This is a genomic window from Aeromonas sp. FDAARGOS 1407, assembly GCF_019048725.1.
In the GTDB taxonomy this organism is placed as follows: Bacteria; Pseudomonadota; Gammaproteobacteria; order Enterobacterales; family Aeromonadaceae; genus Aeromonas; species Aeromonas enteropelogenes.
Genome location: NZ_CP077399.1, coordinates 797,501 through 853,948, shown reverse-complemented (window position 1 = coordinate 853,948; position 56,448 = coordinate 797,501). Strand labels below are relative to the sequence as shown.

Below are 56,448 nucleotides of genomic sequence, written 5' to 3'. Positions count from 1 at the left end.
TGGAGTTTCCGGCCCCCTTTGCGCTGGTGCTGACCGAACAGCGATTGGAGCTGCGCAAGCTGGATGAACCCAAGCTGGGCGCCGTCTATGTGGATTTCGTCGAAGGGGCGGTCGCCCATCGCCGCAAGTTCGGTGGTGGCCGCGGCCAGTCCATCGCCAAGGCGGTGGGGCTCAAGGCGGGGGCGACCCCAACCGTGGTGGATGCCACCGCCGGGCTGGGACGCGATGCCTTCGTGCTCGCCTCCCTCGGCTGCCGGGTGACCATGATAGAGCGCAGCCCGGTCGTCGCGGCCCTGCTGCAGGATGGTTTGACGCGGGCGGCGCAGGATCCCGAGATAGGCCCCTGGGTGAGCGAGCGGATGCAGTTGTTGCAAGGGCCTGCCGTGGACACCCTGCTGGCGCTGACGGAGCGGCCCGAGGTGGTTTACCTCGACCCCATGTTCCCCCACAAGCAGAAGTCGGCGCTGGTGAAAAAGGAGATGCGGGTGTTCCAGTCGCTGGTGGGGCCGGATCTCGACGCCGATGCCCTGTTGCCAGCGGCGCTCAAGATGGCCGACAAGCGGGTGGTGGTGAAGCGCCCCGACTACGCGGGCTGGCTCAACGAACACAAGCCCAGCATGGCCATCGAGACCAAGAGCAACCGCTTCGATGTCTATGTGCTGGCAGCCATGACGGCGGCTTGATCAACTGTCTGGGTGAATCAAATAGAGAGGAGGGCCAACCAGGTTGGCCCTCCTTTTTGTTGGCCGCTATCCGGCGCTCAAGGTTTGGGGGCTATCAAGATTCGGGAGCGAAGCGGATCCGTTTCTGCTCGCCCTGCCATAGCAGGTCGAGGGTGGCCAGCTCGGCCAGACAGAGTCGCTCCCCACTCTCCAGCAACAGGTACTCTACGCCCTCCCTGGCCTCTATGGTACGGATCCTGTCTGCCCACTGACGCCCGTCCCGGCAGGTCAGCGTCACCGGCAATTGCCAGCTGGCGGCGATCTCGAGCCAGTCGTAGAGGTCGCAACTGATGGGTTGGTAGTCGGTCATGGTCTGCTCCTTGATGGGAGAGGGGCTCAGGCTTCCTGCAGGCGGGTGGGCCAGCCCATCTTCTGCTGGCGCTCTACCTCGAGGCGCAGCTCGCTGGCGCGCAGATAATGCTCTTCCAGCCAACCCTTGGGCAGGGTCAGGGTCAGGGCATCCTCTTCGGCTTCAAGGGTGAAGTGGGGCACAGTACCCTGGGTGCGGCGCATGCAGAGGATCAGGGCGATGCGCAGGATGCGGGCCAGCCGGATTGCTTGGCGAGCCGTCACGGCGCCCTGCTTCTCCAGCGGTTCCAGCTTGAACTCATCCCGCTGGTTGAACAGCAGGGCTGACAACAGCTTCTTCTGCGCAGGAGTGAAGCCCGGCATGTCGATGTTGTCGATGATGTAGGCGGCGTGTTGCGGCGCCTTTTTATACTCGATGCACAGACCGATCTCGTGCAGCAGCGCAGCATAGCGCAGGATCGGCCGACCATAGCGCTTGGAGAGGCGCCAGGCCGGTTGCAGCTGGGTGAACGCCTCGATGGCGGTATCGCGCACCCGTTCGGCGTGCTCTTTATCGAGCTGGTAGCGGTTGATCAGGCTGTCTGCGGTGCGATCCCGGGCGTCACAGTCGTGATTGTTGCCGAGCAGGCCGTAGATCAGCCCTTCACGCAGGGCGCCGCCGGCCAGCGTCATGCTCTCGATGCCGAGGGTCTCAAAGATGGCGATCAGGATGGCGAGACCGGAAGGGAACACGGTCAGCCGTTCGGCCGCCAACCCTTCCAACTGCAGCTGATCCAGCCGGCCGCAGGCGATGGCCTGTGCCATCAGTTCCTGCAATTTCGGCAGGGTGACCCGTTCGCTCTTGCCTTGGGCCATCATGATCTCCTGCAGCGCCTGGACAGTGCCGGAGGCGCCGACGCAGGTACGCCAGCCGAGAGTGCGATATTCGTCAGCCACTCTCTCCAGCACCGTTTTGGCGGCAGCGATGGCCTGGTTGAAGCGGGTTTCGGAGAGCTCGCCGTCACCGAAGTGGTTGTTGAGCCAGGTGACGCAGCCCATGTGCAGGCTGTTGAGCAGTTTTGCCTCGCTGTGCTCGCCGATCACCAGCTCGGTGCTGGCGCCGCCGATGTCGATCACCAGCCGGTTGCCTTCCCCCGCCGAGGTCCAGGAGACCCCCTCATAGATGGTCTTGGCCTCTTCCTCACCCGAGATGATCTCGATGTTGTGGTTGAGGACCCGTTCCGCTTCGCTAAGGAATTCATCGACGTTGGTGGCCAGACGCAGGGTGGCGGTACCCACTACCCGGATGTTGTCGGCCGGAATGTCTTGCAGCTGTTCGGCAAACAGGCGCAGACAGTCCCAGCCCCGCTCCATGGCGGCACGGCTGAGACGAAACTCGGCATCGAGTCCGGCGGCGAGGCGTACCTTGCGTTTGACCTTGGTGACGGTGCGCAGAGCGCCAGCGACCTCGCGCACCACCAGCATGTGAAAGCTGTTGGAGCCGAGGTCGATGGCCGCATAGAGAGGCGAGTTGTGCAACTGGGCCGATCCTTCAGCTCTTGCGGGGCGGACGACGGCGATTGTTGCTGTTGCCACTACCCTGGCGATCCCGCATGTTGCGGTTCACCGGCTGACGGTTGCGGAACACCCGCTTCGGCGGAGTCACGTCATCCAGCAGCGCCTCACGATCATACTTGCTGACCGGGATCGGGTGATGGATGTACTCCTCGATGGCCGGCAGGTTGAAAGCATAGTCTTCACAGGCCAGGCTGATGGAGTGACCGCTTTTGCCGGCACGGCCGGTACGACCGATGCGGTGGACATAGTCCTCGCAGTCGTCAGGCAGGTCGTAGTTGAAGACGTGGGTCACGTCGGGGATGTGCAGACCACGGGCGGCCACGTCGGTGGCGACCAGGATGTCGAGGGAACCCTTGGTGAACTCTTCCAGGATCTTCATCCGCTTTTTCTGCGGCACGTCACCGGTCAGCAGACCGACACGGTGGCCGTCGTTTTCCAGCCAGGCGTGGACGTCTTCACAGACATGCTTGGTGTTGGCGAAGACGATGGCTTTCTCCGGCCACTCCTCTTCCATCAGGGAGAGCAGCAGCAACATCTTGTCTTCGTTGGAGGGGTAGAACAGCTCCTCCTTGATCCGCACGCCAGTCATCTGCTCCGGCTCAACCTGCACGTGTTCCGGATGGTTCATGTGCTCGTAGGCCAGCTCCTGCACGCGCAGGGAGAGGGTGGCGGAGAACAGCATGCTCAGACGCTCGGTGGCGGGCGGCATGCGGCGGAACAGGAAACGGATGTCCTTGATGAAGCCGAGATCGAACATGCGATCCGCTTCGTCCAGTACCACGACCTGAATGTTGCTCAGATCGATCACCTTGGACTTGAAGTAGTCGATGATGCGGCCTGTGGTGCCGATCAGGATGTCGACGCCCTGCTCCAGCACGGCCAGCTGCTTGTCGTATCCTTCGCCACCGTAGGCGAGGCCGAGTTTCAGGCCGGTGCTCGCAGCCATGCTGTCGGCATCGTTGTAAATCTGTACTGCCAGCTCCCGGGTGGGGGCCATGATGATGGCTCTGGGTTGGTTTACCAGGCGGGGCTTGGTCAGTGGATGAGTCAATAGATAGTTGAATGTCGCCGCCAGGAAGGCAATGGTCTTGCCGGTACCTGTCTGGGCCTGACCGGCGAGGTCATGGCCTTCTACCAGCAGTGGCAGAGACAGTGCCTGGATAGGCGTACAATAATGAAATCCCTTTGCTTCCAGACCAGCCAGAACTTCGGGTTCGAGGCCCATTTGGGCGAATTTGTCGGTCGTTAAGTGTGTTTTGCTCATGGCGGTAGGTTATCAGGTTAGGCTTGCAATAATAAACAGGATCATTTCAAATAGGGCAACTATTGCCTTTATTGACATGTCAATAAAGTCTTATTTACTGACTGGAGTTGGAGATGAGTGACAAGATTGTTCAGCTGAGCGATGCCAGCTTCGAGGCAGATGTAATCAAAGCCGATGGTGCCGTTTTGGTAGACTTCTGGGCCGAATGGTGTGGTCCGTGCAAAATGATTGCCCCGATCCTGGAAGAAGTTGCCCAAGAGTACGCCGGTCGTGTGACCGTTGCCAAACTGAACATCGACCATAATTCTGATACTCCGCCCAAGTACGGCATTCGTGGTATTCCGACCCTCTTGCTGTTCAAGAATGGCGAAGTGGCAGCGACCAAGGTCGGTGCACTGTCCAAAACTCAATTGAAAGAGTTCCTGGACGGCAACCTGTAATAATCCAAGAGGAGCGCATTGCAATAATGCGCTCCTTGTGTTTTATCACCTAGACGCTCACCCCGATTGGTGCTAATTTATCGCTCGTTTGCTAACCTTTTTGCCTGACTCTTTGCTCACACATCAGCCCGGCAAATCAAATCCGATCAGCATCAATCCAGCAGACTGTCTCCTCATTTCAATCCTTGCTTACAGACTTTCACCACTATGAATCTGACTGAATTAAAGAACACTCCTGTGTCTGAGCTGGTCAAGCTCGGCGAATCCATGGGGTTGGAAAATCTGGCTCGGGCGCACAAGAAAGACATTATTTTTGCCATCCTCAAGGCGCACGCCAAGGGTGGTGAAGATATCTTTGGCGACGGTGTGCTGGAAATCCTGACCGATGGTTTTGGCTTCCTGCGCAGTGCAGACGGCTCCTATCTGGCGGGTCCTGATGACATCTATGTCTCCCCGAGCCAGATCCGCCGCTTCAACCTGCGCACCGGCGACACCATCTCCGGCAAGATCCGGCCACCGAAAGAGGGCGAACGCTACTTCGCACTGCTCAAGGTCAACGAGGTCAACTACGACCGTCCGGAAAACTCCCGCAACAAGATCCTGTTTGAAAACCTCACTCCGCTGCACGCCAACGAGCGTCTGCGCATGGAGCGTGGCAACGGTTCGACTGAAGACATCACCGCTCGCGTACTGGATCTGGCCTCCCCCATCGGTAAGGGTCAGCGTGGCCTCATCGTCGCTCCGCCCAAGGCCGGTAAGACCATGCTGCTGCAGAACATCGCCCAGAGCATCGCCTACAACCACCCGGATTGTGAACTGATCGTCCTGCTGATCGACGAGCGTCCGGAAGAAGTGACCGAGATGCAGCGGATGGTGAAGGGCGAAGTGATCGCCTCCACCTTCGACGAGCCGGCTTCCCGTCACGTCCAGGTCGCCGAAATGGTGATCGAGAAGGCCAAGCGTCTGGTCGAGCACAAGAAGGACGTGGTGATCCTGCTGGACTCCATCACCCGTCTGGCCCGTGCCTACAACACCGTCATCCCGTCATCCGGCAAGGTACTGACCGGTGGTGTGGACGCCAACGCCCTGCACCGTCCGAAGCGCTTCTTCGGTGCCGCGCGCAATGTTGAAGAGGGCGGCAGCCTGACCATCATCGCCACCGCGCTGATCGATACCGGCTCCAAGATGGATGAAGTCATCTACGAAGAGTTCAAGGGTACCGGCAACATGGAACTGCACCTCTCGCGCAAGATCGCCGAGAAGCGTGTCTACCCGGCCATCGACATCACCCGCTCCGGTACTCGCAAGGAAGAGCTGCTGACCACCGGCGACGAGCTGCAGAAGATGTGGATCCTGCGCAAGATCGTCCACCCGATGGGCGAGATTGACGGCATCGAGTTCCTCATCGACAAGTTGGCGATGACCAAGACCAACGACGAATTCTTCGACGCCATGCGGCGCCAGCAGAAGTAATCCGGTCAAGAAATGACGAAACCGCGGCCCAGGTCGCGGTTTTTGTTTATGGATTGGCCGTTCGTCTGAGTACTATGAAAGACCATTGAGGCGTTGAGTGTGTATGGCCGGGTGCAGGAATGCCGGCCATATGCCAGAGTCGGCACCCCTATTTTCGATGTCACAAGGATGGAGACGTCATGACAATCCGTATCATCTTGTTGCTCGCAGCCCTGGCCGGAGCGCCGCCCCAGCTGACCGCTGCCACGACTCCTGTGCTGGTGGCCGACGAAGGGGTGGCCGAACATCTCACCTATCTCACGGATCGCTTGCAACAGGAGCAGTATGCGGCCATTGATGCGCTGCTGGATTCATTGGCCCTCGGTCAACGGGAGTACCTGCTGAGCAAGCTGCTGGCGACCCTCGAGCAACAACCGGCTCCAGCCAGTGCGGACCAGTTGGCCTGGGTGCGTGCCCAGTCGGCCAGAGTGCCCGGTTGGTTGGTCGAAAAGGAGAAGAACGGTTTTCTGGTGCAGCAGCCTGCCTATGATTTTGCCGCCCAGGCGCGCCTGTTGTTGTCGCGCTGGCTGCAGCAGGCCTGGCAGGAAGAGTATCGCCAGCAACTGGCCCTCGGCCGCTTCCAGTTCAAATCCATCTATTACCGGGCCAACCCCGAATTGGCCCAGCAGCAACAGGCGCTGCTACAGGCCTTCGAGCAACTGCCGTTGCCAGTCTGGTTGCGGGAGGCGCGTCAGCTGGCTTCCCAGAACATCTACCTGCCCGACAACCGTCTGTTGTTGCAGCTGTTGCAGCGCACCGGGGAGCCCGGGCTCTATGCCAGATTGTGGCGCCAGCCGGTGGATCAGGATGCCCTGGCGGCGCTGCCCACCATCAACCGTTTCCATCAGGGCGTGGTGGCGAGCAGGCTGCTGATCGAGGCCAGCGCCAATCCTCAGCTGAAAGGCGCAGCCCTGCACCAGCTGGGCACCCTCTCCCCCTTGCCGGAGCAGGCGAGGAGCTATCTGCTGGCCGAACTCACCAATCGCCAGTATGGCGCCCAGGTGGTTGCCCTGTTGCTGGAGGTGGACGAACCCCTGATGCTCTCGGCGTTGGCGAAACACCTGGGACGCCATGACATGCCCCCCATTGCACCTAGCCTGTTGCCCGATTCGGGTACACCCGGTGTGACACCAGGGTTATAATGCAGCACACCCTGAATCCGGTTGGGAACCCGCATGAAATACAAGGACTTGCGTGATTTTATCGCGCAGCTGGAACAAAACGGACAACTCAGGCGCATCACGCGCGAGATAGATCCCTATCTGGAGATGACCGAAATCAGCGATCGCACCCTGCGTGCGGGGGGCCCGGCCCTGCTGTTCGAAAACCCCAAAGGCCACACCATGCCGGTGCTGACCAACCTGTTCGGCACGCCGGACCGGGTCGCCATGGGCATGGGACAGCCGGATGTGAGCGCCCTGCGTCAGGTCGGGGTGTGGCTCTCCTACCTGAAGGAGCCCGAGCCGCCCCGCGGCCTCAAGGAGCTGATGGAGAAGCTGCCTATTTTCAAGCAGGTGCTCAACATGCCGACCAAGCGTCTCTCGTCCGCCCCTTGCCAGCAGGTGGTGCTGGAGGGGGATGCGGTCGACCTGGACCAGATTCCGATCCAGCACTGCTGGCCGGGTGACGTGGCACCCCTGGTGACCTGGGGTCTGACCATCACCCGCGGCCCCTACAAGAAGCGCCAGAACCTCGGCATCTACCGCCAGCAGAAGATCGGCAAGAACAAGCTGATCATGCGCTGGCTCGATCATCGCGGCGGTGCCATCGATTTTCGCGAGTGGCAGGAGGCCCACCCGGGCGAGCGTTTCCCCGTGGTGGTGGCGCTCGGTGCCGATCCGGCGACCATACTCGGCGCGGTGACGCCGGTGCCGGATACCCTCTCCGAATACGCCTTCGCGGGGCTGCTGCGGGGCAGCCGTACCGAGGTGGTCAAGGCCATCAGCTGCGATCTGGAGGTACCCGCCAGTGCCGAGATCGTGCTGGAGGGTTATCTGGAGCCGGGCGAGATGGCACCGGAAGGGCCGTTCGGGGATCACACCGGTTACTACAACGAGGTGGACGAGTTCCCCGTGTTCACCATCACCCACATCACCAAGCGTCGTGATGCCATCTATCACAGCACCTACACCGGTCGTCCGCCCGATGAGCCGGCGGTGCTGGGGCTGGCGCTCAACGAGGTGTTCGTGCCGCTGCTGCAGAAGCAGTTCCCCGAGATCGTCGACTTCTACCTGCCGCCGGAGGGCTGCTCCTACCGGATGGCGGTGGTGACCATCAAGAAGCGCTACCCGGGCCACGCCAAGCGGGTGATGCTGGGGGTCTGGTCCTTCCTGCGCCAGTTCATGTACACCAAGTTCGTGGTGGTGTGCGACGACGACGTCAACGCCCGCGACTGGAAAGACGTGATCTGGGCCATCACCACCCGGATGGACCCGGCCCGCGACACCACCCTGATCGAGCACACGCCGATCGACTACCTGGACTTCGCCTCGCCGGTCTCCGGACTCGGCTCCAAGATGGGGCTTGATGCCACCAACAAGTGGCCGGGGGAGACCAACCGCGAATGGGGTCAGCCCATCGTCCAGGACGAGGCGGTGAAACAGAAGATCGATGCCATCTGGGATGAGCTGAATATCCTTTGAGAAGAGTGAGCGGTGGCCTGACCGGCCACCGCGCCGCAAAAGAGAGATGCCATTTCGCCTGAATTGGGTATTCTCGACGGGCAAGACCAGGTCGCTGGTCACCCGTTCACAGTGAATCAATGAGCGAAAACGGGCCGAGCGAGCCCGTTACAAGGACAAGAATGCAACGTATCAAGTGCCGCGTAGAGGAACTGCGCGAATATGTCGACACCATCTGGCACGTGGCTCTGACGCCGCTGCAAGAGGTCAGTTTCAAGCCGGGCCAGTATCTGCTGGTGGTGATGAGCGATTCGGACAAACGTCCCTTCTCCATCGCCAACTCGCCGACCCGTTCCGGCGTGCTGGAGCTGCAGATCGGTGCCACCCCCGAGAACGCCTACGCCGGCCAGGTGCTGGCCCGCATGCGCGAGCAGGGCGAGATCGAGGTTGAACTGCCGGCCGGCAAGGCCTTTCTGCGCGACGAATCCCCCCGTCCGCTGATCCTGATGGCTGGCGGCACCGGTTTCTCCTACGCCAAATCCATTCTGGAATACCTGATCGCGACCGGCAGCAAGCGTCCTGTGTTCTTCTACTGGGGCGTGCGTCAGGCACACTGGCTCTACGAGCAGGAGCAGATGCAGCTGTGGGAGCGCGACTATGCCCCGCTCACCTACATCCCCGTGGTGCAGGAGCCGGAAAGCGACTGGACCGGCAAGACCGGGCTGGTGCACAAGGCCATCATGGATGACTTCGTCAGCCTGCACGACTACGACATCTATGTGGCGGGCCGCTTCGAGATGGCGGGGGCCGCGCGAGAGGAGTTCAAGATCCTCGGCGCCGAGCCGGAGCGCATCTTCGGCGATGCCTACGAGTTCATCTGATATCAGGGGCCGCCAAGGCCCCTTTTTGTTGCCCCCTGTTTACTGGCTGCCGATGTTGTGGGGCCTTTCCCGTTAGTTGACCGCCGCTACTCATGAACTACGGCGTGGCCTTACCCAAGCCTTGATAAAAAAACACCCCGCTTCTGGCGGGGTATTTTGTTGCAGGAGGCCACGGCGGACCTCTTGGTGATGGACGCGATCAGTGTCCGCCGTTGGCCTTGGGCGGAATGGTCTCGTCGAATACCGGCAGCGGCTTGTGGGTGGAAGCCAGGAAGGTGTAGATCACCGGCAGCACGAACAGGGTGAACAGGGTACCGATGGCCAGCCCCGCCACGATCACGATGCCGATGCTGAAGCGCTGGGCCGCCCCTGCGCCGGTGGCGTAGAGCAGCGGGATCAGGCCCGCAATCATGGCGGCCGTGGTCATCAGGATCGGACGCAGACGCACCTTGGCGGCCTGCATCACGGCCTCCATCCGGTTCACGCCGCGCAGCAGCTGCTGCTCCTTCGCCACTTCGCAGATCAGAATGCCGTGCTTGGTAATCAGACCCACGAGCGTGATGAGGCCCACCTGGGAGTAGATGTTCATGGTGGCCAGTCCCCATGCCAGGGCGATCAGGGCTCCGCTGATGGCGAGCGGCACCGACACCATGATCACCAGCGGGTCGCGGACCGATTCGAACTGGATCGCCAGCACCAGGAAGATGATGGCCAGGGCCAGGGCGAAGGTGGCGTAGAGCGCGTTGCCCTCGGTCACGAACTGGCGGGCTTCCCCCATGAAGTCGTAGCGGTAACCCTGGGGCAGCTTCTCTTCGGCGGTGGCCTTGAACCAGTTGATCGCATCCCCCATGGCGACGCCCGGAGCGGGTACGGCACCTATGGTGGCCGAGTTCAACTGGTTGAAGTGGGGCAGGGCGCGGGGCTCACCGACCACTTCGATGCTGATGAGGCTGCCGAGCGGGATCGACTTGCCATCGGCGGCGCGCACGTAATACCCCTTGATGGACTCGGGGTTGAGACGATATTTGCGCTCGACCTGCGGGATCACCTCATAGGAGCGGCCATCCAGGTCGATCCGGTTGACGTAGCCATCCGCCATCATGGTGCCCATGGTGATGCCGATGTCCTGCATGGTAATGCCGTAAGCGCCGGCCTTGTCCTTGTCGATGCGGATCTTCATGGTGGCTGAGTCGTAGTTCAGATCGAGATCCGAATAAACGAACTGGCCGTTGGCCTGGGTCGCCGCCAGCATCTCGCCGGCGATCAGGAACAGGCTCTCGAAGCTGTTCGGCGTGGTGATGACGAACTGGATCGGCAGGCCGCTGGAGGCACCCGGCAGTTCCGGGAACTGGAAGGTGGTAATGGCCATGCCGGGGATGTCCTTCACCAGGCCGGCGACCCGGTCCAGCACCTCTTTCTGGCTTGCTTCACGCTGGCTCCAGGGCACCATGGAGGCGATACCGAACGCCTGATTGGAGTTGAACACCCCGGAGAAGACCTGGGAGAAGGCGATCTCCGGCTGGTCGTCCAGGATCTTGTTCACGTCCGCCATGGTGTTTTCGATGTAGTCCAGGTTGGCGTTGGAAGGCGCCGTGCCCAGCACCGCCATGACCCCCTTGTCCTCCGATGGGGCCAGCTCGCTCGGGATGAACTTGAACAGCAGAGGCAGGCTGGCGAACACGATGACGGCGAATACCACCACCACGAGACGCTTTTGCATCACGGCGTGCAGCATGCTGTCGTAACGGTCGGTCATGCGGTCGAGCAGGTGGTGCACCTTGCTCTCGAACTTGCCCGGCTGCTCGTTGGCCTTGAGCATCTTGGCACACATCATGGGTGACAGGGTCAGGGCTATGATGCCCGAGACGAACACGGCGCCAGCCAGGGTCAGGGCAAACTCCTTGAACAGGGAGCCGGTAATGCCCCCCATCAGGGCGATCGGCGCATACACGGCCGCCAGGGTGACCGTCATGGCAATGACGGGCACGGCGATCTCGCGGGTACCTATGATGGCGGCACGGAACGGCTCCTCACCCTCCTTGATGTGGCGATCCACGTTTTCCAGCACCACGATGGCATCGTCCACCACCAGGCCGATGGCCAGCACCATGGCCAGCAGGGTCATCAGGTTGATGGAGAAACCGAACATGTCCATCACCATCACCACGCCGATGAGACTCAGGGGGATGGTGATGATGGGGATGATGACTGCCCGGAACGAACCGAGGAACAGGGTGATCACCACCAGTACGATGGCGGCCGCCTCGAGGATGGTCTTGATCACCTCGCTGATGGATTCGTTGATGGCGATGGTGGAGTCATACAGCACGTCGGCCTGCAGGGTGCTCGGCATGTTGCGCTTCAGGCTCGGCAGCAGCTCCAGCACATCGTGGGCGATGTTGATGGGGTTGGCGGTCGGGGCGGCGTTGACCGCCATGACCACGGCCTCGCGGCCGTTGGCGCTGGCGCGGTAGATGTCGTGGCTCTTCTCCAGGGTCACCTTGGCGATGTCGGAGAGGCGGATCACCTTGCTGTCGCGGGTCGCAACCACCAGCCGCTTGAGCTCGTCCGTATCGCTCACCTGGGTCTCGGCATTGCCGTTGAACAGGGTGAAGTAGCCGGTGGCCTGGCCGGTGGCTGACTGATAGTTGTTGCTGTTGAGCACAGTCATCACGTCGCTGGCGGTCAGGTTGAAAGCCGCCATCTTGGCCGGATCCAGCCACACCCGCAGGGCAAACTCGACGCCGCCATACAGATCCACCTTGGAGACGCCCCCCACGGTAAACAGTTGCGGCTTGATGACCCGCTCCAGATAGTCGGTGATCTGGCTGGAGTTGAGCTCCGGGCTGGTGAAGCCGAGGTAGAGCACTGCCGTGGTGGAGCCGGTGGAGGAGGTGACCGAGGGGTCTTCCGCCTCTTTCGGCAACTGGGAGCGCACCGAGTTGACCTTGGCCAGGATGTCGGACAGCGCGGCGTTAGGGTCGGTGTTGAGCTTCATGTAGGCGGTGATGGTGGAGCTGCCCAGCTGGCTGGAGGAGGTCATGAAGTCGATGTTGTCGGCTTGCGCGACCGCCTGTTCGAGCGGCTGGGTAATGAACCCCTGGATCAGGTCGGCACCGGCGCCATAGTAGCTGGTGCTGACGGTGATCACCGTATTGGTCACCTCGGGGTATTCCCGTACCTGCATCTTGAAGATGGCCTGAAAGCCCAGCAGGGCGATCAGAAAGCTGAGCGAGATCGCCAGCACAGGCCGTTTGATGAAAATGTCAGTAAATCGCATCGCTGATCTCCGCGCTTACAGCATCGGGGTTTGTGCCGGGACGGCCAGGGCATCGTTTTGGACCACGCGCACCCTGGTGTCGTTGCTCAGGCGTACCTGGCCGGAGAGCACGATTTCGTCGCCAGCCTGGATGCCGGAGAGCACGTGCACGTCGTTGCCGCGACGCTCGCCCGCCTTGACCACCACCTGCTTGGCTCGCTTGACCTTCACCTTGTTGCCATCCTTGTCGGTCTCCTCGCTCTCTTTGATCACGTAGATGTTCTGACCGTAGAGGGTGAAGGAGATGGCGGTCTGCGGGATCACGATCTGATCTTTCACCGTGGGCAGAATGATGCTGGCGCGGGCAAACATGCCGGAGCGCAGCTGGTCATCGTTGTTCGGGATGTCCGCCTGGATCTGGATCAGGCCGCTCTGGAAGTTGACGGCGGGCTCGATGGCGGAGATATGGCCATCAAACCGGGTCTGGGGGTAGGCATCCACCTTGATTTCGATGGGCTGGCCCAGGGTGATCTTGGAGATGTCAGTCTGGGGCACGGTGAAGCGCAGGCGCATCACGCTGGTATCTTCCAGCCGCACGATATCTGTGCCCGGTTGCAGATACTGGCCGAGGAAGACGTTGCGCAGGCCGACCATGCCGCTGAAGGGGGCACGCACCTCGCGCCGGGCTATGGTGGCCTTCAGGCTCTCGATGTCGGCCTCCAGCGAGCGATAGGCTGCTTCGGCCTCGTCCAGCTGCTCCTTGGAGATGGAGCTGGTCTTGTAGAGGTTCTGGAAACGATCGAACTTGGCCTTCGCAGCCGGCAGCTTGGCCTGGGAGGCGCGCAGATTGGCTTTTTCCACACTGGAGTCCAGGCTCAGCAGCAGCTGGTCTGCCTTGACCGGCTTGCCCGATTCGAAGCTGATGGCATCTATGGTGCCCGCCAGCTCGGTGGAGAGGGTGACCCCCTGATTGGGCTCGATGAAGCCGATGGCTTCGATGGTGGGCACCCAGTCCTGTGCCTTGGTGACCATGGCGGTTACCGGGAACTCGGGCTCCGGCCGGTTGGCCAGATAGTCGGCAATCATCTTCTGCTTGAACACATTGAAGCCGATCACGCTGCCAAACAGGGCAATTGCGATCAGCAACATAATGGCCATCCATTTTTTCATGAACAGGCTCCTGAGGTGGAAATGTGGGGGGATAAAATGGCATTCCAGCTGGCACGAATGGCAGTCTCCAACTGCACCTCGGTCAGCGTAAAGTGGTGAACCCTGCATTGCAGGGCCAGATGCATGACACAATCCAGGCTCAACACCTGCAGTGCCCGTATGGGTAAATCCACAAACAGCTTCTGCTCAACGCCCCGGGCAAAAAAACTGTCCAGTGGCCCCCATGCAGCCAGCATGACCGGCTCGGTTTCCAGCGCGGCTCCCAAAGGAGAGCTTTCATACTGCAATTTGCATTTGATGGCGTTGGGGTCGTTGACAAAGATGGCGTGGATATTTCGCCATATCTTTTGAAGCTGCTCAAATGAAACCTTTTCAACATCCACATCGGCCATCACCATGGGGACGCACTGCAATATGGTGTGCTGATACAGTTGCCGGATCAGGTCATCCTTGTCGCTGAAGTAGCGGTAGATGGTGCCGGTCGCCACATTGGCTTTTTTGGCTACCTCGGCGATCGACAGGCCGTGAAAACCCCGTTCACCCAGCACTTCATGGGCTGCGTTGAAGATGCTCTCTTTTTTGTCCTGGTTTTTATCCTGACTCATCGGCATCACCTTGTGAATGAACGTTCATTCATTCTAGATGGGCCTTAAACCAAGTCAAGGTAGCAAACCGATTCGTATTGGCTACACGGGGATTGAAGCCGAAAAATATCCCAGCCCGGTGGAATATCTCGTCACAGACGCTAAAAAAGTGCTCAATGTGTTTGAAAAAACAACGGTTGATTCAGCAAAAGAAAAAAAGTGTAGACAAGCATGCCCCCCATCATTAATATCGTGCCCCGTTCGACAGCGTAGCGCCCGTAGCTCAGCTGGATAGAGCGCTGCCCTCCGGAGGCAGAGGTCACAGGTTCGAATCCTGTCGGGCGCACCATCAAAAGTGCGCCGGTTAAACGGGCGGTGTTGTGGAACGAAAACAGCTGTGGTGGCTGTAGCTCAGTTGGTAGAGTCCCGGATTGTGATTCCGGTTGTCGTGGGTTCGAGCCCCATCAGCCACCCCATTTTACAGCTTGACAGGTACGCGAAGGTGGCGGAATTGGTAGACGCGCTAGCTTCAGGTGTTAGTGCCCCCCGGGTGTGAGGGTTCGAGTCCCTCTCTTCGCACCATACTTGCTGTATAACGAGGATGACCTTTTGGTCGTCTTTGTTTTTTGAAAAACACTATTTTTAAAAATAGTCTCGGTGATTAGCGCAGCCCGGTAGCGCATCTGGTTTGGGACCAGAGGGTCAAAGGTTCGAATCCTTTATCACCGACCAATTTCAGAAAAACCTCGCTTCGGCGAGGTTTTTTGCTTTCCGGCGTCGCCATTTCCTGCCGTTTCCCCGTCACGTCTGTTTACATTTTTGCTGGTTCCTCCCAACCCGGCTTCGCGTATGCTGGGCGCAGATCCGCAGCAAGCGGGCATCATGGATCACATTTCAGGCAGATATCTCATATGCACCCTAATTCCATTCGCGTCAGTATGCTGGCGCTGGTTGTCGTGGTGATCAGCGGCTGTTCGTACAAGCCCACGCCAGACGATCTCCTGATGGGCTCTGCACCTATGCAGCGCACCGATATCACATCTGCTTTGGTGACCAGTGCAGGCTTCTGCGTGACCCTGAGTGGCCAGCAGCTGTTTACCCAACCCTGTGACGAGAGCGCCAATCAGCAGTTCAGCTGGGATGCCGGTGCGCTGGAGTTGGCCCGGGGCTGTCTGGTCGCCAGCGGCCGGAGCGAACTGGCCGTGGCCGAGTGCCAGGAGACGAGCTATCAGTGGCAGTGGCAGGGGGATCGCCTGTTCAACCGGCAGGCCGCGCTCTGCCTGGATGTGGCGGGACGTCGCCACAAGCCGGGTACCCCGCTGCGCTTGGCGGAGTGCTTTGGCGGGGCCAACCAGAGTTTCGAGTGGAAGCGTGAAGAGAGTCTGCTGGAGCAGCTGGAGTTGAAAAGCCTCATCCGTTGAGGCTTTTCGTCCATTCGGGGTGACTTGAACTCAGTGTGAGTGGCTGACAGCGACCGTGGCGGGGGCCGCCGGTACGGGTTGATGGGCGACGCCGCTCAGGGAGACCAGACGGCAGACATCCTCATGGCCAGCCCCCTCAAGGGAGTCGAGGCGGCTAATCAGCAGGGAGTGGATGCCATCCAGCTGATCGGCCTGTTGCAGGGCCGAGATCAGGTGCTCGTGATGGGGCTGGGGAGCATTTTCCTGAAAGAAAATCGGTGTGACCCCGCGCAGTATGGTCATCTGGTTGAGCAGCTGCGGATTGTCCGACAGGGCCCAGATCGGGTTGTGAAGACCCCCGCGCGAGATAGCGATCACCGCCTCTCCCTGATTGGTCAACACGGCGATGCCGCAGGAGCGATCCTGACTGAAGGCGGAGGTCATGGCGGCCAGCGCCATGCAGCGGCCCGAGTGGTCGGCCTGGCTGCTCTCCCGGCGCCAGCGTGGCTGTACGGGTTCCATCTCCTGCTCGGCACCCAGCGCGATGCGCGCCATGGCCTCGACCGCCTCGACCGGGTAGAGTCCCGCCGCCGATTCGGCCGACAGCATCACGGCATCGGTACCATCCATGACCGCATTGGCCACGTCCAGCACCTCGGCGCGGGTCGGCATGGGGTTGCCGATCATGGACTCCATCATCTGGGTGGCGGTGATGACGGGGCGACCCAGGGCGCGGCAGCGCTTGATCAGCTTCTTCTGTACCCCCGGCAGGCGGGCATCCCCGATCTCCACCCCCAGATCGCCACGGGCGACCATGATGATGTCGGAAGCCTGGATGATCTCGTCCATGGCTTCGACGGATGCCACTACCTCGGCCCGTTCCACCTTGGCGACGATGGCTGCCTTGCTGCCGGTGGCGCGGATGAGGGTTCTTGCCTCTTCGAGGTCAGCGGCGCTGCGGGGGAAGGAGACGGCCACGAAATCAGCTTCCAGCTGGCGCGCGGTAAGGATGTCTTCCTTGTCCTTGGTGGTCAGGGCCGGGGCGCTCAGGCCACCACCCAGTACGTTGATGCCCTTGCGGTTGGAGAGGATGCCGCCCACCAGCACGCGGGTCACGACCTGTTCCCCTTCCACTCGTTCGACATGCAGCTGGATGCGGCCATCGTCCAGCAGCAGGGTGTTGCCTGCCTGCACTTCATGGACCAGCGCCGGGTAGTCGGTACCGACCCGATATTGGTCGCCCTGATGGCTGCCGAGGCCGGCATCGATCACGAAGGAATCACCGATCTGCAGCCGGATGCTGTCATCGGCGAAGCAGGCGATGCGGATCTTGGGGCCTTGCAGGTCGGCCAGAATGCCGACATGGGTGTTGAGGCGGGCGGCGGTGGCGCGGATCCGCGTGGCCAGTGCCAGATGCTGCTCCGCGGTGCCGTGGGAAAAGTTCAGCCGAAAGACGTTGGCTCCCGCCAGGATCAGCTTCTCCACCATGGCTTCCGATGAGCTGGCGGGGCCCAGAGTGGCAACAATTTTGGTCTTGCGCATGGGTTACTCCTGTTGCGACGACGTGAAAAAGGGTGGTCACCGGACCACCCTTTTTATGGGCAAATATCAGTAGTTGACGACTTTCTTGGCGTTCCACACCGTCATGGCGAGCAGCATGGAGACCACGGAGGCACCCAGCCAGAAGTATTGGGCGTTGCTGAAGTCGTAGCGGGTCACGCCGTCGATCACGTCGGTCTTGATCAGCGCGGAGGAGACCAGTTCCTGAATGGAGGCGGCGATGTAGGAGCACAGGCCGATGAAGCCTTTCACCGCACCGACCGCAGTCTTGGGCATCAGGTCACAGGCGGTCAGACCGGCCAGGAACACCACCAGACCACCGATGGCATAACCGATCAGGGCGAGGGCGACGGCATCCATCATGCGGCTCTGCGGGCCCCAGAACATCAGGCACATACCGGCGATGTTGGCCAATCCGTACAGCAGGGTCGGGATGTGGCGGTTGGCGTTGAACACCTTGTCAGAGATGATCCCGGCCAGGATGGCACCGAGGAAACCGGCGATGGGGTAGGCCGACATGGCGAAGCCGGCATCGATCAGGCTGTAGCCCTTCTGCTCCTGCAGATAGAGCACGGCCCAGGAGCTCATGGCGTAGCGGGACATGTACATGCAGGCACAGGCGGCGGCGATGAGCCACACGGTGGGCTGCTTGAGCACGAACAGCTGGGCACGGCGAATTTCGGCCGGCTCCACTTTCTTGGAGATCTCCGGCTCTTCACCAAAGGCAACGGCAGGTTCCGGCAGGCCGTAGGTCTGCGGGCGATCCTTCAGCACCAGGTACATGCACAGGGCGGCGATCAGGGAGGCGATACCGGCGCCGATGAAGCCGGCTTTCCAGCCGAAGTAGCTGACGATGGTCGCGGTCAGGATCCAGGAGATGCCTTCACCTATGTTGCGCGAGCCGCCCCAGACCGAGTAGACGGAGCCCCGCTGCTTGGGCGAGAACCACTGGAAGATGGAGACGCAGGACGGCGCTGAGCCGACGGACTGGAACCAGCCGTTCAGACCCCACATCAGGACCAGGAAGAAGGTGGCGGTGTTCATGCCCATCAGGATGGTACAGATGGACGACAGGCCCAGGGCCACCGACATGAAGCGGCCGATGTTGGCGTAGTCGGACAGGAAGCCGTTGGAGAACTTGCCGACGGCGTAGGTAAACAGGAAGGCAGAACCGATGACGCCCAGCTCTTCCAGAGTGACCACGCCGGAGTCCAGCATGGGCTTCTTGACTACGTTAAGGCTCATACGAACTACGTAGAACATGGCGTAACCGAGTACCAGGCCCAGGAAGACCTGCCATTGGTACTTGCGGTAAATCGAGCGAATTTTATCTGGCGAGGCATCCATGACCGGTAGGTCTGCTCGCGTCTTGAAGAAGTTGAACATGGTGTTCTCCGTTTCTATTTTGGCAGCATGGTTTCAGAGGAAGCTCTGATCACGGATGCCATGATATGAAGGGAGAAATTAAGGCGGCAAAAAGTCGGAAATGAGTCACTTATGACTCGAGCAAGGGAAAACCATGAGTCAGAAATGGCATATTCTGACTGTCCTATTGATAAGCGATGAATAACAATAGTCATATCACCAGAGAGATATGAGTCAGAATTGGCTCATCCCCTCTCTAATAAAAATAATGTGAACTACCAATTATTAGATGTACCGCACATAATCCGTTTTTGATAGTGAGCAGAACGACCCCCATGTCTCTATTTTTTCGACTGCTGCCTGTGAGTCTGGTGGCTATTTTGTTGCCCTTTGGCGCCCCTCAGGCCGGGTCACTGACCGTGCTCACCTCTTTTTCGGAGACGCCGGTCAAATCGGTAATAGACGGATTCGTTCAGCAATATCCCGGGATCCGGGTCGAGGTTATTTATCGGCGAACCATCCCCTCTTTGCGCTTATTAACGGAGGCAGAGGCGCCGTCGGTCGATATTATCATGTCATCGTCACCGACATTTTTTAACACCCTCGATAAAGAAGGTTTACTGGCTCCCTTGCCAACGGCCACCATTCCACCGGACTGGTTGAGTCCCCATACCCTGGGATTAAGCAACAAGGTGGCGGTGGTGGGATATTCCAGCAGCGGCATCATGTATAACCGTCACTATCTGGCCAAATATCAATTGCCACAACCCGGCAGCTGGCAGCAGCTGGCGTCGCCGGTGTTCATGGGCCACGTCATGATGAGTTCTCCCTCCCAGTCCGGCACCACCCACATGATGGTGGAGAGCATACTGCAACAATATGGCTGGGATCGGGGCTGGGCCTTGCTGATGCGCCTTGGCAGCAACCTGTCCGCCATCACGGCGCGCAGCTTCGGGGTGAGTGACGGTATCGCCCGCGGTCTGGCGGGGGCCGGCCCGGTGATCGACAGCTATGCCCTCAACAGCCAGGCACTCTTCAAGCACATCGGCTTCAGCACCATGGCGGATTCGGTGATCCTGCCGACTTACCTCGGGGTACCCCGCAGCACGGACAATCCGCAGAACGGTGCCCTGTTCATCCAGTACCTGCTTTCCGACAAGGGGCAGGCGATCATCGGCACCCCCGGCATGGCCAAGGCGACCCTGAGTCAGCCCGAGTTGGCCAGGCAGACCCATTACGTGACCGACAAGGCGCTGCTCTACCGGCGGGCGGGTCTGCTCAAGGCCCTGTTCGAACAGACCATCACCCAGCAGTTGCCCAAACTGAAGATGACCTGGCGGGGGATCAACGGGGCGGAAAGTCGAAACGATCCCGAACGGATCAAGCTGGTCGAGCAGGCGAAGGTGCTGGCGAGTACGCCGCCGCTAAGCGAGCAGGAGGCCAGGGATCCGGCGCTGCTGGCGCTGTTTGACGGCATGTACGAGCGGGATCAGAGCAACCCCCAGGCCGAGCGCGTGATGCACCAGTGGCGCCAGACGACGGAGGCGCGGCTGAACGAAGCGCAGCGGCTGGTCGAACAGGCCAGCAAGCCATGAGTCGCCTGGGACGCAGCCTGCGTCTGCCGAGTAGCCTGGGACGGCGGCTGATCCTCGCCTTTCTGGCCATCACGACCCTGACCGGGATCATGGGGATGGCGGCCTACATGGTGTGGGACCGGCTGGGGCAGCAGGTCAACCTGATCGTCAGGGAGAGCCTGCCCGCCATCGGCAGCGCCTACCAGCTGGAGCGGGCCAGTTCCCGTCTGCTGTTGCTGCTGGCGCAGTTGCGGGATACCCGGGACCCGGTGCAGTACAAGCGGCTCTCCCTCTCGGTCTCCACCACACTGCAGGATATCCAGAATGCCTACCTGCTGGGGTCGCAGGATGATGACGAGGCGCTCTCCCAGCAGCGGGCGTTCGAGGAGCTGAGCGCTCTGGTGGCGGATCACGCCCGCTACCTGAAGCAGCAAATCGTCCATGCCGAAACCCTGCAGCAGTTGCAAAAGCGCAGCAACTGGCTGCATCAGGATCTGGTGGATGATGTGGCTCCCCTGCTGCAGGAGGTGGAGTGGCACCTGACCAGCATGGTGAACAGTTCCGACGACATGAGTGAATTTGGCAACGTCATCAAGGAGTTCTCCGCCCTGCAGGATCTCACCTTCAAGGAGAACGAGCTGCAGGCGCTGGTCAATGAGGTGATCGACCAGCGCTACCAGCAGGATCTGGAGAGCGCCTTCCTGTTCATCGGGTACAAGATCGACGAGATGGACGAACTGACTTCCCGGCTGGCCGAGTACCCCTCTACCGTCAGCTATCGCCAGATCCTGCAGGATATCGTCACCCTGGTGAAACCGAATGGCCAGCTGCACCGGTTGTTGCAAGCCGATGCCCTGACCCATCAGCGGCTGATGGCCTTGCGTCCCAAGCTGGATGATGCCGTCTCGCGTTATCACCGGAAGGTCAGCCAGACGGTGAGCGAGGCGAACCGCTCTCTCCACGTGCTCGGCAACAACAGCAGCCAGATGGTAGCGACCGGCAAGCTGGTGATCCTGGTGGTGCTGGCCCTCGCCATCCTGCTCAGCATCTTCGTGCTGGTGGTGCTGATCGGGCGGCGGCTGATCGGGCGGCTCGATGTGCTGGGCCAGGATCTGGCCCGGGTGGCGGCCGGCAAGATGGATGTGCCGATCCAGACCAGCGGACGGGACGAGATTGGCCAGCTGGGGGAGAACCTGCGCCACTTCTGCCAGCAGCTGCAGCAGATGGAGCGCTCCAACGCCCTGAACCTCATCAACAACACCCAGGCCTGCCTCATCACCTGTTATCCGGACGGCACCATAGAATCGGTCAACCCGAGCGCCTTGACCCTGTTCCGGCAGGCAACCATCAGCCCGGATCTGCCGTTGTGGCAAGTCTTCCCCGAGGAGGCCGGCGCCGTGTTGGCCAGCCAGTTTGAGCCTGATCAGCCGCTGCACCGGTTGGGTCACAGTGAATGCACCGTTGCCACCGGTCCCCACGACGAGCCGCGCTTCCTGCACTTCAACCTGCGCCGCTTCGAGCAGGGACGCGGTTATCGCTTCATCATCACGGTCACGGACGTGACCCGCCAGGAGCTGACCGCCAGGGAGCTGGGTCAGCTGGTGGAGGAGCGCACCCGCGAGCTGACCGAGAACAACCGCCTGCTGGCGGCGGAGGTAGTGCAGCGCCAGCAGGCCCAGCGCAACCTGCTGCAGACCCAGGATGAGCTGATCCAGGCGGCCAAGATGGCGGTGGTGGGGCAGGCGATGACCAGCCTGGCTCACGAGCTCAACCAGCCCCTGTCGGCCATGATGACGTATCTTTACACCAGCCGTACCGCCCTCGGAGCCGGAGAGTTCCAGCTGCTGGACAAGGATCTCGGCAAGATAGAAATGCTGGGCCAGCGGATGAGCCGCATCATCAATGCCCTGCGCAACTTTGCCCGCAAGTCACCGACCGAGGAGACCCGGGTTCGGCTCGATCTCGGGGAGCTGGCGGATCAGGCGCTCCTGCTACTGGAGACCCGGGCCAAGCGGGAGGGTTGTACCCTGAAAAATGAGCTGCCCGCCGGGCTCTGGATCGAGGCCGATCCCGTGCTGGTGGAGCAGGTGCTGGTCAATCTGCTGGTCAACGGCATGGATGCCATCGCTGGGCGGGATATTCGCGAAATCCGTCTGTTGCTGCTGGAGCAGAATGGCAGCCAGCTGAAGATCGGGATCGCCGACAGCGGCGCCGGTTTTGGCGAGGCCATACTGCCCAGGCTGTTTACCCCCTTCACCACTTCCAAGGAGGTGGGGCTGGGCCTGGGGCTGACCATCTGTCGCTCCCTGCTGGCCCGCTGTGATGCCGGGATCTTGCTGGGCTCTGCCTTAGGGGGAGGGGCCATGGTGATCCTGGAGTTTGGCGAGCCCCCGTCGGCCCGGTCGCAGGAGGGCGCCGAATCCAAAGCGTATTTGAATGAGGAGAAGTCAGTCGATGTTGTTACCCCGTAGCCGCCCGGCCAACGTGTTGCTGGTGGATGACGATGAGGACGTGCTGGAGTCCTATTGTCACCTGCTGAGGCTTTCCGGCTATCAACCCAAGGCGACCACCTCCCCCCACGAGGCGCTGGACCTGCTGGCCAGCCAGTGGCCCGGTGTGGTGGTCTCCGATATTTACATGCCCGCCATGAATGGCATGGAGCTGTTGACCCGGGTTCACGAGATAGATGCCGAGATCCCGGTCATCATGATCACCGGCCATGGCGACATCCCCCTGGCGGTGAAGGCGGTGAAGCAGGGGGCATTCGACTTCCTGGAGAAACCGCTCAACCCGCAGGCCCTGCTGGGACTGCTGGAGCGGGCTTGCAAGCAGCGCAGCGAGGTGCTGGCGCGACGCAACGAGATCCAGGAGACGATCGACGACGAGCTGATCGGCACCAGCCCACAGATCGTCGCCATCCGCAACCAGATCAACCAGCTGGCGCAGACCGACAAGGATCTGATGCTGGAGGGGCCGGCCGGCTCGGGACGCCACACCCTGGCGCTGCTGCTGCACAAGATCAGTGCCCGCCGGGAGCAGGCCTTTCACCTGCACGACTGCGCATCGGCAAGTTCGCTGGCCGAAGTGCAGGAGAGCCTGGCGCAGGCCGAACAGGGGACTCTGGTACTGCAATCGCCGGCCAGGCTGACGGCCGAGTGCCAGCGCTGGCTCGGCAACCATCTGCTGGAGCAGGAGCGCAGAGGGGGCAAGTCGCTGCGCACCATAGCGTTGTTCGAGGAGTCACCGGAAGGGCTGGTGGAGCAGCAGCAACTGATGCCCGAGCTCTACTACTTCCTCTCCCAGGTGCGGCTCAAACTGCCCCGTCTGGTGGAGCGCAGCTGCGACATCATACCCCTGTTTCGCGCCTTCCTGCGCCAGGGGTGCAAGCGGATTGGCAAGCCGGTGCCGGCGGTGGATCGCGCCTATCTGGAGACCCTCAAGCGCCACCAGTGGCCAGGCAACCTGAGGGAGCTTCGCAACGTGGCCGAGCTCTATGCGGTGGGTATCGTCAAGCTGGCCGGGGTAGAGCGGGCCATGCCGCTCGCCAATGCCAAGGAGCCGCTGGACGATCTGGTGGAGGAGTTTGAGCGGCGAGTGATCGAGGATACCCTGTTCCTGTTCTCCGGCCGGGTGACCGAGGCAGCCCAGTACCTCGGCATCCCGCGCAAGAAGCTCTATCTGCGCATGAAGAAGCACAATCTCGACAAGGAGCAGTTCAAGCCCGCCGGCTGACCCCTCAGAGCTTGAATTGCTGCACCCGGGTGGCCAGTTGCCGGCTCTGAGACTCCAGCTGGCCACAGGTCTGGCGAATGCTCTCCAGATTCTCCAGCATGGCGCGACCATTGCCCGCGACGACGCTCAGGTTGTGGTTGATTTCGGTGCTGACACCGCTCTGTTCATGGGCGGCGTCCCTTATCTGGCCGTTCATCTCGTTGATGATGGTGATCGCATGGGTCATTTGACCCAGGCTCTCCCGGGTCTGGTGGGCCTGGGCGACAGCCTGGGTGCCGCTGTGGCTGCTGGCCCCCATCTTCTGCACCGCCTCCTGGCTGCCCTGCTGCAACCGCTCGATCATCTGCTGGATTTCACCCGTGCTATGTTGAGTCTTGCTGGCCAGGGTGCGCACCTCGTCGGCCACCACAGCGAAACCGCGCCCCTGCTCTCCGGCCCGGGCCGCTTCGATGGCGGCGTTGAGTGCCAGCAGGTTGGTCTGATCGGCGATGCCGCGGATCACCTCCAGCACGGAAGAGATGTGCCCGACATCCTGCTCCAGCCGCTGGATCCCCTGCTCCGACACGTGAATGTCCCGCGCCAGTGCCTCCATCGCCGCGACAGTATTCATCAGATCCGTCGTGGCGCTCTGTACCTGGCTGGCCGCCTCGGCCGAGGCGTTCTCGGTCTGGCTGGCGTGCGCCACCATGAGGGCGCTGGTGGCACTCTGTTCCTCTACGGCGGCGGCAATCTGATCGCTCTGGCGCTGCTGCTCCTCGGCGTTGGTCACCATCCCCTCCATCAGGGAGTACAGTTGGCGTGATGCCGATTGCACCGTGCTGGCGGTCTGGCTGACGTCGCTGACGATCCTGTGCACCTGATCGATGAAGCGATTGAAGGTGGCGCCGAGGGTGCCAATCTCGTCGCGGGAGGTGATGGTGATACGACGGGTAAGATCACCTTCGCCCTGGGCAATATCCTCAAGGGCCTGCTGCATCTGGTTGAGGGGCTTGAGGGTGAGTCGGGTGATAACCCAGGTGAGCATCAGGGCCAGCGCAATGGCGATCAGGGTGCCCAGGCTCAGGACCTGCTGGGCGTGCTGGCTCGAATCCTGAACCTCCAGTCTGAGCGCCTGCTGGGACTGCTCGATGGCATCCTTGAGCTGGTTGAGCTGCTGACGGATGGAGGTGAACTGCTGCTGCGAGGCCTGGAACTGGCTGGAGAGCAGATGGCTGCTCTCGTGGGGATCGGCAAAGACGGCCTGATAGTGGGCGAGCCAGTCGTCAAATTCTCCCAGCATCAGGTCCAGCGTGGCCTGGTGCTGCTTGCCGATGAGGCCCGCATCGATCAGGGTCTGCACCTGGCTCATCCTGTCTCTCGCCTTGTTGCCATTATCAAGAAACTCCGCCTTCTGGTGCGCCACGTTGTCGGTGGTGAGGCCACCCACGATGAGCCCCTGACCTGCGGCAATGACCTGATAGAGATCGCGATAGGCATCTTCCAGTGAATTTTGCACCGGCAGTATCTGCTCGACGACAGTGCGGTTGACCCGCTGCTGCTCGGTGAAACTGGTGTAGGCGACGGCGACCACGCTGGACATGATGGTCAGCACAATCACCACGGGCAGACGGGTTTTGGTCGTGAGGGACAAGCGATTGAGAAGTGTCATGACGGTGAGTCTCGCAAGGGGAGATGAATGACGTTCCATTATCGGGCTTCGGATGTGCCTGGGGTTCATACGAGGGTCACGCTATCGGGTGGGATCAGGAAAAAATTGAGTTATTACCGGCACATAATCGAGTGCAGCCAATGCCGATAAGAGCGAAACTGTTCAGGGAATGAACAGGGAATTCAATTCTGCCGGCCAAGGGGGTGCATCATGAGATGTCCGAGGTGTCTGAAAGAGGGGGTTGATAAGGCATTGGATGAACGGGTGGGGCGGGCCTGTGCCATGGGATTCGGCGCCGCAGGCGGCTTTGCCTGTGCAGCCAGTTTCGCCAAGGTGGGAGCTGGCATGGGGGCCGCTCTGGGGGGAATTGGTGTGCCGCTCGGCGCCATCGCCGGTGCGCTGGGCGGCGCCCTGTTGGGTGGGGCGACCGGCGGTGGGGCGGGATTGTGGCTTGGCCGCACCCTGGATCGCCAGATCTCCCGGCAATACCGCTGCCAGGGGTGCGGTCACAGCTTCGAGCGTTGACAGGCGAGCCCATGGATACCACCCGGTGTGGTATCCATGGCTAAGGGATCAGGCCGCGTTGACCTTCTCGAGGGCGAACAGCTGCTCCAGATAGACGGCGACGCCATCTTCATCGGAGCTCAGGGTCTGCTCGTGATTCGCCAATGCCAGCTTGAGACGGTCATGGGCGTTGCCCATCACCACGCCACGGCCCACCATGCTCAGCATCTCGAAGTCGTTCATGCCATCGCCGAAGGCCACGGCCTGAGACATCTCCAGCCCGTGCTGTTCCAGCACGGCGCGCACGGCGTTGCCCTTGTGAACCCCGGCGTGCATCACCTCGAGACAATCCGGCAGGGAGAAGGTGACGTTGAGTCGATCACCATATTGCTGATTCAGGAGCGCTTCGATCTTCAGCAGCTTCTCGTGCTCGCCGATGTAGAACACCTTGTTGATCTTGTCCATCGGATGGTTGGCCAGATCGGTCAGGCGGTAGGTGAAGCCGGAGTCGTGGTGGAATTGCAGCAGCCAGGGCAGCTCCTCTTCCACCAGCCACTCGTCGCCATAGTAGACATTGAGGTGGATGGAGGGATCCCGCTCCAGCGCGATCAGCTCTGCCGCTACCGTATCCGGCAGCGCCTGGTTGTAGACCAGCTGATCCTGCTTGTCGTGGACGACGGCGCCATTGGAGGTGATGAGGTAGATGTCCAGCCCCAGGGTATCGCGGATGCTGCGCACATCCACATGGTGCCGGCCGGTGGCCACCACGAACTTCACGCCCTGCTCCACCAGGCGGTGCAGGGTGTCACGGGTGCGGGGGGAGATCTGGTGCTGCTTGTTGAGCAGGGTGCCATCGAGATCGGATACAACTACCTTGAACATCATTACCTCGCCATCTATTGAACGCTGGCGCAGTGTACCCCAGCGTCGTGTGTCACCCCATTTCTTTTGGGATCCAAAAAATAACCAGTTTTAGTAGCGCGCGAAGAAGGCCAGGGTCGCATTGAGTGCGGCCTGGCGCTGTGGATCCGCCTCGATGAAGAGCTCGTGCCAGGCCCCTTCGATGCGTAGTGGCTTGCTCCCTTCACACTTGGCCTTGGTGCAGAAGGCCTCCTGGGCGGCGTTGTCCACCACGCTGTCCTCACCGGCCTGCAGCAGCAGCAGCGGCGTCTTGATGGCGCCGGCATCGGCGATCGCCGCATCCGCCCCGGTAATGCCCTGATGGATCCAGTGGGCGGTGGCCCCGCCCAGCTTGACCTTGGGATGCTGCTCGTAGATCTGGCGGAAGGCCTGATAGCGCGCCGTGCTGTGGGTCAGCTCGTTGTCGGCGAAGCCCTGATCCTGATAGGGGCCCTGGCCCGGGCCGTAAGGGGCCTCGCCAAACCAGCCACCGACGGTACCCATGGTGGCTGCCAGCCCCTTGGCCAGCCACTTGGGCAGGCCGCCGAGGTTGATGCCCATCATGGGGGAGGAGAGCACGGCGGCCTTGATGTCATTCGGCCAGCGTTCCAGATAGCGGGCCGAGATGGCGCCGCCCATGGAGTGGGCCAGCAGAAACAGCTTGGCGGGCTTGTCCGCCAGGATCACCTCATCATGAAACTGCTTGAGATCGACCACATAATCGTCGAACTGGTCGACATATCCCTTCTCCCGATCGCTCAGCATGCGATCCGACATTCCCTGACCACGGTGGTCGATGAGGTAGAGGCTGTAGCCCTGGCGCCACAGATCCCAGGTCAGCTCCTGATACTTGAGGTAGCTCTCGACCCGGCCGTTGACGATGAGGATGGCGCGATCGACCTTGGGTTGACGCAGGGCCGCATAGCGGATGCTGATCCCGTCCTTGCCCTTGAACTCCCCTTCCACCGCATGCTCGCGCCAGAAGGCGGGCAGGGTCTGTTGATAGAGGGTGGGTACGTCGGCTTCGGTGGTCAGCTGATAGGGGTTGTTCACGGCAAGGACTCCGGCAGAAAACAGGGTCAGGGCCAGCAAGGGAAGAGAGAAATATGTCATCGGGCAAGCTCCTCTCGCCAATGGTGGTAGAGCGCCGCTATGTCGCTCGAGCAGATCAGAGGCATGGCGGCCTGCAAACGGGGCAGTGGCCAGTCCCACCACTGCATGGCTTGCAGCATGGCGATCTGCTCCTCGTCGAAGCGGCGGCGGATAGGCTGGGCCGGGTTGCCGCCGACTATGGTGTAGGGGGCAACATCCCGGGTGACCACGGCGCGGGTGGCGATGACGGCGCCATCCCCTATGGTGATGCCCGGCATGATCATCGCCTCGGAGCCGATCCAGACGTCGTTGCCAACCCGGGTGTCGCCCTTGCGCTGGAAGCCGTTGCGAACCCCCTCACCAAAGGTGCCCGGATCGAACGGGAAGGTGGACACCCACTCCATGCGATGACCCTGGTTGCCCGCCAGCAAGAAGGTGGCCCCCGAGCCGATGGAGCAGAACTTGCCGATGATGAGGCGATCCACCTCGCCCCAGATGCCGCTCTCCCAGGTGGCGCGGGTCGACCCATCGCCAAGCAGGTAGCGCACACAGTGATCTTCGAACGGCTTGCCGTGGTAGTAACCGGAGTAGTAGCTGTACTCCCCGGCCTCGATATTGGGGTTGGTCAGGTGATCCCGTATGACCTGGGATTCCAGCCAGCTACCGAATGGATTTTCCATCATTGCTCCTGCCATTCATCCTCTTCCTGCTGGGCGGCCCAGCCCTTGCGGGTCAGCTGCATCTGCTGCCACCAGCGCTCGTCCGCCAGGATCTCGCCGGCCGGGCCGAGCTGGGGATAGGGCATCTCTTTCTCTTTGCAGAGTTGGGCATAGACGGGGTAACCCCCCTCGAACAGTATGCTGTTCTGCTCTTCCAGGCTGAGCGGGCAGCCGCGTTGATAGCAGCCGGCCAGCTCGCGCTGGCGTTGGGCTTCGTAGAGAATGGCGGCGGCCGCCACCGAGACGTTGAGAGACTGCACCATGCCCACCATGGGGATGACGATATGGTGATCGGCCAGGGCCAGCGCCTCTTCGCCGATGCCGTGCTTCTCCTGGCCCACCAGGATGGCGGTGGGTTTGGTGTAGTCAATGGCGCGAAAATCCACCGAGCTGTCGGAGAGGTGGGTCGCCAGGATCTGCATGCCGCTGGCTTTGAGCTCGGCCACTGCGCTGCCGATGTCCGGGTGCAGCTTCACGTCCACCCAGTTCTGGCTGCCGCGGGCGGTGCCCTTGCGCTTGTGGATCCAGGTCTTGGGCCAGACGGCGTGTACCCGGTGGATGCCGATGGCATCGGCGGTGCGCACGATGGCGGCCAGATTGTGAGGCTTGTGCACCTCTTCCATGCAGACGGTCAAATCGAGCTGACGCTGGGCCAGCATGTCGGAAATCCGTTTAAAGCGTTCAGGTGTCATATCAGTTTCTATGCGATGAGGCTGGTGCTGCAGATGGTCATATCGGGCTGGCATGCCGGTGGCGCGCTGGCAGCGCAGTGGGCCATTCCATTGTCTTTGTAAAAACAGCAGGCGGCTTGCGCCGCCTGTGTTCAGTTCTTCTGCCGGCTCACCTTGAGCACGTTGGGCATCACGCGGATCTTGCGCATGATGTTGGCCAGGTGGATACGGCTCTTGGTGGTGATGAGCAAGCTGACCTGATAAACCCGGCCATCCTTCTCTTCGGTGCTGATGGCGTGGATGTTGGCGCCGGTGGCGGCGATCACGTTGGCCAGCTCGGCCAGGGCACCCTGATGGTTGATGATCTCGATGCTGATGCCGGTGCGGAACTCCTGTTCCTGCTCCTTGTCCACTTCCCACTGGACCGGCAGGTACTTGTCCGGTTCCTTGCTGTAGCCCTTGATGTTGCGGCAGGCTTCCTGGTGGATCACCAGCCCCTTGCCCGGGCTGATATGGGCGATGATGGCATCGCCGGGGATCGGGCGGCAGCAGTTGGCGAAGGTGACCAGCATGCCGTCGGCACCCTTGATCGGCATCTTCTTGCTGCTGGACTTGGGTTGATCTTCCGGCGGCAGTTCGTCACCCAGCATGCGGCGCGCCACCATGACGCTCATGGCGTTGCCAAGACCCACGTCGGCCAGCAGGCCCTGCAGGTTCTCGTGCTTGGTATCGGCCAGCACCTGCTTGATGCGTGGCTCGGGGATGTCTTCGATGTTCTTGGCGCCCAGCGCATGGTTGAGCAGGCGACGGCCCAGCACCACCGACTCTTCGGTGCGCAGGTTCTTGAGGAACTGGCGGATCTTGGAGCGCGCCTTGGTGGTCACCACGAAGTTGAGCCAGGCCGCGTTCGGGCGGGCGCCGGGGGCCGTGATGATTTCCACCGTCTGGCCCGAGTGCAGCGGGCTGCTCAGCGGATAGGGATGGCGGTCGACCCGGGAGCCGACGCAGGCGTGACCGATGTCGGTGTGTACCGTGTAGGCGAAATCCACCGGGGTGGCGCCGGCAGGAAGCTCCATGATGCGCCCTTCCGGGGTGAAGACATAGATTTCGTCCGGGAACAGGTCGGTCTTGACCCCCTCGATGAATTCAAAAGAGCTGCCGGCGCTCTGTTGCAACTCGAGCAGACTCTGCATCCAACGCTGGGCGCGGATCTGGGCCGTGGTGCCCGAGCTGTCACCATCCTGCTTGTAGGCCCAGTGGGCGGCAACCCCCTTGTCGGCCATCTGGTCCATGAATTCGGTGCGGATCTGCACCTCCACCGGCACCCCGTGTGGCCCCACCAGGGAGGTGTGCAGGGACTGGTAGCCGTTGGTCTTGGGGATGGCGATGTAATCCTTGAAGCGACCGGGGCGCGGCTTGTAGAGGCTGTGCATCTGGCCGAGTACCCGGTAACAGGTGTCGATATCCTTCACCTTGACCCGGAAGGCGTAGATATCCATCACCTCATGAAACTGCAGCTCCTTCTTTTCCATCTTGTTGTAGATGGAGAAGAGGTTCTTCTCGCGGCCGCTCACCTGGGCCTCGATACCCGCCTCCCGCAACCGACCACTGATTTCGCTCTGGATGGAGTCGATGATCTCGCGGCGATTGCCGCGGGCACGGCGCACCGATTCGCGCAGCACCCGAGAGCGCATCGGATAGAGCGCCTCGAAGCCCAGCTCTTCCAGCTCGTTCTTCATGGTGTGGATACCGAGGCGGTTGGCGATGGGGGCGAAGATCTCGAGGGTCTCGCGGGCGATGCGGCGGCGCTTGTCCGGGCGAAGGGGGCCCAGGGTGCGCATGTTGTGGGTGCGGTCGGCGAGCTTGATCAGGATGACCCGGATATCCTGGGTCATGGCCATCACCATCTTGCGAAAGTTCTCGGCCTGGGCCTCCTTGCGATCGCGAAACTTCAGCTTGTCGAGCTTGGATACGCCGGAAACCAGTTCGGCCACGGCGTCGCCAAACTGCTCGGCCAGGTCGTCCTTGGTGACGGGGGTATCTTCGATGACGTCGTGCAGCACGGCGGCCATCAGGGTTTCATGATCGAGGCGCATGTCGCCCAGGATGCGGGCCACGGCGACCGGGTGGGTGATATAGGGTTCACCGCTGGAACGCAGCTGACCCTGGTGAGCATCACGGGCCACCACATAGGCTTGCCTGAGCTTCTCGACCTGCTCTGCCGGCAGGTAGGAACTGGCTATTTCTTTAAGATTTTCAAATAAATACAAGACAGTCCCCGCTGCGGTGAAACGGCAATTCGTGGAATCGAGGGTATAGCCCTGAGTTTGCGAGGTTTTGGAGCGGTTGTAAATGGGGATGAACAGTCGGCACCCGGGCGGGTGCCAACCGAAAGAATGACTTAACCGCGGCCTTCGGCGATGGCAGCAACGGCAGCCAGCTCAGCGGCTTCCTGCTCTTGCTGCTCGTAACGGTCCTGGGTGTCCATCACCTGGTTGTTTACCAGACCCAGCTCGATCTCACGCAGGGCGATCACGGTCGGCTTGTCGTTCTCTTCTTCAACCAGGGGATCTTTGCCTTGAACCGCGATTTGACGGGCGCGGCGTGCGGCGACCAGCACCAGGTCAAAACGGTTACCAACCTGTTTTACAGCATCTTCTACAGTAACGCGTGCCATGCAGGACTCCAGTATGTGGGCTTTCTGTGTTTAGAAAAGCGGTGTTTAAAAATGACGCAAAAGTTTACTCGTTTTTGGCTTACTCTGCCAGTAACTGTTGCAGCAAGTTTTGTTGTGCCTGCTGTTGCTGACGCATTTCCAGCCGTTGGCACTCAATAATGGCCCTCAGCTGGAACAGTGCCAGCTCAAAGTCTTCATTGATAATGACATAGTCATATTCGTCATAGTGCACCATTTCGGCAATGGCTTTCTCCATCCGGCCCTTGATCACCTCGGCGCTGTCCTGGCCGCGGCCAATCAGGCGGCGTTCCAGCTCTTCACGGCTGGGAGGCAGGATGAAGATGGATTTGGTCGGCATCAGTTCACGGATCTGGCGGGCACCCTGCCAGTCGATATCGAGGAAGACATCGATGCCCTGGGCCAGGCAGGCCTCGATGGCGGCGCGAGAGGTGCCGTAGTAGTTGCCGAACACTTCGGCCCACTCCAGAAAATCACCGCGCTCGATCAGCGCCTTGAACTCTTCCACCGGGACGAAATGGTAGTGAACGCCATTTTCTTCACCGGGGCGGGTGGCACGAGTGGTGTGGGAGACCGACAGCTGCATCTTGCCAGCCGCGTTATGGTGAGTCAGCAAGGCATTGAGCAGGCTGGATTTACCCGCACCGCTCGGGGAGGAGATGATATAGAGAGTGCCTTGTTGCGCCATGTTATTACCTTTAATCGATAACCGTGTTTTTGGTTGTAGCAGAGGCCGCCGTCTTGTGCCCGAAAGGGAGACAGCCCAACGCAAAACGCGGAAAAATTCAGAATCAGGGGGATGTAAAGGCGGCAAACTTTAACAGAAGGCGGCGAATAAAAAAACGGCCGGAATCATATTCCAGCCGATCAAAGGATTCGTAGCTTGCTGCGGGAGCGTAACCCACATTGGTTGCCATTTTGCCGTGGCTATTGGGACGGGGCCATCAGGTTATCCCTGCCTTATTGCTCGGGATTTTCGAATTGCCCGAGCAGATGTTTATCGGCACACAGCTTGTCAAAGGCGGCAATGACCCGCTCGCTGCTGATCTTGCCCATGGCATCCGGATCCTTGAGGCGGGTGCGCCAACCCAGTTCGGCTAGCGGCTTGCCGGTCTCCTGCTCGACCAGCTCCTGATAGACGCTGACCACATAATCGCGGCACAGATAGGGGCCGGTGCGATCCGGGTTGTGGTGGGCATAGAGACCGATCACCGGCGTGCCCACCAGGGTGGCCATGTGGGCGGGGCCGGTATCCGGGGCCAGCACCAGGCTGGCCTCACCAATCAGTGCCAGTAGCTGTTTGAGGTTGGTCTGACCCACCAGATCCACCGGCTTGCTGTGGCTCAGCCGTTGGATGTCGGCGGCCAGATCCCGCTCCAGTTTGGCCGGTCCGCCGCACAAATAGACCTGAAATCCCTTGCCTGCCGCGTGATCCGCCAGCGCAGCATAGCCTGCGGCGGTCCAGTTCTTGAACGGCTTGCTGGCGGCGGCGCAGATGAGCAGGGTCGGCTTGCCACCAATCTTCTCCCGGGCCCAGGCCTGGTGTTCGGCGCTGATGGGCAACTGCCAATCCGGCGTCAGATCCCGGATGCCTAGTTCCCTGGCGAAGGCGAGAAAGCCGTCCAGCACATGGGGAGAGGCAGGCGAGGGTACCCTGTGATTGGTGAACAGCCACTGGCCGTCGTTGGCCCGCTCCTTGTCGAAACCGAGTTTGATGTTTGCCTTGATGCCGAGGGTGGCAATGCTGGCTCGCATGGCGGCCTGCAGGTGCAGCAGGGCATCGAACTTGCGCCCCTTGAGGGTGCGCCACAGATCGCGATAGCCACGCCAACCCTTGCTCTTGTCGAAGGCAATGACCTCCACCCCGGGCAGATCGGCGAACAGGGTGGCCTCGATTTTGCCGGTGATCCAGGTGATGCGGGTCTGCGGCCACTCCCGTTGAATAACGCGAACCAGTGCCAGCGCGTGGCAACAATCGCCGATGGCGGAGAGCCGCAGGATGCAGATGGAGAAGGGAGGCGTTTGAAATAGCGGCATGATGTGCGGCACGGCTGGCAAAAAGGGTGGATGGCATTATGCAAACTCCCCTGTGGATTGTAAAATTGCGCGCAATCGCCAGCCCGGTTTCGCCATGACCTCCCGGTTGTGGCTGACCTGTGCCGGCACAGGATATTGACCATATTGCAGGCGGTTGCCACGACCGCCTCATCGCAGTTGCAAACCTAGCGAGCAATGACCCACCGAGCGGGAGCTCATGATGCGAATACAGACCGAACACAACCAAATCTGCTGGTATGCCGAAGGGGCCTTTCGTGACCCCTCTCCCCAGTTATTCGATCCTGCCTGGTGGCAGAGCAATCGACAGGTGGTGGGGACCTCTCTAGGTCGCGGAGTGACCTGGTTCGTCAAGGATGAATCCCGCCATCTGGTGCTGCGCCACTACTATCGTGGCGGCATGGTGGGCAAGGTGGTACGGGATCGCTTCTGGTTCGAAGGAGTGGAATCGAGCCGCGCCATGGCCGAATACACCCTGCTCGCCAAGTTGAGCGAGCTGGGGCTGCCGGTGCCACGTCCGTTTGGTGCCCGCATGGTCAAGCAGGGGCCCTTCTATCGTGCCGACATCCTGATCGAGCGCATCCGCGGTGCCAAAGACATGGTGGCCCTGCTCAAACAGGGACCGATTGCGCCAGAGCTCTGGCACAAAGCCGGCCAGACGGTGCGCCAGCTGCACGACGCAGGCGTCTATCACGCCGATCTCAACAGCCACAACCTGTTGATCGACAAGGCGGGCAAGGTGTGGGTGATCGACTTTGACAAGGGCGCCATCCGCACACCGGGAGAGTGGCAGAAGGCCAATCTGGAGCGACTGCTGCGCTCCTTCAATAAAGAGGCCCAATTGCATACCAGTTTCCACTTCGTACCGGAGAACTGGCAAACCCTGATGAAGGGCTATCAGGGAAAAGCGCTCTGACCCTGTTGCTCGCCGCCGGAGCCAATGTTACTTATTGAGCTGCTGCTATTTAGATCTGGTTTCGAGGTGCCCCATGGAAACACTCAAGACACCTTTGGTGGATGTGACGACCCGGCTTGACCCGGGTCTCTTGTCTGACGCCATGAATCTGCTGGAGGCGGGGCTCTGGACCTGGTCTGTGCAGCAGGGACTGCGCCGGGACCCCAGCTGCCTGCATCTGTTGGGGCTGGGGGATAGCTGGCCGGATGACATGGGCTGGCTGGATCGGGTGCATCCCGACGATGTCCCCCGGCTGGAGGAAGCGCTGCTCGCCTGCCAGAGTGGCCGCAGCGCCACTCTATGCCTCGAGTACCGCATCCTTCATCACCACGGCCACTACATCCGGCTGGAAGAGCGCATTCGTCGTGACGAGCGCGGCCATCTGCTGGGGGCGGTGCGCCATCTTGATTCGGTCGAGGAGTCGGTTGAAGAGCGTCACGGCACGGATCCCCTCACCGGGCTGGAAAGCCGCAACAGCTTCGAATTGCTGCTGGAGGATCGTTTGGCGACCGATAGCGGCAGTTTCAGCCTGATGCAGTTTTCCGTCGATCACATGACCAAGATCCAGCAGCTGTTTGGCGAGGCGGTCTGCGACGCCATGCTGGCCAAGCTGGCGCGCATCGTGCGTCACGAGTTGCGCCGGGAAGATCCCTTCGCCCGTTGGGACGAGGATGGCTTTATTCTGATGCTCTCCCAGACCGAGCGGGCGAGCGGCCTGGAGATCGCCGAGCGGCTGCGCCTCGAGATAGCCGATGCCAGTTTGCTACCCCAGCGGCCGGTTACCGTCAGTGTCGGATTGGTGCAGAGTCAGCCCGGCGAGATGCTCGATCACCTGCTGGCCCGTCTGGCCAGCTGCCATGGCCAGGCCAGACGGGAACACAACACAGTCGTCGGCTGACGGTCGTCAGGAGGAGGTGGTTGCGTGGCGCTGGCACACCTTGAGGGAGGCCAGCATCAAGAGGCCGCCAAGGGTCAGCCGCACCAGATCGGTATCCTTGCCCCAGAGCAGCAGGTTGACCAGCAGGCCCGCCGGGATCAGCGCGTTGTTCATGATCGCCAGCACGCCGCTGCTGACCAGCGTCGCCCCCTTGTTCCACAGGAAGTAGCCAAGTCCCGAGGCACCAATCCCCAGCCACAGCAATATGCCCCACTGCAGTTCGCTGGTCGGATACTGGGGTTTGCCCAGTAGCCACCAGGCGGGCAGGGCGACGGCCAGGGCCCCCAGATAGAAGCAGCCGAAGATCGCCTGTTGCGGCGGCTGCTCTGCCTCCCGGGCCAGCACCACCTTGTAGCCGACCTGACCGATGGCGAAGCAAATGTTGGCACCTTGCACCACCAGGAAGCCCAGCACGTAGCTTTCGGTCAGCCCGTCGAAGCGGATGACGGCCGCCCCCAGCACCGCCAGCAAGGCTCCCCACAGATAGGTGGGCTTGAAGCGCCGCTCCAGCAGGTCATGGATCAGGGTGACGTAGATGGGGGTGAAGATGGTGAACACCAGCACTTCCGGCACCGTCAGCAGCAGGAAGGAGTGGTAATAGAACAGGTACATGATGCCGAGCTGGGTGGCGCCGAGGGCCATCAGCTTGGCCACCAGGTCGGGTCGCAGCCAGCGGCGGCGCAGGAAGGGGAGAAACACCAGGCTGGCGAGGGCGATGCGGGTCAGCACCGAGAAGTAGGCATCCACCTGGCCGGCGAGGTAGACCCCAATCAGGCTAAAGGAGAATGACCAGAGCAGGGTAACCCCTATCAAGTAGTTCATGTGGTTGATTTGTCGTCAGTTGTCAATTTGAAAGGGGGCTATGATGGCCGAGATGGAAGCCGTGATCCAGCGTTTATGGCGTCAGTTGCCACAGATCGGATCATTTGCCTTTGCGGCGAACAACGGAGTGGGCTCGGCGACCGACTGGAATGGTCGCGGGGAGGGGGAGGTGCAGGTGACCGATCATCATGGCGGCTGGCTGTTTGTCGAGACGGGCTGCTATACCACGCCCCATGGCCGGGTGCTGGCGATGCACAATCGCTTCTGGTGGCAGCGCACCGAACAGGGAGTGCGTCTCTCCCACCTGCGTCACGAGAAACCGGTCGAATTGTTCGAGCTGAGGCCGGGGGAAGATGGCCGCTGGTTCACCGCCGAGCCCCACCTGTGCGGTCAGGATTACTACCGTGCCGAGCTGACGCCGACCGACAACGGCTTTCTGCTCACCTGGCAGATCACCGGCCCGCGCAAGAACGAGGGGCTGAGCTATCTCTACCGGATATGAGTGCCGGCGACGGCAAGAAAAGAGGCATAAAAAAACCGGCGCAAGGCGCCGGTAGCGGGGACAAATCGGAGGTTTTTTATTTAAAACGGTCCCACAAACAGGAGAGACACACTCTCGTCACACATTCAGGTCAGCTCAGGCACTTAGCGCATAGCTCAGCATCGCCTGCAGCTTGCTGTCGAAGAACCAGGGCAGCAGCACCATCAAAAGGCCGACCACCCCGGCCAGCCGCTGGCGATATTGCCAGCTGGCAATCAACACCAGGCCGCCGCACAGGGTTGTCAGGATGCCTGACATAGCTGTGCCTCACGCTGTACCCGGCGTTGCTGGGCCCACTGGTTCATGGCGACGGAACCCAGGATCAGCGCCAGTGCGACACCCGTGGTGGACTGGATCTGCTCGCCGAGGAACAGGGCACCCAGCATGACGCCGAACAGCGGCACCAGATAGTTGCTGAAGGAGGCGAAGGTCGGGCCCGCCTTCTGGATCAGTGCCATGTAGAGGAAGTAGACCAGGCCGGTACAGAAGATACCCAGTACGGCGATGGCGTTGAGGGCCTGGCTGCTCGGCATGGCCAGGCTGCCCAGATCGGCGACGAAGGGCGCGGCAATCAGCAGCTGGGTAGCAGAGGAGATCAGGATGTTGCGGGCCACCACGACCGGATGGTCTTTGGCGAAGCGCTTGATCATCAGCAGGCCAATGGCGAAGCAGCTGGCGCCGAACAGGATGGCCATGGAGCCGAGCAGGCCGGCGTTCATGCCCTGGGAGAGTTTCGGCCAGAACAGGGTGAGCACACCGGCAAAGCCGATGACCACGGAGAGCAGGCCGCTCTTGGTGATTCTTTCACCAGAAATAAACAGCGGTGCCATCAGGATGGTGACAAACGGGATACAACCCATCACCACGGCGGCGATGGCGCTATCCACATACTGCTGACCCCAGGCCACCATGATGAAGGGGATGGTGGCATCCAGCAGGGCGATCAGCATGTAGGTGCGCCACGGGGTGTGCTCGCTCTTGAGACGCATGAACAGGCAGAGCAGACCCAGGGTCAGGCTGCCGCACAGGGCACGACCGGCAGCCACCAGGATGGGGGGCAACTCGGCAACGGCTTGGTGCATGAAGATGAACTGGGAACCCCACAGCAGGCCAATGGCCAGCAATAACAAATAGCTACGCATTTTAATCTCCGATGTATTGAGCCTGCGCATTCTAGGCAATCTGTTACTATGTCAAAAATGAATTGTTGGCATTCAACTATGGTCATTATCGATGGAAACCTCCCTCTCCCGCCTCGACCTTAACCTGCTCACCGTGTTCGACATGCTGATGCAGGAGCGCAACGTCACCCGTGCCGCCGAGCGGCTGCACCTCTCCCAGTCCACCGTCAGCCACGCCCTGGGGCGGTTGCGAACGGCGCTCGACGATCCCCTGTTTGTCATGAGCCGGCGCGAGATGATGCCGACCGAGCGGGCCAAGGCGCTGGCCGGGCCGGTGCGTCAGGCGCTCGCCATGCTGGAGCAGGGGTTGCGTCAGGCCAAGGGGTTCGATCCCGCCAGCGCACGACGGATCTTTCGCATCGCCACCCCGGGATCGGTAGAGCATGGTCTGGTCCCCGTGCTGGTGGACCGGCTGTACCGGCAGGCGCCTCACTGTCGACTGGAGGTGTGCGAGCTGGCGGATAGCGACTACGAACGGGAGCTGGAGAAGGGAGAGCTGGATCTGGTGATCGGGTTTGCCGGTGCCAACCACCTCTCGCCCCGGCTGTGGCGCGAGGACTGGTTCAACAACCCGCTGGTCTGTCTGTCACCGCTGGGCAGCGAATTGCCCGATGCGCTGGGCCCGCGCGAGCTGGTCAGCCGACCCCATATCCACACCTCCAGCTGGGGTCACAGCCAGGCCATGGTGGAGCTCTGGCTGGCCCGGTTCGGGGTGGAGCGTGAACTGGGGGTCAGGTTGCCGAGCTTTATGGCGGTGCCGCCGCTGATGGCGACCGGCCGCTATCTTGTTGTGGTGCCCGAGATGATCGGGCGCCACTTCTGCCGCTACTATCCACTGCGCCTCCATCAGCTGGATCCCGCCATCCCCATCGTCTATCTGATGGCGGGCCACCCGCTTACCGCCCACGACGAGGCGATCGGCTGGTTCAAGAGTCTGCTGCACCGGATCGCCTTCGACCTCTATGGCGACGATGCGCTGGGCTCTCCCGCTCAGCGCAGCCTGGCGAAGTAGTCGAGTCCCAGGGCGCCCTTCACCTCGGCCAGCACCTCGCCGGTGAGAAGGCGGGCCTGCTCCGTGCCCTGATAGAGCAACGCCAGCAGGCTATCTTTGTCGGCGATGGCGGCCTGGCGCCGCTCCCGCATGGGGGCGAGCAGGGTTTGCAGGCAGTCGTTGAGCACCTGCTTGCAGCGTATGTCTCCCAGGCCGCCGCGCTGGTAGTGGGCCTTCATCTCGGCCACCAGCGCCTTGTCGGGGTGGAAGGCATCCAGATAGGCGAACACAATATTGCCCTCCACCCGCCCCGGATCGCTCACCCTGAGGTGGTCCGGGTCGGTATACATGGCGAACACCGCCTGTTTGATCTCGTCGCTCGACATGCCGAGCTCTATGGTGTTGCCGAGGGACTTGGACATCTTGGCCTTGCCGTCTATGCCGGGCAGGCGGCCAGTGTCGCTCAGGATCGGCTGGCATTCGGTCAGTACCTCCCTGCCCACCAGGGTATTGACGCGGCGCACTATCTCGTTGGTCTGCTCCAGCATGGGTAGCTGATCTTCCCCCACCGGCACATGGGTGGCGCGAAAGGCGGTGATGTCGGCGGCCTGGCTGACCGGGTAGACCAGAAAACCGGCCGGCAGGCTGCGCTCGAACCCTTTTTGCTGGATCTCCGCCTTGACGGTGGGGTTGCGCTCCAGCCGGGCGACGCTGACCAAATTGAGGTAATAGCTGGTGAGCTCGGCGAGGGCGGGCAGGGCACTTTGCAGGCAGAAAGTGGTCCTGGCGGGGTCGAGACCGGCCGCCAGATAGTCGGCCATCACTTCCAGCACGTGATCGGTCACCTTGGCCGGGTTGTGGCCATTGTCGGTCAGCGCCTGCAGATCGGCGATCATCACGAACTGGCGGTAATGGTGCTGGGCCTCGACGCGCTGGCGCAGCGAGCCAACGTAATGGCCGATGTGCAGTTTGCCGGTGGGGCGATCGCCGGTCAGGATAACGGGGTTTTGCATGTCACTCTCTCCAGTTGGGGGTGGGCCGGGAGGCGACAAGGGAGTAAAAACAGTTGACCGCCTCTCGGCGGTCACGGTGTTTTCTTCGGTAAAATTTCACATAGAAAAGCAGTGCCGCCTGTTTAGAAGCAGCACCACCAGTAGTTGTGAGTGAAGATGGTCATATTCATGGCAAATCAAGCTACGCCTGTTTGATCACTTCTGCAAGGGCACCACCAGCAGATCGCAGGGCACAGTATTCATCAGCTGGCGGGCGCTGGAGGTGAGCAGGCTCCAGAAGCTCTGGCGATGGCCGCACACCAGCAGGTCGATCTGGTAATCCTTGACCGCCTGGTTGACCCGCTCGCTGAGGTCGCCGCAGATCACCAGCTTCTTCTCGATGGGGTAGTCCACCGAGGCCAGGAAGGTCTCCAGCTTCTCCTTCGCCTCGGCGATCACCTGATCCTGCACGTTGTCGATGTCGATATCGATCATCTCGGTGTAGAGGTCCTTGAGGTCCACATCGACATGGATCACCGACAACTTGGCGCCGTTGGAACGGGCCCGATCGACCGCCTTCTCGATCACCTTGCGGTTGTCTTCCGACAGGTCGATCGCGGCCAGAATGTGTTTGTAATAGGTTCCACTCATGGGATATCTCCTCACTGATCCTGAGCCCACTATACCAATCTCCGCTGAAACTAAAATGGTGCCGAGGGCACAGTTTAGGGATTTGAACGGGCTTGAATGGTTGCCGGGAGCGTGCGCTTGCTCGCAGCAACAGCATTGTTTGTACATTAAATAAACAATAGTTTGAAGCGGGTCACATCCCTCGGCTTGCTCGGCGGCAGGGAGAGGCATAGGATGTGCCCGTGCTTCGCAATGAACACAAAACAACAAAAAGCATTTGAATACCGCTTTGGGGAGCCTCGGCTCCCTTTTGTTTTTCTGTCGTTTTTCTTCTCCGGAATCCGTCCGGTATCAAGGTAATCTCCCTGCGCTTGGTTATGCTGTAGCCAATTCCCTTGGAGACACCGTCATGATCATTACTCCCCAGATCCAGGGCTGCGTCGCCCGCAACTGCCACCCTATCGGCTGCCGGGCCGCCGTGCAGCAGCAGATCGCCAGTGTCAGGGCCGCAGGCCCGTTCAACGGGCCCAAACGGGTGCTGGTGCTGGGGGCCTCGTCCGGTTTCGGGCTGGCGTCGCGCATCTCGCTCACCTTTGGCGCCGGGGCCGACACCATAGGTATCTCGTTCGAGCGTGGCTCCTCCGACAAGGGACTTGGCAGCGCCGGCTGGTACAACAACATCTGGTTTCGGCAGGCGGCGGAGCAGGCCGGGCGCATTGCCATCAACCTGATCGGGGACGCTTTCTCAGACACCATGCGCCAGCAGGCCATCGAGACCATTCGCCAGCAGCTCGGGCAGGTGGATCTGGTGATCTACTCGCTGGCGAGTGGCATCCGGGTGCTGGCCGATGGCACTCAGGTGCGCTCCGTGCTCAAGACCACGGGCCAGCCCTTCAGCGGCTGGGGGCTGGATCTGGAGCGCGATGCCCTGGTGCAGCAATCCCTGGCGCCGGCCACCCCGGAGGAGATCCGCGACACCGTCACCGTGATGGGGGGTGAGGATTGGCAGCTCTGGTTGCAGGCGCTGCAGCAGGCGGATTGCCTGGCGCCCGGAGCCCAGACGGTGGCCTACTCCTATATCGGCCCCGAATCGACCTATCCCCTCTATCGGGATGGCACCATCGGCTATGCCAAGGAGCATCTGCATGCCACCGCCGAGACCATCAACCTGCAACTGGCACAAATCGGTGGCCACGCCTGGGTGTCGGTGTGCAAGGCGTTGGTGACCAAGGCGAGTGCCTATATTCCGGTGCTGCCTGTTTATCTCGGCCTGCTGATGGGGGTGATGAAGGAGCGCGGAGTGCACGAGGGCTGCATCGAGCAGATGCAGCGGCTGTTTGCCGGCAAGATGTACGGGCCCAATGGGGTGGTGGCCGATGGCAACCGGCTGATCCGGATGGATGACCACGAGCTGGATCCGGCCATTCAGGCCGCCGTCTCGGCGCTCTGGCCCAAGGTAACGCCGGACAACTTCCACGCCTTGGGGGATTTCGCCGGCCTGCGCCGGGATTTCATGCAGCTCAATGGTTTCGAGCTGACTGGCGTGGATTATGGTGCGCCCGTGGATGTCGCCTCGCTCACCGAGCTGATCCCTTAAGCGAGCAGGAAATGGGATCTCCCTCCCGTTGGCGGGTTGATTCGCAACCTGAGTGTGGCGACAATCGATACCAAATCACAGTGGAGAATCAGTATGTTGGCCCAACCCATGATCGAAAAGTTGAACGAACAGATTAACCTGGAGTTCTACTCCTCCAATCTTTATCTGCAGATGAGCGCCTGGTGCGAAGACAAGGGCTTCGAAGGGGCCGCCACCTTCCTGCGCCAGCACGCAGTCGAGGAGCGCCAGCATATGGAGCGCCTGTTCACCTATGTGAGCGAGACCGGTGCCATGCCCAAGCTGGGTGCCATCGACGCGCCTCCCCACGAGTTCAAGTCGCTGGGTGACGTGTTCCGCACCACCCTGGAGCATGAATACCACATCACCAAGTGCATCAACGGCCTGGCTCACGTGGCCTTCACCACCCAGGACTACTCCACCTTCAACTTCCTGCAGTGGTACGTGGCCGAGCAGCACGAAGAGGAGAAGCTGTTCAAGAGCATCGTCGATCGCCTGGGTCTGGTGGGCGAGGATGGCAAGGGCCTCTACTTCATCGACAAGGAGCTGGCCGAGCTGGCCAAGGGCGCGCCGGCCAGCATCATGGACAGCAACGCCTGATAGTCGTGGACACTTAGTGTTCAGCCAGTACAATGACGGCCCTTTTACGGGCCGTTTTCTATTGTCTCGGGGCGAAAACCGCAGTGGTGGTGGCCGCCGGGCACAATGGCGACCCTGCTGTATTTCTCCGGACCGTGTTGGTTGGTCGTTTGATGAGTAAGGCTGTGATGATGCAAGTGGATGTGGTGGTGATCGGGGCCGGTGCGGCCGGGCTGATGTGTGCGGCGCAGGCGGGCTATCGGGGCCGCTCCGTGCTGGTACTCGACAATGCCAAGAAACCGGGCCGCAAGATCCTCATCAGCGGCGGTGGCCGCTGCAACTTCACCAACCATCAGGCGGGGGCCCACGCCTACCTCTCCGCCAATCCGCACTTCAGCAAGTCGGCGCTGGCCCGTTACACCCAGCAGGATTTCATCGATCTGGTGGACCGCCACGGGGTCAACTATCACGAGCGCACCCTGGGGCAGCTGTTCTGCCTCGAGAGCGCCAAGGATATCGTCGACGTGCTGCTCACCGAGTGCGACTGGGCCGGGGTGACCTTGCAGTGTCAGACCGAGATCCTCTCCGTCAGCAAGGGTGACGAGGGCTTCGTGCTGGCGACCAGCAAGGGAGAGGTGCGTTGCCACTCGCTGGTGGTGGCCACCGGCGGCCTCTCCATGCCCAAGCTCGGCGCCACCCCTTATGGCTTCAAGCTGGCGGAGCAGTTTGGCCTCAAGGTACTGCCGACCCGTGCCGGTCTGGTGCCCTTCACCCTGCATCAGGCCGAAAAAGAGGCCTTTGCCGATCTGGCGGGCATCAGCCTGCCGGTGGCGGTGACCGCCGAGGATGGCACCCGCTTCAAGGAGGCCATGCTGTTCACCCACCGCGGCCTCTCCGGCCCCGTCATTCTGCAGATCTCCTCTTACTGGCACGCCGGCGAGAAGATCCACATTAACCTGCTGCCGGAGCTCGATATTGCGGCCGCCCTGCGGGAGTGGGCCCAGGCCCATCCGGCCCAGGAGCTGAAAACTGTGCTGGGACGCGAGTTGCCCAAACGCTTCGTCGACAAGCTGGTGGAGCTGGGCCAGCTCGACAGCAAGCCGATGCGCCAGTACAACGAGCGGGAGCTGGAAGCCATCGCTGCCCTGCTGGGAGACTGGCAGATCCTGCCCAACGGCACCGAGGGGTATCGCACCGCCGAGGTAACCTTGGGGGGCGTCGACACCAATGAGCTCTCCTCCAAGACCATGGAGGCGCGCAAGGTGCCCGGCCTCTACTTCGTCGGCGAAGTGGTGGATGTGACCGGTTGGCTCGGCGGCTACAACTTCCAGTGGGCCTGGTCCTCCGGCTGGGTCGCCGGTCAATACTGCTGATCGCCGGCGGTGCTGTGACTGCCGCCGGTTTACTAACGGAATAGGGCATGTTTGCCGCTTTTTTATGCGGCGGTTTCCGACCTGCCAGAGATTGGTATAGAGTGGTTGTTCACTCTTTTATCCGGGAGGGCGCCTCTGCACAGGTGTCCTCCGTCTCTCGGGGGCAACATGTACGAACGCTTGGATGGCATTGATGTCGCGGCCTGGTCGATGACAAGAACGGAGGTGGCCGATGTTTGAGAGCCTGGGGGTCATCAACGTCTGGACCTATCTGGTGGGTCTTTTCTTCATCATCATAGCGCCGGGCCCCAACTCGTTTTACGTGCTGCGCACCGGCGCCAGCCGTGGCATAGGGCCGGGATATCGCGCCGCTCTCGGGGTATTCGTCGGCGATGCCATCCTGATCTTCTGCGCCTATCTGGGGGTTGCCTCCCTCATTCGCACCACCCCCCTGCTGTTCACCCTGGTGCGCTACCTCGGCGCCATCTATCTGCTCTATCTGGGAGTGAAGATACTGCACGCCAACTTCATCGCCAGACGGGAAGGAGAAGAGTCCGAGATAGACGCGGGAGAGCGCTATTTCAGCAAGGCCCTGACCCTGAGCCTCACCAACCCCAAGGCGATCCTGTTCTACGTCTCCTTTTTTGTGCAGTTCATCGACTTCAACTATGCCCACACCTGGCTCTCCTACCTGGTGCTGGCGGGCATGCTGGAGGCAATGAGCTTCGTCTATCTGAGCCTGCTGATCTTCGGCGGTACCCTGATGGCCCGTTTCTTTGCACGCAAGGTGCGCCTCGCCAAGCTGGGCAACGGTCTCATCGGCCTCTTCTTTATGGGGTTTGCGGCCAGGTTGGCCACCCTCTCCTGATGAGGATTGTTTGTCAGGCCCCGCGTGTTGGTGCGGGGCTTTTTCGTTTCTGGCGCGGTGACTCGCCCTCTCTCCTTGATCCCGGTCAGCGGTGACCGAGCTCACAATCCCTATAGTGGGCTCCCACTTGTTGCGGTCTTGAGGTATCCATGCTTGAAAATCAGATGATGCTGCTGGCGGTGTTCGAACGGGCCGCCCTGATGCTGATGACCCTGTTCTTCCTGACCCGTACCCGGCCATTCCAGCGCCTGTTTCAGAAGCGGGATCACACTCCGGCCGAACTGGTGCTGGTCGCCGCCATCTTCTGCCTGTTTGCGGTGTTCAGCACCTATACCGGCATCCCCATAGAGGGGGCGCTCATCAACGTGCGGATCATCGCCATCATTTCGGGCGGCATCCTGTTCGGCCCCTGGGTCGGCATTCCGGCCGGGGTTATCTCCGGCCTGCACCGCTATCTCATCGACATGGATGGTCACACTTCCATCCCCTGCCTTATCGCCAGCATCATCGCCGGTCTGCTGGCCACCTGGCTGCACCTGAGATGCCGCAAGTCGCGGCTCTGGCTCTACGGCATTCTGGCGGGGATGGCCTGCGAGGGGCTGACCATGCTGCTCATCTGGCAGCTGACCGAGCCCCATGCGGTGGGGGTGGAGATCGTCAACCACATAGCCTATCCGATGATCGCCGGGACGCTATGCATCGGCCTCATCATCAAGCTGGTGCAGGATCTGGATGACGAGAAGGAGCTGATCGCCGCCAAGCAGGCCAAGCTGGCGCTGGATATCGCCAACCAGACCCTGCCGTTTTTCCAGAACATCAACCGCCACTCCCTGAGCCAGGTGTGTGACGTCATCCGGCGCGAGATCAGCGCCGATGCGGTGGCCATCACCGATACCCATGACGTGCTGGCTTATGTGGGGGTGGGCAAGGATTACTACGCGCTGGACGAGCATCACGCCATCAGCGCCATGACCCGCAAGGCGGTGCTGCTCGACCAGATCATCATCAACAACGATCTGCGCCAGTATCACCTCTCCGATTTCCACTCGGTCATCATTATTCCGCTGCGAGAAAACGGCGCCGTCAGCGGTACTCTCAAGATCTACTATCGCCGCACCCACAGCATCACCAGTTCTCTCAAGGAGATGGCGGTGGGCCTCTCCCAGCTCATCTCCACCCAGATGGAGGTGTCGCGCATCGAGCAACTGAAAGAGATGACCCGCAAGGCGGAGTTCACCGCGCTGCAGAGCAAGATCAACCCGCACTTCCTGTTCAACGCTCTCAACGCCATCTCGTCGCTGATCCGCATCCGTCCCCAGCAAGCGCGCCAGCTCATCGCCAACCTGGCGGACTACCTGCGTTACAACCTCAACAAGGGGGACACCCTCATCGACATCCAGGAGGAGTTGCAGCAAGTGCGCGACTACGTGGCCATCGAGCAGGCCCGCTTCGGCGACAAGCTGGAGGTGGTGTTCGAGGTGGATGACGTGCATATCCAGGTGCCGAGCCTGCTGTTGCAGCCGCTGGTGGAAAACGCCATCCTGCACGGCATCCAGCCCCGCAGCGCGCCGGGCCGGGTCACTATCGAGGTGAAACAGCTGGCTGGGGGCATCCGGGTGGCGGTGCGGGACACGGGTTACGGCATCAGCCAGGCAGTGATCGACGGGGTCGCCGCCGGCCGGGTGGAGAGCCGCAGCATCGGCCTGATGAACGTGCATCAGCGGGTCAAGCTGCTCTATGGCGATGGCCTGCACCTCAAGCGGCTGGAGCCGGGTACTGAAGTAAGTTTCTATCTGCCGGATCAGGAGTCGATACCATGCTGAGTGTCATCATGATTGAGGATAAGTGTGTGCTGCGAGAGGCAATGCCATGCTGAAAGCCATCATAGTGGAAGACGAGTATCTGGCTCGCGAGGAGCTGGCCTACCTGGTGGGGCAGCATAGTCAGATCGATATAGTGGCGAGCTTCGAGGACGGGCTGGAGGCGTTCAAATACCTGCAGGATCACGAGGTGGACGTGGTGTTTCTGGATATCCAGATCCCCGCCATCGACGGTCTGCTGCTGGCCAAGAACCTGCACAAGTCGAGCCATCCGCCCCATATCGTCTTCGTCACCGCCTACAAGGAGTTCGCGGTGGAGGCATTCGAGCTGGAGGCGTTCGACTACATTCTCAAGCCATACAACGAACCGCGTCTCATCAGCCTGCTGCAAAAGCTCGAGTTGGCTGGCAAGTCGTTGGCGGGGCAGGGGAGCGAGCCGGGCACGCCGCACAATCGCACCGTCAATCTGGTGAAGGGGGAGCGCATCATAGTCACCCCCTGCGAGCAGATCTACTACGCGGAAGCCGACGAAAAGCTCACTCATGTCTACACCCGCGATGACCGTTACGTGATGACCATGACCCTCAGCGAGTTCGTCAGCCGGCTGCCTGCCGAAGGGTTCTTCCGCTGCCACCGCTCCTACTGCGTCAACATCAACAAGATCCGCGAGATAGTGCCCTGGTTCAACAGCACCTATCTCATCCGGCTCCATGACCTGCCGTTCGAGGTGCCGGTCAGCCGCAGCAACATCAAGGCGTTCCGTCAGCTGATGCGCCTCTGATTGTCATTCATTCCCGCCGATCTGCATTTCATGCCTTAATCGGTCGGCGGGAGTGGCGTCTTGCCTATAGTGGCCCCAGTTTCCTTAAGGCCATTGACCGAGACGCATCATGACCAAAGAGATGAATCGCACCCGCTACCTCACCCTGTTGGGGACCATCATCACCCAGTTCGCGCTGGGATCCGTTTACACCTGGAGCCTGTTCAACGCCCAGCTCTCCGACAAGCTGGACGAGCCGGTGAGCCAGGTCGCCTTCGCCTTCGGCCTGCTCAGCCTCTCCCTGGCGGTGGCCTCCTCCCTGGCGGGCAAGCTGCAGGAGCGGTTCGGGGTGCGCAACGTCACCCTGGGCGCCGGCGTGCTGCTCGGTATCGGCTTCTTCCTCACCGCTCACGCCAGCAACCTGGCGATGCTCTACCTCTGCGCCGGCATCCTGGTCGGTTTTGCCGACGGTACCGGCTACCTGATGACCCTCTCCAACTGCGTGAAGTGGTTCCCGGAGCGCAAGGGGCTGATCTCCGCCTGCTCCATCGGCGCCTATGGCCTCGGTAGCCTGGGCTTCAAGTACATCAACCTGTTGCTGCTCTCCAGCAACGGGCTGGAGGCCACCTTCCAGCTGTGGGGGCTGATCGCCATGTCCATGATGCTGGTGGGCGGCATGCTGATGAAGGATGCACCCAGGCAGGCGGCCGCCGTGCAGCAGAGCGAGAGCCGCGACTTCACCTTGGCCGAGGCGATGCGCAAGCCCCAGTACTGGATGCTGGCGCTGATGTTCCTCACCGCCTGCATGAGCGGTCTCTACGTCATCGGCGTGGCCAAGGACATCGGCGAGAAGATGGTGGGCCTGCCGGCCGTGGTCGCCGCCAACGCCGTCGCCATCATCGCCATGGCCAACCTGGGTGGCCGGCTGGTGCTGGGTATCCTCTCCGACAAGATGTCCCGCATCCGGGTCATCACCATCGCCCAGCTGATTACCCTGTGCGGCATGGCGCTGCTGCTGTTCGTGCCGCTCAACGCCAACCTCTTCTTCGTGGCGGTGGCCTGTGTGGCGTTCAGCTTCGGCGGCACCATCACCGTCTACCCCTCGCTGGTGAGCGACTTCTTCGGTCTCAACAACCTGACCAAGAACTACGGCGTCATCTATCTGGGCTTTGGTCTGGGCAGCATCATCGGCTCCATCGTGGCCTCCCTGTTCGGCGGCTTCATGGCGACCTTCAACCTGATCCTGGTGTTGCTGGTAGTGGCCCTAGTGCTCTCCCTCACCATCCGCCTGCCGGCGCCGGTATCGGTCGAACGGGCCTGACTCTTCGTCTAAAGACAGCACCATAAAAAAGACCCGGGCCTTTGCCCGGGTCTTTTCGTTGGTACCAGCGACGCTTAGCGTGGCGGCAGGCCCAGCAGGGCACGCAACTGGTGCGCGGTGGCTTCGACCGTCGGCCAGTCGCGGCCGGTGACGGTGACGTGGCCCATCTTGCGGCCGGGGCGGGCCTCGCCCTTGCCGTAGAGGTGCAAGTGCACCCCGGGCAGGGCCAGGGCGCCGGCCCAGTCCGGCGTGCCGTCTTGCCACAGATCCCCGAGCAGGTTCAGCAGGATGGCGGGCTGAACGTCAGCCTGCGCCGGCAGCGGCAGATCGCACAGGGCACGCACCTGCAGCTCGAACTGGCTGCAACCGGCGTTGTCGATGCTGGGGTGACCCGAATTGTGGGGGCGGGGGGCCATCTCGTTGACCAGCAGCTGGCCGCCGACCAGGAAGAACTCCACCGTCAGCACGCCCACGTAGTCGAGGGCGGCGATGATGTGCTCGGCGATGCGTTGGGCCTCGGCCTCCAGGGCGGGCACGTTGGCCGGGGAGCGGGTCTGATCCAGAATGCCGCCGCTGTGCCAGTTTTGCACCAGGGGCAGGGCGCTGATGGCACCGCTCGGGCTGCGCGCCAGGGTCAGGGCGAACTCCCCTTCCAGTGGCAGGCGCTTCTCCAGCACGCAGGGCACGCCGCTGGCGGCCAGGGCCGCCGGCAGCTCGCTGGCCTGGTGAATGGTCCACTGCCCCTTGCCGTCGTAGCCCTCGCGAGCGGTCTTGAGGATGGCGGGGAAGAGGTGATCCGGCAGCTCGGGCAGCGGCTCGTGGGGCAGCAGGGTCAGGTTCGGCGCGACGGGCACGCCGGCGCGGGCCAGGAAGGCTTTCTCTTCACGACGATCCTGACAGACGCGTACTGCGCTCGCGGCCGGGTGCACCGGCTTGTGCTGCTCCAGCAGGGCCAGGGAGGCGGCGGGCACGTTCTCGAATTCGCAGGTGATGGCGTCGCAGCGGCGGGCCAGCTCGGCCAGGGCATCGGCGTCGTCATAGGCTGCGATGATCTGATCGTCGGCAGCGGCGCCGGCGATGCTGGCGGGATCCGGATCCAGCACGATGACCTGATAGCCGAGGCGATGGGCAGACATCACGAAGTAGCGGCCGAGCTGGCCGCCGCCGAGCATGCCCAGGGTAGCGGGAGGCAGTATCATGCCGGCTCCTCCAGGGTGAGGGCCAGCACCCGATCGCGCTCCTTGGCGCGAAAGCCGTCGAGCTGCTGATGATAACGGGGAGCGTCGGCATCCTGAGCGACGGAGAGTAGGGAGACTGCAAACAGGCCGGCGTTGGCGGCACCCGCCTCGCCGATGGCGAAGGTGGCGACCGGTACGCCCTTGGGCATCTGCACGATGGAGAGCAGGGAGTCCATCCCCTTGAGCTGGCGGGTCGGGATCGGCACGCCCAGCACCGGAATCGTGGTCTTGGCGGCCAGCATGCCCGGCAGATGGGCGGCACCGCCGGCACCGGCGATGATGGCGCGCAGGCCGCGTTCGCGGGCGCTGGCGGCGTATTCGAACAGCAGATCCGGGGTGCGGTGGGCCGATACCACGCGCGCTTCGTAGGGAACCCCGTGCTCCTTGAGGATGCGGGCGGCCGCTTGCATGACGGGCCAGTCAGAGTCAGAGCCCATTACCAGGCCGATCAGGGGAGGGGTGCTCATTACTACTCCTTGCAGTCAAACGTTTGTCTCTGGTTGGCAAAACAAGCCGGCATGCCGGCTCAGAATTTCTCGGGTCGCACTATTTCGACCGTTTGCAGGAACGCAATCATAGCGTAATCGGGGTAGTAACGGATCTTAATATGTTCCATCAATCGCTCGGCCTGCTCGCGAGTGCAGATCGCCTCCAGCCTGATATTGCCGCTTTCGCTCCAGCTGGCGTTGCGTTCGCCATGGTCTCCCCGGCCCCGGGCGTCCGTGATGGTGTAGCCGCGCAACCCTTCTCGGGTCAGGGTGCGCAGCAGGGTGGGTTCCAGGGTGGCCTCTGTCACTATGGTCAGCAGGGTGCGGGTCTCGGTCTGCATATGGCTACTCCATGAAGTGGCGGGCCCAGCTGTGGTAGAGCGGGATCCCCAGCATGATGTTGAACGGGAAGGTGACCCCCAGCACGGCGCTTAGCGACAGTCCGGGATTGGCCTGGGGCAGGGCGATGCGCAGGGTGGCGGGCACGGCAATATAAGAAGCGCTGGCGGCCAGGATGGCAAGCAGGGTCAGTCCGCCGAGGGAGAGCCCCATCAGCTTGCCGACGGCCAATCCCAGTCCGGCCGAAGCGAGCGGCATCAGCAGAGCGAAGCCGAGCAGGAACAGACCGTGACGGCGCAGGTCCTGGCACTGGCGCGCGACAATGAGGCCCATTTCCAGCAGGAACAGGGCCAGCGCTCCCTTGAAAAGGTCGACAAAGAGCGGTTTGAGGGGAGCGACCCCTTCCGGGCCGGCCAGATAGCCGATGGCCATGCCGCCGAGCAGCAGGGTGACCCCCTTGCCGAGGAAAGTCTCGTGGGCCAGCATCCGCCAGCGGGTCTGGCGACTCACACCACGCGCCAACACTATGCCGACCAGGATGGCCGGGATCTCCATCACCGCCAGGAAGATGGAGAGCTGGGATTCGAAGTCGATGCCGCGCTCGGTGAGCCAGTTCACCCCGACCGCGAAGGTGGCCACGCTGACCGAACCGTAGTGGGCGGCGGTGGCGGCAGCATCGATCCGGTTCATCTTAATGCGCAGCAGGACAAAGCCGAGCAGGGTCTGCACCACGCCGAGCAGGATCACCAGCGCCAGCTGGGGCAGCAGGGGGAGCAGGGATTGCTGGGCCAGCCCGACGCCGCCCTTGAGGCCGATGGCCAGCAGCAAAAAGAGAGAAAGGGTATCGTAGAGGGCGGGCGGTAGTTTGAGCTCGGAACGCACCAAACCGGCCAGCAGGCCAAACAGGAAAAAGAGAACAACAACATCCAACATGATGACTCGCGGGAGCAGTCCACAGGGTGGTTGCATGCTAGAGTGCATGATGCTTCGATAAAATCAGATTTTGATTGATGGTTGTTCGGTAAAAACTGATAAGGGGTCCGATGCTCAACTACAAACAGCTCTACTACTTCTGGCATGTGGCCCGCAGCGGTGGCGTGACGCGGGCGGCGCAGCAGTTGCATCTGACCCCGCAGACCATCAGCGGCCAGGTGGCCGAGCTGGAGCAATCCCTCGGCGTGGCGCTGTTCAACAGGGTCGGCAGGCGGCTCGTGCTGACGGCGGCCGGGCGCCAGGCGCTCGAACAGGCCGGGGCCATCTTCTCGCTCGGTGCCGAGCTGGAGCACTCCTTGCGCCACGCCAGCCAGGAGCTGACCATGCAGGTGGGGATTACCGCGTCAGTCCCCCGCACCCTGGCGTTCGAACTGCTGGCGCCGGCCATGGCACTGGCGACCCCGCTTCGGCTGATCTGTCATGAGGAACGGCCAGACCAGCTCTTCAGCGAGCTGGCCAGACACAAATTGGACATGGTGCTGACCGACCGCCCGCTGCCCCCCGACAGCGGCATCCGCGGCTATAACCACGAGCTGGGGCGCAGCCCGCTGGCCCTGTTTGCCAGCCCGGCGCTGGCGGCGCAGGCCCGCAAGGGGTTTCCCGCCGCGCTGGAGGGGTTGCCCGTGCTGATCCCGGGTGAAAAGTCGGTGACCCATGATCGCTTGCTGGCCTGGTATCACCAGCAGGGTATCCATCCCCACCTGGTCGGCCAGTTCGATGACTCCGCCCTGATGAAGTCGTTTGGCAAGGCGGGGATGGGGATCTTTCCGGCTCCGCTCGCCATGGGGGAGGAGATAACCCGCGTCTATGGTGTCGAACGGATTGCCACCCTGCCCGAGGTCGCCCTCTCCTACTATCTGGTCTCGGCCGGTCGTCATCTCTCCCACCCCGGCGTGAAGGCGGTGATGGAGGGGGCCGGCCAGCGATTGGCGGCACTGGAAAATAAAAAATAGAAATCTGGATGGCTATACATCCGATATGCGTCTGCCTATAATCCCCCCCGCTTTGGCGCATCATGCTTAATAGGGAATCCGGTGAAAATCCGGAGCTGGCGCGCAGCGGTAAGGGGGAACGAAGCGACATCAGGGCACTGCCGTCAGGTGGGAAGCCGTCGCCGTAGGTCATCAGCCCCCCAGCCCGAAGACCTGCCAGAGTTCGTATTTCGGGCCGAGAGAAACCGGCCACGAAGTAGATGCTTACGCGAACTTAAGGATCTCTCATGTCCAAGAAATTATTGGCGGCTGCCCTGTTGCCGACGGCGGCATTTGCCCAGCAGCTGACCATTCCTGTCAATCCTACCATGGTGGTGACCGCCACTCGCGTCGCCCAACCCGCCTCCAGCGTACTGGCTCCCGTCAATGTGATCAGCCGGGACGAGATCGATCGCCTGCAAGCCCAGACTGTGACCGATGTGGTCAAGACCCTGCCCGGCGTGGAAGTGGTCAGCAATGGTGGCCGCGGTCAACTGAGCTCGCTGCGGGTGCGCGGCGGTACCTCTTCCCAGACGCTGGTGCTGGTAGACGGCGTGCGCAGCGCCTCCCTGACCGCCGGCATGACCGAACTCAACAACCTGCCGCTCAATCAGGTCGAGCGGATCGAATATATTCGCGGCCCGCGTGCATCCATCTATGGCTCCGATGCCATCGGCGGGGTGATCAACATCATCACGCGCCCCGAGCAGGGCACCAACCAGCACAAGTTCAACCTGGGGGCTGGTTCCAATCAACAGCGCCAGGCGGCGTTCAGCAGCGCCAGCCAGGTGGGCGAGGTGGGTCAGCTCAAAGTCGCCGGCGGCTTTGACGACGAGTCCGGCTACAACGTACATCCTCTGCCCGGTATCAATGATGGCGATCGTCATGGCCACCGCGGTTATAACGCCATGCTGGACTATCAGCAGGCGCTCACTGGCAACTGGGATCTGTTCGGGACGACCCGCTGGTTCCGCAACGTTGCCCAGTACGACAGTTCGTCCGCTGCTTCCGCCTGGGGGCCGGCGAATCATCAGCGTAACGAAACCTGGACCGAGAACCAGAGCTACCAGCTCGGTTCCCGCTATCACGATGATCGTTACCTGAGCGAGCTGCGCGGTGCCTTTTCCAAGCAGGACGCTTACGACTATCCGGACAACAGCGGTCGCGATCAGGCTGTTAACCGCACCTATACCCGCCAGTACAGCCTGAACTGGGTCAACAGCTTCAAGGTGAACGAGTTCTGGACCCTGGGTGGCGGGGCCGACTGGCAGCGCGACATGCTGGATGATCGCTCCCGCTCCTCCGGCGCCACCTATCCGGCTGACGCCAAAGAACGTGACAACACCGGCCTCTATGCCCTCGCCCAGTTTGACAACCAGACCTGGCAGGCCGAGTTGAGCGGACGCAGCGACGACAACGAACAGTTTGGCCGTCACAACACTTGGCAGACCGGAGCGGGCTGGCGTTTCGCAGAGGATTACCGTCTCAGTGCCCGTTACGGCACCGGCTTCCGTGCACCGACTTTCAACGATCTCTACTATCCGGGCTCCGGCAACAGCAAGCTGAAGCCGGAAGAGTCGAAGAGCAGCGAATTGATGCTGGATGGTCAGACCGCCGGGGTGGAGTGGCGCCTGACTGGCTATCGCAACGATTTCGAGCAGATGATCCAGTGGGCTCCCGATAGCCAGGGGATGTGGACGCCGCAAAACGTGGGCAAGGCACGGATCGAAGGGGTCGAGCTGGAAGGGGAGTTCGCTACCGGCTGGTTGAGTCATCGGGTATCTGCCGAATACAAGGATCCCAAAGACAGGATCACCGACAAACAGCTGCAGCTGATATCCCGCAAGGGCGCCAAGTGGGTAACAGAGGCGCAGTGGCAGCAGTTTGACGGCTCCCTGAGCTGGATTTACCAGGGCGAGCGCTATGGCAACGCGGCCAACACCACCGAGCTGGGTGGTTACAGCGTGTGGAATCTGGCGGTGGGTTACAAGGTGACGCCGGCGCTGAAGGTTTCCGGCAAGATCAACAACCTGCTGGACAAGGAGTATCAGACCGCGGTCGGCTATCCGGCTGATGAGCGCGCTTACTACATCACCATGGATTACTCCCTGTAAGCTCTATCCATCTGATCGGAAAAAACCGGGGCCCTGCCATTGGCAGGGCCTTTTCTATTGGCCGTGGCCGGGAGTATGATCGCCCCCTTGCACCAAAGGGGGAGCTCAAGTGGCCAATATTCTCGTGTTTGATTCCGGTATGGGTGGCCTCACCATCTATCGCGAGATCCGCCGTGTTTTGCCGGTCCACAACTATTTCTACTGTTTCGACAACGCCAACTTCCCCTACGGCGAACTGAGCGAACCCGAGCTGATCGCGGCCTGTACCGGTCTGGTCAGTCACATGGTGACAGCGCATGCCATCGATCTGGTGGTGATCGCCTGCAACACCGCGAGCACCATAGCATTGCCCGCGCTGCGTGCCGCACTGGCCATTCCGATCGTGGGAGTTGTGCCCGCCATCAAGCCGGCAGCCGCCCTGACCCGCAATGGTTGCATCGGTCTTCTGGCAACGCCCGGCACGGTCAGCCGCCACTATACCCAGGAGTTGATCGCCCAGTTTGCCCCCGGCAAGCGGGTGTTGCTCAAAGGCACGACAGAGCTGGTTATCGAGGCCGAGCACAAGCTGGCCGGACTGCCGGTCAACATGCCGCTGCTGCGCGAAGTCCTGGCCGAGTGGCTGGAAGGGGAGTGCACGCCGGATACGCTGGTGCTGGGTTGTACCCACTTCCCGTTATTGAATGAGG

Annotated in this window: 51 protein-coding genes, 4 tRNA genes and 1 riboswitch (2 of these 56 only partly in view); of the genes, 29 read left to right on the top strand and 26 right to left on the bottom strand. The window is 61.5% G+C overall.

Annotated features, from left to right (window positions below):
* Positions 1-683, top strand: the 3' portion of a protein-coding gene (locus I6L37_RS04075) for a class I SAM-dependent methyltransferase (protein WP_216994116.1). 70 nt of this gene lie to the left of the window's left edge; 683 of the gene's 753 nt are visible here — the last part of the coding sequence; its start codon lies beyond the left edge, outside the window; its stop codon occupies positions 681-683.
* A 94-nt stretch (positions 684-777) separates the two neighbouring features.
* Here I6L37_RS04075 and I6L37_RS04070 read toward each other — a convergent pair whose 3' ends face one another.
* Genes I6L37_RS04070 through rhlB form a run of 3 tightly spaced genes read right to left on the bottom strand, consistent with a single transcriptional unit; the run spans position 778 to position 3,852 of the window.
* On the bottom strand, positions 778-1,032 hold the full coding sequence (locus tag I6L37_RS04070; RefSeq protein WP_216993341.1) for a Rho-binding antiterminator: 255 nt from the start codon (positions 1,030-1,032) through the stop codon (positions 778-780).
* 26 nt (positions 1,033-1,058) lie between these two features.
* On the bottom strand, positions 1,059-2,549 hold the full coding sequence (gppA, locus tag I6L37_RS04065) for a guanosine-5'-triphosphate,3'-diphosphate diphosphatase (RefSeq protein WP_216993340.1): 1,491 nt from the start codon (positions 2,547-2,549) through the stop codon (positions 1,059-1,061).
* A gap of 13 nt (positions 2,550-2,562) precedes the next feature.
* Positions 2,563-3,852, bottom strand: coding sequence for an ATP-dependent RNA helicase RhlB (gene rhlB / locus I6L37_RS04060; protein ID WP_026455766.1), 1,290 nt, complete (start codon positions 3,850-3,852; stop codon positions 2,563-2,565).
* A 113-nt stretch (positions 3,853-3,965) separates the two neighbouring features.
* On the opposite strand from rhlB, the gene trxA reads away from it, so the two are divergent.
* From trxA to fre, 5 genes are all read left to right on the top strand, one after another.
* Positions 3,966-4,292 carry a thioredoxin TrxA gene (trxA, locus tag I6L37_RS04055; protein WP_026455765.1) on the top strand — a complete coding sequence of 109 codons (327 nt, stop codon included), beginning with the start codon at positions 3,966-3,968 and terminating at the stop codon, positions 4,290-4,292.
* Between the two features lie 207 nt (positions 4,293-4,499).
* Complete coding sequence (gene rho / locus I6L37_RS04050) at positions 4,500-5,765, top strand: transcription termination factor Rho (RefSeq protein ID WP_005342418.1); 1,266 nt, start codon at positions 4,500-4,502, stop codon at positions 5,763-5,765.
* 179 nt (positions 5,766-5,944) lie between these two features.
* Positions 5,945-6,946, top strand: coding sequence for a hypothetical protein (locus I6L37_RS04045; RefSeq protein WP_216993339.1), 1,002 nt, complete (start codon positions 5,945-5,947; stop codon positions 6,944-6,946).
* 33 nt (positions 6,947-6,979) lie between these two features.
* Entirely contained in the window at positions 6,980-8,446 is a 1,467-nt protein-coding gene (ubiD, locus tag I6L37_RS04040) for a 4-hydroxy-3-polyprenylbenzoate decarboxylase (RefSeq protein ID WP_216993338.1), read from the top strand.
* A 161-nt stretch (positions 8,447-8,607) separates the two neighbouring features.
* Positions 8,608-9,306 (top strand): NAD(P)H-flavin reductase, encoded by a 699-nt coding sequence (gene fre / locus I6L37_RS04035; RefSeq protein WP_216993337.1) that lies wholly within the window; start codon positions 8,608-8,610, stop codon positions 9,304-9,306.
* A gap of 199 nt (positions 9,307-9,505) precedes the next feature.
* Here the strand turns inward: fre and I6L37_RS04030 are convergent, their stop codons facing one another.
* Genes I6L37_RS04030 through I6L37_RS04020 form a run of 3 tightly spaced genes read right to left on the bottom strand, consistent with a single transcriptional unit; the run spans position 9,506 to position 14,340 of the window.
* On the bottom strand, positions 9,506-12,586 hold the full coding sequence (locus tag I6L37_RS04030; RefSeq protein ID WP_042026819.1) for a multidrug efflux RND transporter permease subunit: 3,081 nt from the start codon (positions 12,584-12,586) through the stop codon (positions 9,506-9,508).
* A 15-nt stretch (positions 12,587-12,601) separates the two neighbouring features.
* Positions 12,602-13,735, bottom strand: a complete 1,134-nt coding sequence (locus I6L37_RS04025) for an efflux RND transporter periplasmic adaptor subunit (RefSeq protein ID WP_216993336.1) — start codon at positions 13,733-13,735, stop codon at positions 12,602-12,604.
* A complete protein-coding gene (locus I6L37_RS04020; RefSeq protein ID WP_216993335.1) occupies positions 13,732-14,340 on the bottom strand; it encodes a TetR/AcrR family transcriptional regulator in 609 nt (202 codons plus the stop codon). The genes I6L37_RS04025 and I6L37_RS04020 overlap by 4 nt, the downstream gene beginning before the upstream one ends.
* 251 nt (positions 14,341-14,591) lie before the next feature.
* Between I6L37_RS04020 and I6L37_RS04015 the strand changes: the two genes are divergently transcribed.
* The 5 genes from I6L37_RS04015 to I6L37_RS03995 all read left to right on the top strand — a co-directional run bounded on the left by I6L37_RS04015 (position 14,592) and on the right by I6L37_RS03995 (position 15,740).
* A tRNA-Arg gene (locus tag I6L37_RS04015) sits at positions 14,592-14,668 on the top strand.
* Between the two features lie 51 nt (positions 14,669-14,719).
* Positions 14,720-14,795 (top strand) — tRNA-His (locus tag I6L37_RS04010).
* Positions 14,796-14,815: 20 nt separating this feature from the next.
* Positions 14,816-14,901: transfer RNA gene (locus I6L37_RS04005), tRNA-Leu, on the top strand.
* A 73-nt stretch (positions 14,902-14,974) separates the two neighbouring features.
* Positions 14,975-15,051 (top strand) — tRNA-Pro (locus tag I6L37_RS04000).
* A gap of 179 nt (positions 15,052-15,230) precedes the next feature.
* On the top strand, positions 15,231-15,740 hold the full coding sequence (locus tag I6L37_RS03995) for a ricin-type beta-trefoil lectin domain protein (protein ID WP_216993334.1): 510 nt from the start codon (positions 15,231-15,233) through the stop codon (positions 15,738-15,740).
* A gap of 30 nt (positions 15,741-15,770) precedes the next feature.
* Here I6L37_RS03995 and pyk read toward each other — a convergent pair whose 3' ends face one another.
* Positions 15,771-17,261 carry a pyruvate kinase gene (gene pyk / locus I6L37_RS03990; protein ID WP_216993333.1) on the bottom strand — a complete coding sequence of 497 codons (1,491 nt, stop codon included), beginning with the start codon at positions 17,259-17,261 and terminating at the stop codon, positions 15,771-15,773.
* Between the two features lie 66 nt (positions 17,262-17,327).
* Entirely contained in the window at positions 17,328-18,665 is a 1,338-nt protein-coding gene (locus I6L37_RS03985) for an MFS transporter (RefSeq protein WP_026455756.1), read from the bottom strand.
* A 314-nt stretch (positions 18,666-18,979) separates the two neighbouring features.
* Between I6L37_RS03985 and I6L37_RS03980 the strand changes: the two genes are divergently transcribed.
* The 3 genes from I6L37_RS03980 to I6L37_RS03970 are packed head-to-tail and all read left to right on the top strand — an operon-like array spanning position 18,980 to position 23,950.
* Complete coding sequence (locus tag I6L37_RS03980; protein ID WP_216993332.1) at positions 18,980-20,239, top strand: ABC transporter substrate-binding protein; 1,260 nt, start codon at positions 18,980-18,982, stop codon at positions 20,237-20,239.
* Positions 20,236-22,689 (top strand): ATP-binding protein, encoded by a 2,454-nt coding sequence (locus tag I6L37_RS03975; RefSeq protein WP_216993331.1) that lies wholly within the window; start codon positions 20,236-20,238, stop codon positions 22,687-22,689. Before I6L37_RS03980 ends, I6L37_RS03975 begins: the two co-directional genes overlap by 4 nt.
* On the top strand, positions 22,673-23,950 hold the full coding sequence (locus I6L37_RS03970; RefSeq protein ID WP_216993330.1) for a sigma-54 dependent transcriptional regulator: 1,278 nt from the start codon (positions 22,673-22,675) through the stop codon (positions 23,948-23,950). The genes I6L37_RS03975 and I6L37_RS03970 overlap by 17 nt, the downstream gene beginning before the upstream one ends.
* 4 nt (positions 23,951-23,954) lie before the next feature.
* Here the strand turns inward: I6L37_RS03970 and I6L37_RS03965 are convergent, their stop codons facing one another.
* The gene (locus I6L37_RS03965) at positions 23,955-25,598 is read right to left on the bottom strand and encodes a methyl-accepting chemotaxis protein (RefSeq protein ID WP_216993329.1); all 1,644 of its coding nucleotides are present in this window, start codon (positions 25,596-25,598) and stop codon (positions 23,955-23,957) included.
* Between the two features lie 210 nt (positions 25,599-25,808).
* Between I6L37_RS03965 and I6L37_RS03960 the strand changes: the two genes are divergently transcribed.
* The gene (locus I6L37_RS03960; RefSeq protein ID WP_026455752.1) at positions 25,809-26,123 is read left to right on the top strand and encodes a hypothetical protein; all 315 of its coding nucleotides are present in this window, start codon (positions 25,809-25,811) and stop codon (positions 26,121-26,123) included.
* 48 nt (positions 26,124-26,171) lie between these two features.
* Here I6L37_RS03960 and I6L37_RS03955 read toward each other — a convergent pair whose 3' ends face one another.
* The 8 genes from I6L37_RS03955 to I6L37_RS03920 form a co-directional block, all read right to left on the bottom strand.
* Positions 26,172-26,984, bottom strand: a complete 813-nt coding sequence (locus I6L37_RS03955; protein ID WP_216994115.1) for a Cof-type HAD-IIB family hydrolase — start codon at positions 26,982-26,984, stop codon at positions 26,172-26,174.
* Positions 26,985-27,074: 90 nt separating this feature from the next.
* Positions 27,075-28,115 (bottom strand): alpha/beta fold hydrolase, encoded by a 1,041-nt coding sequence (locus tag I6L37_RS03950; RefSeq protein ID WP_216993328.1) that lies wholly within the window; start codon positions 28,113-28,115, stop codon positions 27,075-27,077.
* Complete coding sequence (locus tag I6L37_RS03945) at positions 28,112-28,774, bottom strand: CatB-related O-acetyltransferase (protein WP_216994114.1); 663 nt, start codon at positions 28,772-28,774, stop codon at positions 28,112-28,114. The genes I6L37_RS03950 and I6L37_RS03945 overlap by 4 nt, the downstream gene beginning before the upstream one ends.
* Complete coding sequence (gene trmH, locus I6L37_RS03940) at positions 28,774-29,505, bottom strand: tRNA (guanosine(18)-2'-O)-methyltransferase TrmH (RefSeq protein ID WP_042026804.1); 732 nt, start codon at positions 29,503-29,505, stop codon at positions 28,774-28,776. The genes I6L37_RS03945 and trmH overlap by 1 nt, the downstream gene beginning before the upstream one ends.
* Positions 29,506-29,636: 131 nt before the next feature.
* Entirely contained in the window at positions 29,637-31,754 is a 2,118-nt protein-coding gene (gene spoT / locus I6L37_RS03935; protein WP_216993327.1) for a bifunctional GTP diphosphokinase/guanosine-3',5'-bis pyrophosphate 3'-pyrophosphohydrolase, read from the bottom strand.
* Positions 31,755-31,885: 131 nt separating this feature from the next.
* Positions 31,886-32,161, bottom strand: coding sequence for a DNA-directed RNA polymerase subunit omega (gene rpoZ / locus I6L37_RS03930; protein WP_026456240.1), 276 nt, complete (start codon positions 32,159-32,161; stop codon positions 31,886-31,888).
* A gap of 79 nt (positions 32,162-32,240) precedes the next feature.
* On the bottom strand, positions 32,241-32,867 hold the full coding sequence (gene gmk / locus I6L37_RS03925) for a guanylate kinase (RefSeq protein ID WP_026456239.1): 627 nt from the start codon (positions 32,865-32,867) through the stop codon (positions 32,241-32,243).
* A gap of 272 nt (positions 32,868-33,139) precedes the next feature.
* Complete coding sequence (locus I6L37_RS03920) at positions 33,140-34,216, bottom strand: glycosyltransferase family 9 protein (protein WP_216993326.1); 1,077 nt, start codon at positions 34,214-34,216, stop codon at positions 33,140-33,142.
* A gap of 220 nt (positions 34,217-34,436) precedes the next feature.
* Between I6L37_RS03920 and I6L37_RS03915 the strand changes: the two genes are divergently transcribed.
* Both I6L37_RS03915 and I6L37_RS03910 read left to right on the top strand, forming a co-directional pair.
* Entirely contained in the window at positions 34,437-35,150 is a 714-nt protein-coding gene (locus I6L37_RS03915) for a 3-deoxy-D-manno-octulosonic acid kinase (RefSeq protein ID WP_216994113.1), read from the top strand.
* A 73-nt stretch (positions 35,151-35,223) separates the two neighbouring features.
* Positions 35,224-36,087, top strand: coding sequence for a sensor domain-containing diguanylate cyclase (locus I6L37_RS03910; RefSeq protein WP_216993325.1), 864 nt, complete (start codon positions 35,224-35,226; stop codon positions 36,085-36,087).
* A gap of 6 nt (positions 36,088-36,093) precedes the next feature.
* Here the strand turns inward: I6L37_RS03910 and I6L37_RS03905 are convergent, their stop codons facing one another.
* Complete coding sequence (locus I6L37_RS03905) at positions 36,094-36,948, bottom strand: carboxylate/amino acid/amine transporter (protein ID WP_216993324.1); 855 nt, start codon at positions 36,946-36,948, stop codon at positions 36,094-36,096.
* A gap of 43 nt (positions 36,949-36,991) precedes the next feature.
* Between I6L37_RS03905 and I6L37_RS03900 the strand changes: the two genes are divergently transcribed.
* Positions 36,992-37,450, top strand: coding sequence for a DUF6314 family protein (locus tag I6L37_RS03900; protein WP_216994112.1), 459 nt, complete (start codon positions 36,992-36,994; stop codon positions 37,448-37,450).
* 135 nt (positions 37,451-37,585) lie between these two features.
* On the opposite strand, the gene I6L37_RS03895 is transcribed toward I6L37_RS03900, so the two are convergent.
* Positions 37,586-37,747 carry a hypothetical protein gene (locus I6L37_RS03895; RefSeq protein ID WP_124238287.1) on the bottom strand — a complete coding sequence of 54 codons (162 nt, stop codon included), beginning with the start codon at positions 37,745-37,747 and terminating at the stop codon, positions 37,586-37,588.
* Positions 37,732-38,631 (bottom strand): DMT family transporter, encoded by a 900-nt coding sequence (locus I6L37_RS03890; RefSeq protein ID WP_026456233.1) that lies wholly within the window; start codon positions 38,629-38,631, stop codon positions 37,732-37,734. The genes I6L37_RS03895 and I6L37_RS03890 overlap by 16 nt, the downstream gene beginning before the upstream one ends.
* Positions 38,632-38,722: 91 nt before the next feature.
* On the opposite strand from I6L37_RS03890, the gene I6L37_RS03885 reads away from it, so the two are divergent.
* Positions 38,723-39,682: a LysR family transcriptional regulator gene (locus I6L37_RS03885; RefSeq protein WP_042071418.1), complete on the top strand. Its 960-nt coding sequence runs from the start codon at positions 38,723-38,725 to the stop codon at positions 39,680-39,682.
* On the opposite strand, the gene trpS is transcribed toward I6L37_RS03885, so the two are convergent.
* Complete coding sequence (gene trpS, locus I6L37_RS03880; RefSeq protein ID WP_216993323.1) at positions 39,661-40,674, bottom strand: tryptophan--tRNA ligase; 1,014 nt, start codon at positions 40,672-40,674, stop codon at positions 39,661-39,663. The two genes, I6L37_RS03885 and trpS, sit on opposite strands and share 22 nt — an antisense overlap.
* Positions 40,675-40,869: 195 nt before the next feature.
* Complete coding sequence (locus tag I6L37_RS03875; protein ID WP_026456230.1) at positions 40,870-41,304, bottom strand: universal stress protein; 435 nt, start codon at positions 41,302-41,304, stop codon at positions 40,870-40,872.
* A 388-nt stretch (positions 41,305-41,692) separates the two neighbouring features.
* Between I6L37_RS03875 and fabV the strand changes: the two genes are divergently transcribed.
* From fabV to I6L37_RS03840, 7 genes are all read left to right on the top strand, one after another.
* Complete coding sequence (gene fabV, locus I6L37_RS03870; protein WP_201942823.1) at positions 41,693-42,880, top strand: enoyl-ACP reductase FabV; 1,188 nt, start codon at positions 41,693-41,695, stop codon at positions 42,878-42,880.
* Positions 42,881-42,973: 93 nt separating this feature from the next.
* Positions 42,974-43,498: a non-heme ferritin gene (ftnA, locus tag I6L37_RS03865; RefSeq protein ID WP_042026793.1), complete on the top strand. Its 525-nt coding sequence runs from the start codon at positions 42,974-42,976 to the stop codon at positions 43,496-43,498.
* A gap of 167 nt (positions 43,499-43,665) precedes the next feature.
* Entirely contained in the window at positions 43,666-44,850 is a 1,185-nt protein-coding gene (locus I6L37_RS03860; protein WP_042071424.1) for an NAD(P)/FAD-dependent oxidoreductase, read from the top strand.
* Positions 44,851-45,082: 232 nt separating this feature from the next.
* Entirely contained in the window at positions 45,083-45,718 is a 636-nt protein-coding gene (gene leuE, locus I6L37_RS03855; RefSeq protein ID WP_026456335.1) for a leucine efflux protein LeuE, read from the top strand.
* 149 nt (positions 45,719-45,867) lie between these two features.
* Positions 45,868-47,541, top strand: coding sequence for a sensor histidine kinase (locus tag I6L37_RS03850; RefSeq protein WP_216993322.1), 1,674 nt, complete (start codon positions 45,868-45,870; stop codon positions 47,539-47,541).
* Between the two features lie 46 nt (positions 47,542-47,587).
* Positions 47,588-48,319, top strand: a complete 732-nt coding sequence (locus tag I6L37_RS03845) for a LytTR family DNA-binding domain-containing protein (RefSeq protein ID WP_026456333.1) — start codon at positions 47,588-47,590, stop codon at positions 48,317-48,319.
* A 109-nt stretch (positions 48,320-48,428) separates the two neighbouring features.
* Positions 48,429-49,619, top strand: coding sequence for an MFS transporter (locus tag I6L37_RS03840; protein ID WP_216993321.1), 1,191 nt, complete (start codon positions 48,429-48,431; stop codon positions 49,617-49,619).
* 74 nt (positions 49,620-49,693) lie between these two features.
* On the opposite strand, the gene I6L37_RS03835 is transcribed toward I6L37_RS03840, so the two are convergent.
* Genes I6L37_RS03835 through I6L37_RS03820 form a run of 4 tightly spaced genes read right to left on the bottom strand, consistent with a single transcriptional unit; the run spans position 49,694 to position 52,617 of the window.
* Positions 49,694-50,818, bottom strand: a complete 1,125-nt coding sequence (locus I6L37_RS03835; RefSeq protein ID WP_216993320.1) for a 5-(carboxyamino)imidazole ribonucleotide synthase — start codon at positions 50,816-50,818, stop codon at positions 49,694-49,696.
* Positions 50,815-51,324, bottom strand: a complete 510-nt coding sequence (gene purE / locus I6L37_RS03830) for a 5-(carboxyamino)imidazole ribonucleotide mutase (RefSeq protein WP_026456330.1) — start codon at positions 51,322-51,324, stop codon at positions 50,815-50,817. Before purE ends, I6L37_RS03835 begins: the two co-directional genes overlap by 4 nt.
* Positions 51,325-51,383: 59 nt before the next feature.
* On the bottom strand, positions 51,384-51,686 hold the full coding sequence (locus tag I6L37_RS03825; RefSeq protein WP_026456329.1) for a nitrogen regulatory protein P-II: 303 nt from the start codon (positions 51,684-51,686) through the stop codon (positions 51,384-51,386).
* A 4-nt stretch (positions 51,687-51,690) separates the two neighbouring features.
* Entirely contained in the window at positions 51,691-52,617 is a 927-nt protein-coding gene (locus tag I6L37_RS03820) for a sodium-dependent bicarbonate transport family permease (RefSeq protein ID WP_042071434.1), read from the bottom strand.
* A 110-nt stretch (positions 52,618-52,727) separates the two neighbouring features.
* Between I6L37_RS03820 and I6L37_RS03815 the strand changes: the two genes are divergently transcribed.
* From I6L37_RS03815 to murI, 3 genes are all read left to right on the top strand, one after another.
* Positions 52,728-53,630 (top strand): LysR family transcriptional regulator, encoded by a 903-nt coding sequence (locus I6L37_RS03815; RefSeq protein WP_042071436.1) that lies wholly within the window; start codon positions 52,728-52,730, stop codon positions 53,628-53,630.
* A 36-nt stretch (positions 53,631-53,666) separates the two neighbouring features.
* A riboswitch (cobalamin riboswitch) is annotated at positions 53,667-53,845 on the top strand.
* Between the two features lie 51 nt (positions 53,846-53,896).
* A complete protein-coding gene (locus tag I6L37_RS03810) occupies positions 53,897-55,762 on the top strand; it encodes a TonB-dependent receptor (protein WP_216993319.1) in 1,866 nt (621 codons plus the stop codon).
* 109 nt (positions 55,763-55,871) lie between these two features.
* Positions 55,872-56,448, top strand: the 5' portion of a protein-coding gene (murI, locus tag I6L37_RS03805; RefSeq protein ID WP_216993318.1) for a glutamate racemase. It continues 227 nt past the right edge of the window; 577 of the gene's 804 nt are visible here — the first part of the coding sequence; its start codon is at positions 55,872-55,874; its stop codon lies beyond the right edge, outside the window.

Coding starts and splice junctions, on each gene's coding strand:
- I6L37_RS03840 (WP_216993321.1), top strand. CDS start 48,429: ATGACCAAAGAGATGAATCGCACCCGCTACCTCACCCTGTTGGGGACC.
- trxA (WP_026455765.1), top strand. CDS start 3,966: ATGAGTGACAAGATTGTTCAGCTGAGCGATGCCAGCTTCGAGGCAGAT.
- I6L37_RS03910 (WP_216993325.1), top strand. CDS start 35,224: ATGGAAACACTCAAGACACCTTTGGTGGATGTGACGACCCGGCTTGAC.
- I6L37_RS03965 (WP_216993329.1), bottom strand. CDS start 25,598: ATGACACTTCTCAATCGCTTGTCCCTCACGACCAAAACCCGTCTGCCC.
- I6L37_RS03985 (WP_026455756.1), bottom strand. CDS start 18,665: ATGTTCAACTTCTTCAAGACGCGAGCAGACCTACCGGTCATGGATGCC.
- ubiD (WP_216993338.1), top strand. CDS start 6,980: ATGAAATACAAGGACTTGCGTGATTTTATCGCGCAGCTGGAACAAAAC.
- I6L37_RS03875 (WP_026456230.1), bottom strand. CDS start 41,304: ATGAGTGGAACCTATTACAAACACATTCTGGCCGCGATCGACCTGTCG.
- I6L37_RS04020 (WP_216993335.1), bottom strand. CDS start 14,340: ATGAGTCAGGATAAAAACCAGGACAAAAAAGAGAGCATCTTCAACGCA.
- ftnA (WP_042026793.1), top strand. CDS start 42,974: ATGTTGGCCCAACCCATGATCGAAAAGTTGAACGAACAGATTAACCTG.
- I6L37_RS03850 (WP_216993322.1), top strand. CDS start 45,868: ATGCTTGAAAATCAGATGATGCTGCTGGCGGTGTTCGAACGGGCCGCC.
- fre (WP_216993337.1), top strand. CDS start 8,608: ATGCAACGTATCAAGTGCCGCGTAGAGGAACTGCGCGAATATGTCGAC.
- I6L37_RS03845 (WP_026456333.1), top strand. CDS start 47,588: ATGCTGAAAGCCATCATAGTGGAAGACGAGTATCTGGCTCGCGAGGAG.
- I6L37_RS03975 (WP_216993331.1), top strand. CDS start 20,236: ATGAGTCGCCTGGGACGCAGCCTGCGTCTGCCGAGTAGCCTGGGACGG.
- I6L37_RS03980 (WP_216993332.1), top strand. CDS start 18,980: ATGTCTCTATTTTTTCGACTGCTGCCTGTGAGTCTGGTGGCTATTTTG.
- I6L37_RS03835 (WP_216993320.1), bottom strand. CDS start 50,818: ATGATACTGCCTCCCGCTACCCTGGGCATGCTCGGCGGCGGCCAGCTC.
- I6L37_RS03915 (WP_216994113.1), top strand. CDS start 34,437: ATGCGAATACAGACCGAACACAACCAAATCTGCTGGTATGCCGAAGGG.
- pyk (WP_216993333.1), bottom strand. CDS start 17,261: ATGCGCAAGACCAAAATTGTTGCCACTCTGGGCCCCGCCAGCTCATCG.
- fabV (WP_201942823.1), top strand. CDS start 41,693: ATGATCATTACTCCCCAGATCCAGGGCTGCGTCGCCCGCAACTGCCAC.
- I6L37_RS03860 (WP_042071424.1), top strand. CDS start 43,666: ATGATGCAAGTGGATGTGGTGGTGATCGGGGCCGGTGCGGCCGGGCTG.
- I6L37_RS03950 (WP_216993328.1), bottom strand. CDS start 28,115: ATGACATATTTCTCTCTTCCCTTGCTGGCCCTGACCCTGTTTTCTGCC.
- I6L37_RS03970 (WP_216993330.1), top strand. CDS start 22,673: ATGTTGTTACCCCGTAGCCGCCCGGCCAACGTGTTGCTGGTGGATGAC.
- trpS (WP_216993323.1), bottom strand. CDS start 40,674: ATGCAAAACCCCGTTATCCTGACCGGCGATCGCCCCACCGGCAAACTG.
- I6L37_RS03825 (WP_026456329.1), bottom strand. CDS start 51,686: ATGCAGACCGAGACCCGCACCCTGCTGACCATAGTGACAGAGGCCACC.
- I6L37_RS03960 (WP_026455752.1), top strand. CDS start 25,809: ATGAGATGTCCGAGGTGTCTGAAAGAGGGGGTTGATAAGGCATTGGAT.
- leuE (WP_026456335.1), top strand. CDS start 45,083: ATGTTTGAGAGCCTGGGGGTCATCAACGTCTGGACCTATCTGGTGGGT.
- I6L37_RS03820 (WP_042071434.1), bottom strand. CDS start 52,617: ATGTTGGATGTTGTTGTTCTCTTTTTCCTGTTTGGCCTGCTGGCCGGT.
- I6L37_RS03900 (WP_216994112.1), top strand. CDS start 36,992: ATGGCCGAGATGGAAGCCGTGATCCAGCGTTTATGGCGTCAGTTGCCA.
- trmH (WP_042026804.1), bottom strand. CDS start 29,505: ATGACACCTGAACGCTTTAAACGGATTTCCGACATGCTGGCCCAGCGT.
- I6L37_RS04045 (WP_216993339.1), top strand. CDS start 5,945: ATGACAATCCGTATCATCTTGTTGCTCGCAGCCCTGGCCGGAGCGCCG.
- I6L37_RS04030 (WP_042026819.1), bottom strand. CDS start 12,586: ATGCGATTTACTGACATTTTCATCAAACGGCCTGTGCTGGCGATCTCG.
- I6L37_RS03810 (WP_216993319.1), top strand. CDS start 53,897: ATGTCCAAGAAATTATTGGCGGCTGCCCTGTTGCCGACGGCGGCATTT.
- I6L37_RS03890 (WP_026456233.1), bottom strand. CDS start 38,631: ATGCGTAGCTATTTGTTATTGCTGGCCATTGGCCTGCTGTGGGGTTCC.
- I6L37_RS03945 (WP_216994114.1), bottom strand. CDS start 28,774: ATGGAAAATCCATTCGGTAGCTGGCTGGAATCCCAGGTCATACGGGAT.
- gmk (WP_026456239.1), bottom strand. CDS start 32,867: ATGGCGCAACAAGGCACTCTCTATATCATCTCCTCCCCGAGCGGTGCG.
- I6L37_RS03885 (WP_042071418.1), top strand. CDS start 38,723: ATGGAAACCTCCCTCTCCCGCCTCGACCTTAACCTGCTCACCGTGTTC.
- I6L37_RS04070 (WP_216993341.1), bottom strand. CDS start 1,032: ATGACCGACTACCAACCCATCAGTTGCGACCTCTACGACTGGCTCGAG.
- I6L37_RS03895 (WP_124238287.1), bottom strand. CDS start 37,747: ATGTCAGGCATCCTGACAACCCTGTGCGGCGGCCTGGTGTTGATTGCC.
- rhlB (WP_026455766.1), bottom strand. CDS start 3,852: ATGAGCAAAACACACTTAACGACCGACAAATTCGCCCAAATGGGCCTC.
- I6L37_RS04025 (WP_216993336.1), bottom strand. CDS start 13,735: ATGAAAAAATGGATGGCCATTATGTTGCTGATCGCAATTGCCCTGTTT.
- I6L37_RS03955 (WP_216994115.1), bottom strand. CDS start 26,984: ATGTTCAAGGTAGTTGTATCCGATCTCGATGGCACCCTGCTCAACAAG.
- rpoZ (WP_026456240.1), bottom strand. CDS start 32,161: ATGGCACGCGTTACTGTAGAAGATGCTGTAAAACAGGTTGGTAACCGT.
- I6L37_RS03995 (WP_216993334.1), top strand. CDS start 15,231: ATGCACCCTAATTCCATTCGCGTCAGTATGCTGGCGCTGGTTGTCGTG.
- rho (WP_005342418.1), top strand. CDS start 4,500: ATGAATCTGACTGAATTAAAGAACACTCCTGTGTCTGAGCTGGTCAAG.
- I6L37_RS03905 (WP_216993324.1), bottom strand. CDS start 36,948: ATGAACTACTTGATAGGGGTTACCCTGCTCTGGTCATTCTCCTTTAGC.
- I6L37_RS03920 (WP_216993326.1), bottom strand. CDS start 34,216: ATGCCGCTATTTCAAACGCCTCCCTTCTCCATCTGCATCCTGCGGCTC.
- I6L37_RS03815 (WP_042071436.1), top strand. CDS start 52,728: ATGCTCAACTACAAACAGCTCTACTACTTCTGGCATGTGGCCCGCAGC.
- purE (WP_026456330.1), bottom strand. CDS start 51,324: ATGAGCACCCCTCCCCTGATCGGCCTGGTAATGGGCTCTGACTCTGAC.